Source organism: Rhizobacter sp. OV335, assembly GCF_900142965.1.
Taxonomy (GTDB): Bacteria; Pseudomonadota; Gammaproteobacteria; order Burkholderiales; family Burkholderiaceae_C; genus Rhizobacter.
In genome coordinates, this window is the sequence record NZ_FRCQ01000019.1 from 1 (window position 1) to 54,540 (window position 54,540).

The following is a 54,540-nucleotide window of genomic DNA, read 5'->3' on the forward strand; positions in this document are numbered from 1 at the left end:
CCGGTGCCGGGTGCGTTGCCCGAGAACTCGCGGATGCGCTGGATCAGCGCCGGGTTGCGCAGCGTCAGCGTGAACGACAGCCACTTGCTCAGGTCGACGTCGCCGCAGAAGGCCTGCGGGCGGCCGAAACCGGGCGCCTTGCGCGCGAGCCGCTTCCACAGCGTCCAGGCGCCGTCGAGCGGCTCGCGCACCAACTCGGCGGCGCGGTCGTGGCCGCCGCGGCGCGAGTCGGCCGTCATCGACCCGAGCGTCAGGAACACCTTGTCGTCGCGGCCGACGGAGAGGCTGAAGGGCCGGCCCTTGCGCTCGCCGTGCAGGGCCTCGATGCGCCGGCCTGCGCCCTCGTCGACGAAGTCGGCGTCGAGCACCCGGCTGCCGTGCTCGAAGACGACGCCGTGCAGGGCCAGCCAGTCGTGCATCGGCCGCACCACCGAGTCGTACTGGTTCAGCGCCGTGCGCCGCACCCCGCCCAGCGTGTGGATGCGCGGGAACTCCTGCAGGAAGCGCAGCATGTAGCGTCGCAGCTCGACCGCGCTGTGCCAGTTCTGGAACGCGAAGGTGGTGCGCCACATCGTCCAGAAGTTCGTCTCGAGGAAGTGCGGCGCAAACCAGTCGTCGATGCGGCGCGTGCCGAGCAGCCGCTCCGGCGTGACCAGCAGGCGCACCAGGTCGAGCCGGTCGTGCAGGTCGAAGCCGAGCTCGCTCGCGTCGAGGATGTGGTGCCCGCGGTCGACCAGTCGCGCGTGCGCGTGCGTCAGCACCTCGGCGTTGAACTGCCGCACCTCGTCCTTCACGCTGCGCTTCGCGTCGCCGAGCGAGGGCACGCTCGACAGCACGTCCCACAGGCACACATAGGCCTCCTCGGTCCACATGCGCCCGCCGCGCGTCAGGAAGCCGCCGATGGCGTCGCCGCTGCCGTCGAGCGCGCCGCCGGCAACCGGCAATTCCTCGAGGATGCGGATGTCGCGGCCGCGCCAGCCGGCGTCGCGGATCAGCAGCACGGCGGCGGACAGCGCGGCAATGCCGCTGCCGACGATGAAGGCGCGCGGTGAAGAGGGAAGGCTCATGGTCGTTGTCTGCAGAGTTCAGGGTCTGCCGACATTGAATCCGCGGCGCCTCGCCATCGGCTTGACGGGCGTCAAGCAGTGCCGATCAGGTCACGCAGAACAGCGGTGAATCGGGCCACAGCCCGTGGCCGAGCGACCAGCCCGATCCGATCACCAGGCACAGGCCGGCGAGCCGGATGCTCCATGCGAGCGCGCGCCGGTCGAGCCGCGCCCACAGCACCGGCGCGCCCCACAGCGCGAGCGACGACGCGATGCCGAACGCGACCATCACGCCGGCTCCGGCCAGCGGGCCGTCGGCCAACGCCGCGAGCACCAGCGCCGACTGCAGCAGCCCGCACGGCCACGCGACCCACAGGCTGCCGGCCGCGCCCGCCTTCAGCGGCCCGGCCATCGCCTGCCAACCGTCGGCGCGGGGCGCGGTCACGGCCGCCGGAGCCTGCCCGAGCCGCGCCAGCCAGCGTGGTTGCCGGCCGCTGAACAGCAGCCACAGCCCGAGCGCGACGCCCGCCACGTGCAGCAAGGCCCACAGCGGCCGCAAGGCCGGCGTGGCCTGGCCGAGCCAGGCGAGCGCCGACACGCTGGAGGCGACCAGCGCGCCGCCCAGTGCGTAGCCGAACAGCCGCCCGCCCTGGAACGCGAGCGCGGCCGGCAGCGTGCGCCCGCCGGCCGCGCGGCCGCAGCCGCGCACGATGGCGGCGCTGCTGGCACCGCACATCGCGGCGCAGTGCGCCGAGCCGGCTAGGCCGAGCAGGGCGGCGCCGGTGACCAGCGCGAGGCTCATCGCCGCGTCACAGCACGCGCGAAAAGCGCGCGCCGCCGGCCTCCCCGGTGCGGCCTTCGCGCACCCGGGCCCGTGCGGCCTGCAAGTGACGGTCGAACACCATCGCGATGGCGCGCACCAGCAGCCAGCCGCGCGGCGTGACCTGCACGGTCGCGCCGCCGTCGATCTCGACCAGGCCGTCGGCCACGAACACCTGCAGCGACGCCAGCTCGGGCGCGAAGTACGCCGCGCCGTCGACACCGTGCGCATGGCCGAGCGTCGCCAGGTCGGCACGGCCCTGGCACATCAGCGCCATGATCACGTCGCGGCGCAGCAGGTCGTCGCTGTCGAGTGCCAAGCCGCGCGCCACCGGAAAGCGGCGCTGCGCGAGCGCCTCGTAGTAGTCGGGCAGCGTCTTCGCGTTCTGGCTGTAGCTCGTGCCCATGCGGCCGATCGCCGAGACGCCCAGGCCGATCAGGTCGCAGTCAGGCTGCGTGCTGTAGCCCTGGAAGTTGCGGTGCAGCCGGCCGGCGCGGCGCGCGCGCGCGAGCGCGTCGCCGGGCAGCGCGAAGTGGTCCATGCCGATGTCCTCGTAGCCGGCGGCGAGGAACCCGCGGATCGCGCCGCGTAGCATCGCGACGCGATCGGCACCGCTCGGCAGCTCGGCGGTGACGATGCGCCGCTGCGGCTTGAAGCGCTCCGGCAGGTGCGCGTAGCCGTACAGCGCGATGCGGTCGGGGCGCAGCTCGGCCACGCGCGCCACCGTCTCGGCCAGCGTCTGCGGCGTCTGCTTCGGCAGGCCGTAGATCAGGTCGACGTTGATCGATTCGTAGCCCTGCACGCGCGCGGCGGCCACCAGCACGCGCACGTCCTCGAAGGGCTGCACGCGGTGCACCGCCTGCTGCACCTCGGGCTGGATGTCCTGCACGCCGAAGCTGATGCGGTTGAAGCCGAGCGCGCGGAAGTGCGCCAGGCGCTGCGGCGTGACGGTGCGCGGGTCGACCTCGATCGAGACCTCGGCCTCGGGCAGCAGCCGGAACGCGCCGCGCAGCATCGACATCAGCCGCGTGAGTTCGGCATCGCTCAGGAAGGTCGGCGAGCCGCCGCCCAGGTGCAGCTGCGACACCGGCACGCCGGTGCCGAGCGCGGTCACGTGCAGGTCAATCTCGGTGGCCAGCGCGTCGAGGTACTCGGCGGCGCGTTCGTGGTGGCGCGTGATCACCTTGTTGCAGGCGCAGTAGTAGCAGACCGATTCGCAGAACGGGATGTGCACGTAGACCGACAGCGGCGCGGCGTTCCTGCCGTTGTCGCCGCTGCGCATGACCAAGGTGCGCTGGTACTGCTGCGTGTCGAAGGCCTCGCCGAAGCGGTCGGCCGTCGGGTACGAGGTGTAGCGCGGGCCGGGCACGTCGAAGCGGCGCAGCAGGTCGTCGTCGAGGGCGGGGGAGGGGTGGGCGGCGTTCATGGCGCCACTGTCGCGCGGCGCGCGCTGCGGCGGCTTGCGCTGGATCAATCGGCGCCTGCGGACGGACTTTCACAATGCCTTCGATGAACCACCTTCCTGCACTGCCCGACGAGCCCGACTGCCTGCTGTGCGAGCGGCGCCACCTGTGCCTGCCGGTGGTGCGCGACGACATCTCGGCCATCGTGGCGGGCAGCGTGCGCGCGGTGGCCGCGGGCGACAGCCTGTTCCTGGAGGACGAGACCTTCGCATCGCTGTACGCGGTGCGCAGCGGCGCCTTCAAGACCTGTGTCGGCACGCTGCCGCAGCGCGGGCGCGTGACCGGCTTCGCGTTGCCGGGCGACCTGCTCGGGCTGGATGCGATCGATGCCGGGCTGCACCGTTGCCAGGCGATCGCGCTGCAGGATTCCGAGGTGTGCGAGCTGCCGTATGACCAGGTCGAGCAGGCACTGGCGGCGTCGGGCATGCTGCAGCGGCGCTTTCACCAGCTGATGAGCCGCGAGATCGTGCGCGACCATGCGCTGATGCGCTTGCTCGGCCAGCGCCAGGCGGGGGCGCGCATCGCAGCCTTCCTGCTGGGGCTGTCGGAGCGTGCGCAGGAGCGCGGGCAGTCGGGCGTCGAGTTGCGCCTGCCGATGAGCCGCGAGGACATCGGCAGCCGCCTGGGGTTGCGCATCGAGACGGTGAGTCATGTGCTGACGCGGCTGCGTTCGTCGGGTTGTTTGCGTGTTCGTCTGCGTGAGATCGACATCATCGACAAGCCGGCTCTGCGGGGCGTGGCTGACGGGTTGGCTGCTTGAGCGGGTTGAGCGGCTTGGCGCGGCGGGTGGGGGGCTGGGCTGGGGGCTCATGCCGAGGCGGTCGGCCCTGGCGGGCCGACTCCACGAAGAAGATCGGCTCCGTGGGTGCATCGCCAAACTCCCTCCGCTCACTTCGTTCGCTGTGGTCAAACAGTGGCGATGAGTCAGTCTACGAAGCGCGCTGGCGCGCGCCACCCCCGAAGCCGATCTTCTTCGTCGCCCCAGAAATCGCCCCCAGCCCAGCCCCCCACCCGCCGCGCCGCGCAGACCCACCCGCTCTTGTTGGGGGAAAAGATTGAAGTGACCGTTGAGCATGCAAGCGCCCGCTCAGGAAGCGTCCTCTCCAATCGTCGACCACAACAACGCCGTCAACGCCGAAGAAGTCGCAATGACACTCCAGAAGATCAGGAAGGTCACGCTGTAGATCGCGCGCGGCGACCAGCCGATCAACGGCCCGCCGAACCACTGGAACTCATTCGGGTCGACGACCACGAAGACCAGCATCTCCAGCACGCCCGCCATCAGGAAGGCCGGCCACAGGATCGTGATGAAACGGGTGCTCCGGGTCATGGCGGCGGGCCTTTCATCCGTGACGGCTCAGGGCGCCGGCGTCGCGGCATGGTTGCGCGCCTGCTGCGCCGGTGCCGCCGCGGTCTTGGCCGCCGCAACACGCGCCGCGGCACTGGCCGGCTCGTCCAGCACCGGATCGATGTGCGTCCAGGCCAGCACCATCGTCACGATGCCGGCCACCACCACGGTCGCCGGGCCGCTGATCACCAGCCACACCATCTTGTAGCGCCACCATGGCAGTGCGAGGGTTCCGGTCGGGGTCATGCCTGTCTCCTTGTCGTTGAATGGCTGCGATCAGCGCGGCACCATGAAGGTCGATTTCTCATGCACCTCGGCCCTGCCTTCGTCGCCCAGCCGCTCGATCTCGAAGGCCAGCGGGTGGGCACCGGGGCCGAGCGCGCCCGCGCGCCCGGGCGGCAACTGCACCCGCACCGCGAACCAGCGCGCCTCGGTCGGGCCGACGTCCACCTCGGCGGTGCTCGCGATCGTCGCCTGCTCGAGGCCGGTCACGCGCACGCGGTAGCGCTGCGCCGATTCGGTCGCGTTCATCACCTGCAGCCGGTAGACGTTCTCGACGCGGCCGTCCTCGACCTGGCGCGCCAGTGCGCCGCGGTCGCGCACCACGTCGACCTTGAACGGCTTGCGCAGCGCCAGGCTCGTGACGAAGCCGACCGTGATCGCGAGCATCACCGCGGAATAGATCAGCACGCGCGGGCGCAGCACGTTGCGCAGCATCTGCGATCGCGTCCAGCCGCGTGCCATGCCGTTCTGCGTCGCGTAGCGGATCAGCCCGCGCGGGTAGTTCATCTTGTCCATCACGCCGTCGCACACGTCGATGCACGCCGCGCAGCCGATGCACTCGTATTGCAAGCCCTTGCGGATGTCGATGCCGGTCGGGCAGACCTGAACGCAGAGCGTGCAGTCGATGCAGTCGCCCTTGCCGAGCGCCTTCGGGTCGGCGCTGCGCGGGCGCGAGCCGCGCGGCTCGCCACGCGCCTCGTCGTAGCCGATCACCAGCGTGTCGGGGTCGAACATCGCACTCTGGAAGCGCGCATACGGGCACATGTACTTGCACACCTGCTCGCGCATGTAGCCGGCGTTGCCGTACGTCGCGAAGCCGTAGAACAGCACCCAGAACCATTCCCACGGGCCGAAGCCCAACTGCACCGCCTCGGCGGCCAGCACGCGGATCGGCGTGAAGTAGCCGACGAAAGTGAAGCCGGTCCACAGCCCGATCGCGATCCACGCCACCTGCTTGCCGCCCTTGCGCAGCAGCTTGTGGACCGACCACGGCGCGGCATCGAGCTTCATGCGCGCGATGCGGTCGCCCTCGAGGTGGCGCTCCACCCACAGAAAGATCTCGGTGTAGACCGTCTGCGGGCACGCATAGCCGCACCACAGCCGCCCGGCCACCGCGGTGAACAGGAACAGCGCATACGCGCTCAGCACCAGCAGCCCGGTCAGGTAGATGAAATCCTGCGGGTACAGCACCAGGCCGAAGATGTAGAAGCGCCGCGCCTCCAGGTCGAACAGCAGCGCCTGCCGGCCATTCCACGCGAGCCACGGCAGGCCGTAGAACACCAGCTGCGTGGCCCACACCAGCGCCCAGCGCCAGGCCGCGAACAGGCCGTGCACCGCGCGCGGGTAGATCTTCGCTTCGCTCGCGTACAGCGAGACGGTCGCCACCGACGGATCGGCGACCGGCGTGATCGGGATCACCCGCTTCGTGTTGCGTCCGTTCATCTCGGCCATGGGATCACTGCGCCGCGACCGGGCCGCGGTTCGACAAACTCCAGACGTACGACGCCAGCACGTGGATCTGCGCCTTGCCGAGCCGATCCTTCTGCGCCGGCATCACGTTGAGCTTGCCGTTGTTGACCATCGCGACGATGGCCTCTTCGCCCCAGCCGTGCAGCCAGACCTTGTCGGTCAGGTTGGGCGCGCCGAGCGCGGGGTTGCCCTTGCCGTCGATGCCGTGGCAGGCGGCACACGCCATGAAGCGCGGCTTGCCGAATTGCGCGGTCGAATCGTGAGCGCTGCCCGACAGGCTCAGCACGTACTGCGCGACCTCGTGGATCTCCTGCGGGCCACCGATCGCGGCCGCCATCGGCGGCATCGTCCCCTGGCGCCCCTCGGTGATCGTCTCCTCGATCTTCTCGGGCGTGCCGCCGTGCAGCCAGTCGTCGTCGGTCAGGTTCGGGAAGCCCTTGCTGCCGCGCGCGTCCGAGCCGTGGCAGGTCGCGCAGTTGTTGATGAAGAGCCGCTCGCCGATCGCCATCGCCTGCGGCTCGGCCGCGAGCTTGTCGGCCGGCAGCGCGGCAAAGCGCGCGTACAGCGGCGCCATCTCGGCCTGCGCGGCACGTTGCTCTGCTTCGTACTCGCCGCGGCTGGTCCAGCCCAGGCTGCCGGCGGCGCTGCCGAGGCCGGGGTACAGGACCAGGTAGGCGAGCGAGAACACCACCGTCAGCACGAACATCACCACCCACCACATCGGCAGCGGGTTGTTCATCTCGCGCAGGTCTTCGTCCCACACGTGGCCGGTGCTGTTGTCGGCGGCCATCACCTGGCGGCGGCTCGCGATGAACAGCAGCACCAGGCAGGCCAGCAAGCCGAGCAGCGTCACCGCGCCGATGTAGATCGACCAGCCCTGGCTGAAGAAGTCGCTCATCGCGCCTCTCCTTCGCCGCTGCCGGTGCTGCGGTCGCTGCCGTCGCTCCCGTCGTGTTGGAAGGGCAGTTGCGCCGCTTCGTCGAATCGCGACCGGTTGCGCTGCGACCAGGCCCAGGCGGCAATGCCCAGGAACACCAGCATCGACAGCACCGTCACGCCACTTCTGAGGTCGTTGACATCCATGGGTCTTGCTCCTTACTTCACCGAGGTGCCGAGCACCTGCAGGTAGGCGATCAGCGCATCGATCTCGGTCTTGCCCTTCACCGCCTCGCCGGCGGTGGCGATCTCGGCATCGGTGTAGGGCACGCCGACGCGGCGCAGCGCGGTCAGCTTCGGGGCCATGTCGGCCGGGTCCAGCGTGGCCTGGGTGAGCCACGGGTAGGCCGGCATGTTCGATTCGGGCACCAGGTCGCGCGGGTTGAACAGGTGCACGCGGTGCCATTCATCGCTGTACTTGCCGCCCACGCGCTGCAGGTCGGGGCCGGTGCGCTTGCTGCCCCACTGGAACGGGTGGTCGTAGACGAACTCGCCGGCCGTCGAGTAGTGGCCGTAGCGCAGCGTCTCGGCGCGGAACGGCCGGATCATCTGCGAATGGCAGTTGTAGCAACCCTCGCGGATGTAGACGTCGCGTCCGGCCAGTTGCAGCGCGGTGTAGGGCACGAGGCCCGGCGCCGCCTGCGTGGTGGAGCGCTGGAAGAACAGCGGCACGATCTCCACCAGGCCGCCGACGGCGATCACCAGCAGGATCAGCACGATCATCAGGAAGTTGTTGGTCTCGATCTTCTCGTGCGAGAAGCCGGGGGTGTTGTTGGCCATGGGTTGTTTCTCCTGCGACTCAGGCGTGGGCCGGGTTCAGCGCGGGTGCCGACACCGGCACCTGCAGCGGTGCGTAGCGGCCCGCGGTGGCGGTCTTCACGACGTTCCAGGCCATGATCAGCATCCCGCCCAGGTACAGCAGCCCGCCCGCCAGGCGCACGACGTAGAAGGGGAAGGTCGCCTTCACGCTCTCGACGAAGCTGTAGACCAGCGTGCCGTCGGGGTTGACCGCGCGCCACATCAGGCCCTGCATCACGCCGGCGATCCACATCGCGGCGATGTACAGCACGATGCCGACGGTCGCGATCCAGAAGTGCAGCTCGATCGCCCGGGTGCTGTACATCGCGGTGCGGCCGAACATGCGCGGCACCAGGTAGTACAGCGTGCCCATCGAGATCAGCCCGACCCAGCCGAGCGCGCCGGAGTGCACGTGGCCGATGGTCCAGTCGGTGTAGTGGCTGAGCGCGTTGACGGTCTTGATCGACATCATCGGCCCCTCGAAGGTGCTCATGCCGTAGAACGACAGCGAGACGATGAGGAACTTCAGGATCGGGTCGTCGCGCAGTTTGTGCCAGGCCCCCGACAGCGTCATGATCCCGTTGATCATCCCGCCCCAGCTCGGCGCGAGCAGCACCAGCGAGAACACCATGCCCACGCTCTGCGCCCAGTCGGGCAGCGCGGTGTAGTGCAGGTGGTGCGGGCCCGCCCACATGTAGGTGAAGATCAGCGCCCAGAAGTGCACGATCGACAGCCGGTACGAGTACACCGGCCGCCCGGCCTGCTTCGGGATGAAGTAATACATCATCCCGAGGAAGCCGGCCGTCAGGAAGAAGCCGACTGCGTTGTGGCCGTACCACCACTGCACCATCGCGTCCTGCACGCCGGCGTAGGCGGAGTAGCTCTTGGTCAGGCTCACCGGAATGGCCGCGCTGTTGACGATGTGCAGCAGCGCCACCGCCAGGATGAACGCGCCGAAGAACCAGTTCGCGACGTAGATGTGGCGCACCTTGCGCACCGCGATCGTGCCGAAGAACACCACCGCGTACGACACCCACACGATGGCGATCAGGATGTCGATCGGCCATTCGAGCTCGGCGTACTCCTTGCCCTGCGTGATGCCCAGCGGCAGCGTGATGGCGGCGGCGACGATCACCGCCTGCCAGCCCCAGAAGGTGAAGGCGGCCAGCTTCGGCATGAAGAGCCGCGCCTGCGAGGTGCGCTGCACCACGTAGTAGCTGCTGGCGAACAGCGCGCAGCCGCCGAACGCGAAGATCACCGCGTTGGTGTGCAGCGGCCGCAGGCGGCCGTAGCTGAGCCAGGAGATGCCGAGGTTCAGTTCGGGCCAGGTCAGCTCGGCCGCGATGAACACGCCGACCAGCATTCCCACCACACCCCACAGCACCGCCGCGAGCGAGAACCAGCGCACGCTCCAGTCACTGAAGACGGGCTGCGCAGCCGCAGAATCTTGAGCCATCGATCGCCTCTTCTTTCACCATGATTGCTTCACGGCGATTCTTGGGGCGGCGCTTCGGTGGAGGCTTGACCTTGATCAAGTGCGGTGTCGTCGGCGTCGAGGATGCGCAGGCCTTCGCCGTCGAGATCGTCGAATTGGCCACGGTCCAGCGCCCAGCCGAACACGCCGAGCAGCGCGAGCACGAGCAGGGCCGACATCGGGATCAAGAGGTAGAGGATGTCCATGGCCGTGTTTATCTTGCGAGGCGCAGCGAGTTGGCGATGACCAGCAGCGAGCTGAGCGCCATGCCCAGCCCCGCGGCCCACGGCGGCAGGAAGCCGGCCAGCGCGAGCGGGATGCAGGCCGCGTTGTAGAGCGCCGACCACGCGAGGTTCTGCCGCACCACGCGCACCGTGCGGCGGGCCATGCGGCGGGCGGCGTCGAGGCCGTCGAGCCGGTTCGACACGACCACCAGGTCGGCATTCGAGCGTGCGACCAGTGCGCCGTGGCCCATCGCGAACGACACGTCGGCCTGCGCCAGCACCGGCGCGTCGTTGATGCCGTCGCCGACCATCGCGACGCAGCGGCCGGCCGCTTGCTCGCGCTGCACCGCGGCCTGCTTGGCGGCGGGGTCGGCCGCGCCGATCGCCGAATCGGCACCGACGCGCAGCGCGATGGCCGCGACCCGCTGCGGCGTGTCGCCGGACAGCAGCACGCGCCGCCAGCCGGCCGCGCCGAGCGCTTGCAGCGCATCGACGGCGTCGTCGCGCAGCTGCTCGTCGAATTCCAGGCACAGCAGCGCCTGGCCGGCACGGCCGAACCACAGGCGCAGCGTGTCGTCGGCCGAGGGCTGGGCACCGACCCAGTCGGCGGCGCCGAGCCGCCATTCCACGCCGTCGCCGTCGCGCGCCGACAGGCCGCGGCCGGCCTGCTCGCCGACCTCCGACCAGGCGATGCCGTCGTGCGGCGCGAGCGCTGCCACCGCCTGCGACAGCGGATGGCGCGACCAGCGCGCGAGCGACGCGGCGCGGTGCAGCAGCTCGGCCTCGGATTCGTCGGCGCCGGCCAGCAGCCGCATTGCGCTGCAGTGCGGCTGCTCCTGCGTCAGCGTGCCGGTCTTGTCGAGGAACACCGTGTCGACGCGCGCCAGCACCGGCAGCGCGTCGAGCCGCTGCAGCAGCACGCCGCGCCGCGCCAGGCCGCGTGCGGCCGCGACGAAGGCCGCCGGTGCGGCCAGCGACAGCGCGCACGGGCAGGTGACGATCAGCACCGAGACGACGACCCACAGCGCGCGCGACGGATCGATCACGCTCCACACCGCGCCGGCGCCCGCCGCGAGCAGCAGCACGCACCACAGGAAGGGCGCGGCCCAGCGCTGCGCTGCGTCGGCCGCCGACGGCCGGCCCGCCAGCGCCGCATGCATCTGCGCGACGATGCGCTCGTGTCGCGTGTTGCCACCGGTGTGCTCGACGCGCATCACGACCGGCGCGCCGATGTTGATGCTGCCGGCCACGAGCGTCGCGCCGGCCGGCTTGTCGACCGGCCGCGATTCGCCGCTGAGCAGCGATTCGTCGGCCTGCGTGCGGCCTTGCAGCAGCACGCCGTCCGCGGCGAAGGCCTCGCCGAGCGCGACCTGCACGCGGTCGCCGGCGCGCAGGTCCGCGCGCGCGACGCGCTCGGCCGAGCCGTCGGCATTCAGCCGCAGCGCGGTGTCGGGCAGCGCCGACAGCGCGCCATCGAGCGCCTCGGCCGCGCGGTGGCGTGCCTTCATCTGCAGCCAGCGCCCGCCGAGCAGGAAGGTCACGAACATCGTCAGCGAATCGAAGTACACCTCGTGGCCGAACGGGCCGGCGGGGTCGAACGCGGCGCCCGTGCTCGCGACGAAGGTCACCGCGATGCCGAGCGCGACCGGGATGTCGGCGCCGATGCGGCCGCTGCGCAGGCTGCGCCACGCGCCCTGGAAGAACGGCGCGGCCGACCACCACAGCACCGGCAGCGTCAGCACCCAGGCGCCCCAGTCGAGCAACTGCTTCATGTCGGGCGCCAGCTCGCCGGCGCGCGCCACGTAGTGCGGCGTCGCGAGCATCATCACCTGCATCATGCAGAAGCCGGCGACGAACAGGCGCCACAGCGCGGCGCGCGATTCGCGCTGCCGCAGCGCGCGAGCCGAGGCCGGCGTGTCGGGCGCGGCGTCGTAGCCGGCGCGGCGGATCGCACCGATCAGCGCGTCGAGCGTGGTGCGCGCCGGGTCCCACGCGACGCTCGCGGCTTGCGTCGCGGCATTGACGCAACACGCGCCGGCGCCGTCGACCGCACGCACCGCCTGCTCGATCAGCCCCGCGCAGGCGCCGCATTGCAGGCCGGCGAGCTGCAGGCCGGCACGCTGGGTCGTCGTCAATGCAATGTCCACAGGGTTCCCGGATCGACCGGGCGGCGCTGGATCCCAGCACCTGGAGCGCCCGTGGCGGCAGTCTCCCGCCTTCAGGCCGCCGCGGACTTGATCGGGATCAAGTCAGACGCCCCAGGCGAGCCACATCGCGAGCGTGCGCACCTCGCGGTACGGGAACGGCGTGTTGGGCGGCCTGAAGTTCGGCAGGCTATCGTGGTTGAGTTGCTGGATCGCCGATCCGAACTCGACGTGGCCCGGCAACTGCTGACGGTACGCCAGGTCGAGCACGCCGCGCCCCGGCGAGAAGCCGACGTTCAGGTTCGAGCGGGCGCGCAGGCCCAGTTCCACCGACTGCCGGTCGTCGAGCCGGTACAGCGCCCGCGCCTTGAACGTCCGGTCCGGCGTCGCACCGAAGTAGCCCTCTTCGGTGGCCAGCGGCGAACTGCGGGTGTCGGCGATGTCGAAATGCGCCCGCAGCACCGTGAGCGAGGCCTGGACATCCCAGCGCTGCGTCGCCTGCCAACGGACATCGGCCTCCGCGCCGCGCACGCGCAGCTTGGTGTCCAGCGGCGGCAGTGGGGTCGCGCCGAGCGCCGCCGGCACCAGCAGCGAGGTGAAGCGCTGCTCGAAAACCGCCGCGTTGACCTGCAGGCTGCTGCTGGCCTTCCAGCGCAGCCCGGTCTCGATCGACGGGATGGTCAGCTCCTGCCCGCCGTCCGGCGAGGTGCCGGAGCGTGACAGGCCGGCCCACAGCGACAGCGCGGGCGTGGCCGACCAGCGCAGCCGCAAGGTGGCCGCGTAGATGTTGTCGGCATCGGTCGCGCGGAACAGCCGCTGGGCCTGCGCGCCGACGATCACCGCGCCCTGGTTGTCGGCGAAATGCCATTCGTCCTGCCCGAACACCTGCATCAACTGCGAGGCCGTTTCGCCGGGCTGGGCACCACCGCCGCCGCCCCCGCCACCCCCGCCGCCGGCCGCGCCGGAGCGGGTCGTCCAGGTGCTGCGCATGCTGCCGCCGGCGATCACGTCGTGCGGGCCGAAGCGCCAGAAGCGCTGGCCGGAGAGGTCGACGTTGCGGCGGTCGGTTTCGGCGCCGCCGATGGCCGAGGTCTTCATCTCCTGCGCGTAGCCCGCGAGCTCGAGCCGGCCGTCCTGCGGCTGCGGCACCGACATCCGTGCGCTCCACTCGCGCTGCGTGCTGTGCCCCTCGCGGCGCACCACCGCACGGCCGACGTTCGCGTTGGCGCCGCCGATGCCGTTGTAGGCGTTGACGTCGAACACCACCTCGGCGCCGCCCTCGGCCGTCAGGCGCGCGGTGGCGTCGAGGGCGCGGTCTTCCTGGTTGTCCCAGTCGCGCCGGCCGGCGAAGAGGTCCGACCCCGGCTGGTGCTGGCCCGAGACCCAGAACGCCGTGCTCCAGCCGGAATCGCTTCGCGTGCCCCATTGCGCCCCCACGGCCAGGCGCCCGCTGCTGTCGGCGTCGACGGCGCCGCTGCTGCCGCTGTCGACCGTGCGCGTCACGACGTTGATCACGCAGTTGGCCGCGTTCGCGCCCCACAGCGTGTTGCCGGCACCGCGCTGCACCTCGATGCGCTGCACGCGTTCGATCGGCATGTTCAGGAAGCCCCAGGCGGGACCGCCCCCCGAGCCCTCCTGCTCGCGGCCGTCGCGCATCACCAGCGTGTTGTGCGCGATCAGCGAAGCGCCGTCGCCGCGCGTGGCGACACTCCAGGTGTGGGCATTGAATCGCTCGACCGTCACGCCCGGCATCCAGGCGAGGGCGTCGAGCAGCGTGCGCGCGCCGCCGCGGCGCAGGTCCTCGCCCGCGTACACGCTGGTCGCGATCGCCATGTCCTGCTCGGGCTGCACCCGCCGCCCGAGCGTCGTGAGGTTCACCTCCATCAGGGCTTCGAGCGGTTGGTCGAGCAGGGTTTGCGGTCGCACCTCGCCACAGAAGAACATGGCGGCCAGCAGCAGCAGGCAGGGGTGGTGGGCTCGCATACAACCTCGCTCACTTCGTTGTTGTGAAACAAAGTGTAGGAAGCTGCCATGGCGAATAACTAGGGCCAAACCCAAAGGAGACGTTTGTACCGGCCCAGGATCTAGGGGGAGAGGTGGCGCAGGCCCAGCGCGGCGGCAGCTGTCGGACGCGAATCGTCACCCGCGGCCGGGCACGATGCCTGCATGCGCAAAGCATTGCGTGCAACAAAACCTTCCGGATGCCTCCGCATGTGCCAGCTTCTCGGCATGAACTGCAACAGCCAGGCCTCGATCACGTTCTCGTTCACCGGGTTCCGGCAGCGGGGCGGGCGCACCTCGCACCATGTGGACGGCTGGGGCGTCGGCTTCTATGAACCGGGCGGTTGTCGCGTCTTCCACGACGACCAGCCGGCCAGCGAATCGCCGCTGGCTGCGTTCCTCGGCGACTACCCGATTCCGTCGGCCATCGTCATTTCGCACCTGCGCCGCGCGACGCAGGGCGTGCGTTCGCTGGCCAATTGCCATCCGTTCCAGCGCGAGTGGATGGGCCAGCCGTGGTTGTTCTCACACAACGGCGACCTGCGCGGCTTCGAACCTGCGCTGACCGGCCCGTACCGCCCGATCGGCGGCACCGACAGCGAGCGCGCGTTCTGCTGGCTGATGCAGGAGCTGCGCGCGCAGTTCGCCGACCGCGTGCGGCCGGTCGGCTGGGCCGAGCTCGCGCCGCAGATCGCGCTGCTGACCGAACGCATCGCGCGCCACGGCAACTTCAACTTCCTGCTGTCCAACGGCGAAGCATTGTTTGCTCACTGTTCCAGCAAGCTCTACCTGCTGCAGCGCCAGCATCCGTTCCCGACCGCGCGGCTGCTCGATTGCGACATCAGCCTCGACCTCGGCCGCCTGAACGGTGTCGACGACCGCATGGCGCTGGTGGCCACCGAGCCGCTGACCGACGCCGAGCCGTGGGTGCGGCTGGCGACCGGCGAGATGCGCGTGTTCGTCGGCGGCGAGACCGTGTGGCGCCAGGTCGATCCGCGCACCCAGGCCTTTGCGCCGGCCGACGAGCGCGAGGCGCTTGCTGCGAACTGAACCCTGGGCTTGCCGGGGTGTTGTGTTTCATACAGCGTTTGTATGATGCGCAACATGGCCACCGGGATCAAACCGAAGGACGTCTGGGCCGCGTGCGACGCGCTGCTGCTGGCCGGCGAGCGCCCGACCATCGAGCGCGTGCGGCGCCAGCTGGGCCGCGGCTCGCCGAACACCGTGAGCCCGCTGCTCGACGATTGGTACCACCACCTCGGCGGGCGCCTGAAGGACCCCGGCGCCTTCGGCGTCCCGCCCGACGTGCCCGAGCCGGTGCGGCAGGCGGCGCGCCATTTCTGGGAGGTGGCGCAGGCCGAAGCGCGGCGCGACGTCGATCAGCGCGTCTTCGACGAGCGCCTGCGCGAGGCGATGGCGGCGGCGGTTGCCAACGTGGAGGCCGAGAAGGAGCGGGCCGCGATCGCCGATGCCGCCGCGTTCGAGGCCGCCGGCAAGGCGGTGCGCCTGCAGGCCGAGCTGGCCCGGCGCGACGCGGCACTGGCCGAAGCGCGCCAGCGCATCGACGAACTGAGCCGCGAGCTCAGCGACCGAACAGGCCTTTGACCATCCCGCCCAGGCCCTTGACCATGCCGGACAGGCTGACGCCGAGGCTTTCGGCCATGCCGGAAGCGATGCGGGTCGCGAGGCTCTCGTTCAGCGAGAAGGCCGGGTCGTCGAGCCGACCCTCCAGCGTGAACTTCACGTCGATCTTGCCGTTCTTCGACATTGCCGCCAGCACCGCCTGGCGCGGCACGCCGGCGAAGGTGGAGAGGGCGCCATCGCTCGCGAACTCGAGGCCGGTCAGCGTCAGCTGGCCGGGCGCCTTCAACTGGTTGCGCACGACGTTGGCGCGCAGGTCGAGGTCGAGCGTACCGCGCTTGATGCCCTTGTCGGCCACCTTCAGCAGGTAGGGCTGCAGCGTGACGAGGTCGACATCGTTGAAGCGGGCGCGGATGTCGGCGTCGCGCGACGCGACCGTGTAGTCGCCGTCGATGCGGATGCGGCCGTCGCGCTGCACGCCCTTGAACACGCCGTCGAGCGTCACCTGCAGCGGCTTGTCGAGCTGCGGCAGCACCAGCGGGCCGACGTCGGCATCCACCTGGTCGATCGTCAGGCGCAGCGCCGGCTGGCGCACCGAGCTGTCGAAGAACTCCACCTGCGCGGCGTCGAGCGCGACCCGGCCGATGACCAGCAGCGGCTTGGCCTGGGTATCCGGCTTCGCCGCGGGCGTCGTGGGCTTCGTCTTGTCCTGCGGCTTTTCCAGCAGCGAGGGCAGCACACGGGTCTTGCCGTCGCGGGTGCGCAGCACGGCCAGGTAGGCGCCTTCGACGCGCACCTGCGCGATGCGCCACGGCCCGCCGAACAGGCTGCGCGGATCGGGCGTGATGCGCACGCGGCTGGCCCGCAGTTCGTCGGCCACCGGCCAGCCGGCTGGCCCCTGGATGCGCAGGTCGAGCACGTCGATGCCGGTCCAGCCGGGGCGGATCGCGCCGATGCTGGCCCGCGGGCCGAGGGCCAGCGCCACCTGGGCCTGCAACTGGCGCGTCGCGATGTTCAGCGCGATGACGGCGAGCAGCACCAAGCCGAGGAAGATCGCGCCGGCCACGGCGAGGCGGCGCTGGGTGCGGGTGAGATTGCGGAGCCGGGCGGGAATCGAGGGGGTCATGGGGCGGTCATGGGGCGGGCGCCATGCTACCCAATGATGGCGGTCAGCGCGGCGCGGGGTCGCCTTCGGGGCTGTCGTCGACGGGATCGCGGTCGAAACGCCAGGCGCCGTAGAGTGCCGCGCCGGCGGTCAACACATTGGCGGCCATCTGCTCCCAGGCCTCGTAGCTCCACGCGTGGTACATCCATAGCGCCGAGATCGCGAGCATCGAATACCGCAGCGTGCGCCCGGTCATGTAGAACATCGCGTAGGTGGACCACAGCGAGGCGGCGATCAGGAACAGCGTGCCCCAGCCGTTCCAGGTCAGCAGGCCGGTGGCCACCGTCAGGACACCGAAGGCGGCCAGGCCGAGGCTGCGTGCGCCGGCGCCATGATGCAGCGTGGCGGCCGAGGTCGCAGTGCGGCCGGCGCTGACCAGGTTCAGCGCCGCCGCGGTGTGGGCCCCGATCAGCACGTTGTTGAGCGCCCACAGCAGGCCGGCGAAACCGGACTGCAGGCGCAGCGATTTCTCGCAGCGGCGCAGCATCGCGAAGGCGTTCATGGCCAGCGCGGCGAGGCCGGTGGCGTGGATGAGCAGGTCGTCGAGCGGCATGGTGGGATGCCGACAGTCTCCGGCCGCGGCTCGCCCGGCGGTCGGTGGAATCGAACCCGGATGACGGCGCATCTCGCTGGTGGAATGGGCTGGGTAGGTAGGATGTCGCATGACCCGACCGACACCTCCCGCGCAGACCGTCCTCGTCACCGGCTTCGAGCCGTTCGGCGGCGAAACCCTCAACCCGTCATGGGAGGCGGCCCGCGCGCTCGACGGCGAACGCCTCGGCCATGCGGTGTTCGCGGCGCGACGGCTGCCGTGCGTGGTCGATGATGCCGGGCCGGCGCTGATCGACGCGATCGAGGAACTGAACCCGGCGCTGGTGCTGTGCCTGGGCCTGGCCGGCGGGCGCACCGATGTCTCGATCGAGCGCGTGGCGATCAACATCGTCGATGCGCGCATCCCCGACAACGCCGGCCGGCAGCCGGTCGACGAGCCGGTGGTGGAGGGCGGTCCGGCCGCGTACTTCTCGACGCTGCCGATCAAGGCGATGCTGCGTGCGCTGCACGACGACGGCATCCCGGCGTCGATCTCGTCGACGGCCGGCACCTATGTGTGCAACGCGGTGTTCTACGCGCTGGCGCACTACCTCGCGAGCGAGCGCCCCGCGCTGCGCGGCGGCTTCATCCACGTGCCCTGGCTGCCGGCGATGGCGACGCGCCATGCGGGCGCGCCGAGCCTCGCGCTCGATGCGGTGGTGCAGGCGGTGCGGGTGATGGCGTTGACGGCGCTGGGCGTCGAGCGCGACATCCGGTTGGCTGCCGGCACCACACACTGAAAAACACGCCCTGATCAGGGCGGCAACAAGCCCTTGCTGCGCAGCGCCTGCCGGCCTTCGTCGCTCGAGAGGGTCTTCAGGAATTCGGCGGCGGCCGTCCGGTGCGTGCTGGCCGTGCCGAGCGCGCCGGCATAGGTCGTGTAGTTCTGGATCTCCGGCGGCAGCATCCCGACCAGGTCGACGCCGGCCACCGGCAGGATCTCGCTGACCTGCTGGATCGCCAGGTCGGCCTCGCCGCTGACCAGCTTCTCGGCCGACAGCCCGCCGGCCACCAGCACCGCCTTCGGCCGCACCACCTGCGCGACGCCGAGCTTCTCGAAGAGGCCATCGAGGTAGATGCCGCTGGTGCCGCCGGACGCGGGGTCGATGTAGGCGATCTTGCGCACGTCGATCAGCGCGTGCCTGAACTCCTCGACGGTGCCGATCGCCGGCTTCGGCGCACCGGCCTTCACCGCGACGCCGATCCCCACCTTGGCGAGCGGCACGATGCTGTCGGGCAGCACCTTGCCGTCCTTCGCGAGCGGCTGCAGCGCCGCCGGCGTCAGCACCAGCACGTCGAAGGCCTCGCCACCGGCCACGCGCTTGGCCAGCGCGCCGGCGGTGTCGTTCGCCACTTCCACCTTGTGGCCGGTGCGCGCCTCGAAGGCCGGCACCACCGCGATGACGACCTGCTTGAAGGCGCCGCTGGTCAGCACCTTCAGCGTGTCGGCCGCGGCCGGGCCGGTGGCCAGCGCCAGCAGGGCCAGCGCAATTGACGTGAGGGATCGGTGCATCGCAAGACCTCCTGGAAGCGGCAAGGTCCGCAGTGTGCCCCGATCTCCGTGCCGGCTTGTGTCAGCGCGTTGGCCGCTTGACCACCGCACCCGCCTTGCAAGCCGCCGCATCGAATTGCGTGATGCCCGGTGCACCCGGGCCGCCGCCGAAGCCCGCGGCCGGCGTCCATTCGTTGACCAGCGGGTAGCCGGTGGTGCCCAGGTCGGTGCTGCGGATCGCGGTCAAGCGGGCCTGCCACTTCGAGCCGAACGGCGTGTTGAACAGCTGCAGCTTCGCCAGCCCGCCGTGCCCGGTCGGCAGGTTGACGGCGTAGCTCGAGAAGTTGTCGCCGTTCAGCACGTCCTTCGTGCTCGGGCGCACGTCGCCGTCGGTCAGGTGGTAGCCCATCGACAGCAGGTTGCGCAACACCGTGCCGTCGGCGTACGTCGCCACCAGCGTGTAGTCGCAGCCGTTGTAGACGCAGTAGTAGCCGCCCCAGGCGCCGGGCGCGTTGCCGAGCGTCAGGTCCATGTCGGCCTGCACGGTCGGGTCGAGCTGCTTCGGCAGGTTGCCGGTCCAGGCCGGCGTCACGACCATGCCGCTGGCGGTCGGCGACAGGTTGAAGTGCGACACCGTGCCGATCACCGTCTGCACCGATTGCCCGGTCTTCACGACGTCGGTGCCGATGCGGGCGCGGTCGCTGTCGGAGAGTTTCTCGAACGCGCCGGTGCCGCGGTTCCAGCGCTTGTAGCCGCCGTCGTAGCTGTCGTCGCGGAACACCTTGTCGAGGAAGCCCTCCTGCATCTGCGCCGCCTGGTAGTCGGAGAACGCATTCCAGCGGTAGGTCTTGCCGTCGCGGTCGTCGTCGCCGCCGGACATCGGCGTGCGCTGGAAGCAGGTGCCGTCGACGGTGCGGCCGTCGCACGACTGGCCGCTGTACTCGAGCGTCGTCAGCAGCTGGTTCTTCAGCGCGTCGTAGCCCCAGGTCGAGCCGCTCTTGGTGCCCATCGGGTACGGGTAGTCGCCGGCGTCGGCCGCGGCGTCGGCATGCGGCAGGCCGTAGGCGTGGCCCATCTCGTGGTTGAAGATGGCCGAGTAGACCTGGTCGGGCCGGTAGTCGCCGCCCGAGGTGCCGACACCGCCGCCGCCCAGCCCGCCGCCGGTCGACGCGGCCACCTGCCGGCCGCCGTCGACCGTCTGCACGAAACCGTAGAAGCCGGCCGCGAACGAGCCGTCGCGGTTCGCGCTGGTGCCGCGCATGTCGGCGAGCAGGCGGTAGATGCGGGCGTTGGTGTCGCCGCCGGCCGCCTTGAAATCGGCCCACGAGCCGAAGCTCATCGCCGGGTAGCAGAACTGGTCGTCGTTGCGCGGCCCGACGGCGAGCTGGTCGATCGTGACGGCGCCGGTCGTCAGCTGCGCGAGCTTCGCGATCGGCAGCTTCTGCTGGTACTCCTGGTCGAGCGTGTAGCCGTTGGTCGATGCCGACGACAGGGCCCAGTCGGGCACCACCGATTGCGCGGCGCGCGCGCCGAACAGGTAGACGGGAATCGTGACGTGCGTCAGCGTGGTGGCCGGCGTGACGCTCAGCGCGATGCTGCGCGGCGACGAGAAATCGCCTTGGCCGACCTCGAGCGTGCTGCCGATCTGGATCCACTCGCGCGGCAGCAGTGCGCTGTACTTGACGCTGGAGTAGGCGGGGCGGCCGCCATCGGTCGCGGGCAGCTTGGCGGGCCCGTTCATCGTCAGCGGGCCGAGCGTGCGGCCGTCGGCGAGCTTCGCGCGCACCACCAGCGAACTCACCGTGGCAGACGGCTGCACCATCAGCAATGCGGCGCGGTCGGCCACCAGCAGCAGGCGCTTGGTGACCTTGTTCTTCACGTCGTTGGGCGACTGCATGCTGCGGCCGGTGGCCGGGATGACGTGGGTCTGCGCGAGCTCGACGCTGGCGAGCGTGGGGGTCGGCTCGGGCGCAGGGGCCGGGGCTGGAGCGGGCGAGGGTGCCGGCGCTGGTGCAGGGGCCGGAGAGGGAGCAGGTGCAGGCGCCGGTGCGGGCGATGGTGCCGGTGCGGGAGCAGGCGCTGGCGCGGGAGCCGGTGCCGGTGCCGGTGAAGGCGTCGATGCCGGCGGCGAACCGGCCGGCGTGTCCCCGTCGTCCTTGCCACCGCAGGCGGCCAGCGCGACGGCGGTGAACAGCAAGGCCAGGTGGGTCGTCGTGGACAGGGGCAGGCGCTTCATGCTTCGGTGGGTTCGGGTTGCGGCGCCGCGATGATCCGCGAAGTTCCGTGAAAGCGCATTCACGGCGTTTCATCTTTTCTGCTCTTACACCCGCTTGCAAAGGCGGCGTGTCATCAAGCCGTGTTCTCATCGCAGGTTGCCCGTCACAGGAGGAGCGCCATGCCGATCACTTACGGAGCCCAGCAGAACGGCCTGCTCTGCGGCTACCGCTTCTCGCCGACCGAATGCGGCGAGCCGATCGACCTCGCCCAGGCCGTCGAATGGCTGAAGCAGCCGGCCGGCGATGCTTTCATCTGGCTGCATTTCGACCTCACGGCGGCCACCTCGCAGGCCTGGATGCAGGCCAACCTGCCGCTCGTGCCGGAATTCTTCGAGGCGCTGCAGCAGGGCTCGCGCTCGACGCGCATCGAGGACGCGCAGGACAACCTGATCGCCGTCGTCAACGACGTGGCCTACGAGTTCGCGTTCGACCCGTCCGAGATCGCGACGCTGTGGATGAGCGTCGACGCGCGGCTCGCCGTCAGCGCGCGGGCGCATCCGTTGCGTTCGATCGACCGGCTGCGCGAGGCGGTGAAGCAGGGCGGGCGCTTCAGCTCGTCGGTCGACTTGCTGAACCACCTGCTCAAGGACCAGGGCGACGTGCTGGTGCGCATCGTGCGCGAGGCGACGCTGAAGGTCGACAGCATCGAGGACAGCCTGTTGCGCGGCCGGCTCGACCGTCGCCGCGCCGAGCTCGGCCAGCTGCGCCGCGTGCTGGTGCGGCTGCAGCGCCTGCTGGCGCCGGAACCCGGGGCGCTGTTCCGGCTGCTGCGCCAGCCGCCGCCATGGGTCGTGGCCAACGACCTGGAGGAATTGCGCCAGGCCACCGAGGAGTTCTCGCTGGTGATCCGCGACCTCGCGGCGCTGCAGGAGCGCATCAAGCTGCTGCAGGAAGAGATCGCCGCGGAGTCGGCGAGCAGACCAACCGCAGCCTGTTCACGTTGACGATGGTCACGGTGCTCGCGCTGCCGATCAACATCACGACCGGCTTCTTCGGCATGAACGTCGGCGGCATCCCGTTCGGCGAGCACAAGCACGGGTTCCTGGTGGTGGTGCTGATGGTCGTGGTGTTCACCGCGGTGGCGGGCTGGCTGGCGTTCCGCAACCGGGATCGGTAAGAGGGTTCAGCGCCAGACACGAACGAGGAGGGCGAGCGCTGCGGCACCCGCCGACAGCGCCGTCACCGCCATCCAGCCCCAGTGCGCGAGCGCCACGCTGCCGAGCGCCGAGCCGGTCGCCATGCCGATGAACACCGTCGTGAACAGCACCGCGTTCAGGCGGCTGCGCGCGCCGGGGTCGATGCCGTAGACGATGGTCTGGTGCGCGATCAGCGCGACCTGGATGCCGAGGTCGAAGCCGACCGCGCTCGCGACCAGCAGCCCGAGCTGGGCCTGCGGCGGCACGAACGGCATCAGCCCCATCACCGCGAACGACACCAGCACCAGGCCCGCGCCGACGCGGGTCACGAGCTCCGGCCCGCGCCGGTCGGCCATGCGGCCGGCCAGCGGCGCGGCCAGCGCACCGGCCGCGCCGGCCAGGCCGAACGCACCGGCCGCCGAGCTGCCGAGGTGGAAGGGCTCGCCGTGCAGCATCACCGCGAGCGTCGACCAGAACGCGCTGAAGCCGACCGACAGCAGCCCTTGCGCCAACGCCGCGCGGCGCAGCGCGCCGTGCTTCAGCCACAGCTTGCCGAGCGAACCGAGCAGCGCGCGGTAGGCGAGGTGGGTGGTCGGCTTCAGCCGCGGCAGGCCGCGCCACAGCGCGATGCCGAGCAGCGCGATCGCCGCGGCAGCCGCGATGAACATCGTGCGCCAGCCGAAGTGCTCGGCGACGAAGCCGCTGACCACGCGCGACAACAGGATGCCGAGCAGCAGCCCGGTCATCACGCTGCCGACCACCTTGCCGCGGTGCGCATCGGGCGCGAGCGTCGCGGCGGCCGGCACGATGTCCTGCGCCATCGTCGCGGCCAGCCCGATCGCGAGGCTCGCGACCAGCAGCATGCCGACCGACGGCGATGCGCCGGCCAGCAGGAGCGCGATGCACAGCGCGGCCGCCTTCGCGAGGATGATGCGGCGCCGGTCGTAGCGGTCGCCGAGCGGTGCGAGGAACAGGATGCCGAGCGCGTAGCCGAGCTGCGTCATCGTCGGCACGAAGCCGATCGCCTGGCCACTTCCGCCGATCTCGGCGCCCAGCACGCCCAGCATCGGTTGGCTGTAGTAGAGCGAGGCCACGCCGAGCCCGGTGCCGGTGGCCAGCAGCAGCACCATTGGCAGCGGGACGTTGCCGGACGGCGTCAAGGCGATCGGCGTGGCATGCGTTGAATGAATGGTGGACATCTCGCGTAAACCCTGAGTTCTGGAACGAAGGGCTGGAGTGTCTCCAGGACAGCGGCGCCTGGGTAGCCCGGCGGCTCGCAGAATTGCTATACGCTGGGCGCATGAGCACGTCCACCTCCCACGCCACCGCGCCGGCCGATCGCATCGAGCTGATGGAAACCTTCGTGCGCATCGTCGAGGCCGGCAGCCTGTCGGCCGCGGCGCTGCAGATGGGCGCGACCCAGCCGACGGTGAGCCGGCGGCTGCAGGCGCTCGAGCGCTCGCTCGGACTGCGGCTGCTGCAGCGTTCGACCCATGCGATGACGCTGACCGCCGACGGCGAGCGCTGCTACGAAGGCGCGAAGGAGCTGATCGCGAGCTGGAAGGCCTTCGAGTCCGAGTTGCGCGGCGCCGACGACGAGCCTGAGGGCCTGCTGCGGGTCATCGCACCGCATGCCTTCGGCCAGCAGCTGCTGGTCGGGCCGCTGTCCGACTACATGCGCGCTCATCCGCGCGTCACCGTCGAGTGGCTGCTGCACGACAGCACGCAGGACCGGACGCAGGACAGCACGCCGGATTTCGTCGGTGAGGGCATCGACTGCGCGATCCAGGTCGGCGAGGTGACCGACCCGTCGGTGGTCGCGATCAAGCTGTCGGAGGTGCCGCGCATCGTGGTGGCCGCGCCCTCGCTGATGGCCGGCCGCGCCATGCCGGTGCATGCGCGCGATCTCGCCGCGCTGCCCTGGTTGAGTGCACGCAACTTCTACCGCACCGAGGTGCTGCTGAGCCATGTCGACAGCGGCGAGGCGCACCGCGTCGGCTTCCGCCCGCGCCTCACCACCGACAGCTTCTATGCATTGCGCAGTGCCGCGGTGCGCGGCATCGGCATCGGGCTGATGTCGACCTGGATGCTCGCCGACGAGATCGCGGCCGGGCGGCTGGTGCATCTTGCACCGCAGTGGCGCGCGGCGGCGCTGCCGGTGCACCTGATCTACCCGCCGTCGCGCTTCCATCCGGCGCGGCTGCGGCGTTTCGTCGAGGCGATGAAGGCCGCGCTGCCGGCGGCGCTGGCCGAGGTCACGCGTCCGATCTGATCAACCCTGTCGAGATCATGGGATGGACAGCCGTCAGCAAGGGCCGCGACAGTTGATACCGCGGCATCGCGTGGATGCCGTTCCAAGGAGGCTCATGAACAACACCAAGCAATTCGATCGATTCCGATGCAAGGCTGCGGCGGCTGTCGCGGCCGGCCTGCTGGCCGCCGCCGGCGCGGCGCAGGCCACCACCGTGCAGCCCGGCCTCGGCCAGTGGGTGGCCTTCGATGTCGACGAGCAGAGCGCTGCATCGTCCGGCCTCGAATGGATCGATATCAGCGACGGTTCGCTGCTGTCGTTCAGTTTCGCGATCACGGCGCCGACCTGGCTGCGCGTGGTCGATGCGGGCTACGCCGGCGACAGCTTCAACGTGCGGGTGAACGGCCAGGACTGGTCGACCAGCGACGTGCCGGCCGGCAGCGTCGGTGCTTCGCCGAACGTCGGCCTGAACTTCGATGCGGCCTGGGCCAACCCGGCCTACAGCCATGGTGCGTGGCTGCTGAGCACGCCCGGCGACTACACCGTCACCGGTTCGCTGCTGCACAGCGTGGGGCTGGACGGCACGCCGCTGAACGCGACCGTCGGCGCGGTGATGCTGTCACCGGTGCCCGAGCCGGCCGCGTGGGCGCTGATGCTCGCCGGACTGGCCGCGGTCGGCATCGCCGCGCGCCGCCGCTCGAACCCGGCCGCCTGAAGCGGCTCTTTCTGCACACCGCATCGATCGCATCGAAAGGATCCCCATGTTCACCGTTCGTCAGCTGGCCGCGACGGCCGCCGTGGCGCTGTGCGCCTGCGCGCCCGTCACCGCGACCCAGGGCACGGCGCCCGTCCACGTCAAGATCATCGGTTTCAACGATTTCCACGGCAACCTGCAGTCGCCGGGCAACTTCAGCCCGGCCACGCAAAGTTCGTCCAGCGGCGCCGGCCTGGTGCCCGCGGGCGGCGCCGACATGCTGGCCGGCTTCGTCACGCGGCTGAAGGCGCAGAACCCGCTGAACGCGGTGGTCGGTGCCGGTGACATCGTCGGCGCCTCGCCGCTGGTGTCGGCGCTGTTCCACGACGAGCCCACGGTCGAGGCGATGAACCGCATCGGCCTGGAGTTCAACGCGGTCGGCAACCACGAGTTCGACCACGGCTCGCCCGACCTGCTGCGCCTGCAGCGCGGCGGCTGCGCGACGCTGCCAGGCGGCGCGGCCGACCCCAACAGCTGCCGCGGCGCGCAGGTCGGCACGCCGGTGCCGTTCGAGGGCGCGAAGTTCAAGTGGCTGTCCGCCAACGTCTACGTCAGCGCGACCGGCAAGACGCTGCTGCCGGCCTACGGCATCAAGAGCTTCGACGGCGTGCGCGTCGCCTTCATCGGCATGACGCTGCGCGACACGCCGACCATCGTGACGCCCAGCGGCGTCGCGGGCCTGGAGTTCCGCAACGAGGCCGACACCGTCAACGCACTGGTGCCGCGGCTGCGCGCGCTCGGCGTCGAGGCGATCGTCGTGCTGGTGCACCAGGGCGGCTCGCAGGTCGGCAGCAACGAGATCAACGGCTGCGCCGGCGGCCTGGCCGGTTCGGCCATCGCCGACGTGGTGCGCCACCTCGACAACGCGGTCGACCTGGTGGTCAGCGGCCACACCCACACCGCCTACAACTGCCAGCTGCCGAACGCGACCGGGCGCCTGGTGCCGGTGACGCAGGCGGGCGCGTTCGGGCGGGTCGTCAGCGACATCGACCTGACGATCAATCCGAGCAATGGCGACGTGATGTCGGTCAGCGCGACCAACCGCGTCGTCGACCGCAGCGATCCGGCGACCACGCCGAATGCGGCGGTGGCGGCGCTGGTGTCGGCCTACGACGCGCTGGTCGCGCCGATCGCCAACCAGGTGATCGGCAGCATCACGCAGGCGCTGCCGGTGACGGCCGACGCGGCCTGCAACACGCCGGCCGGCGAGCTGATCGCCGATGCGCAGCTCGCGGCCACCGCGGCACCGGCCTTCGGCGGCGCCCAGTTCGCGCTGATGAACCGCGGCGGCGTGCGCAGCCCGGGCTTCAACTTCACGTCGAGCGCGGTCGGCGAGGGCGACGGCAACATCACCTACGGCGAAGCCTTCACGGTGCAGCCGTTCGGCAACAGCCTGGTGACGCTGACGCTGAGCACGCAGAACGTGAAGGACGTGCTCGAGCAGCAGTTCGCCGGCTGCCGCGGCCAGCTCACGACCGCGACGCGGCTGATGGTGCCGAGCGCCGGGCTGCGCTACACCTGGGACGGCAGCGCCGCCTGCAACGCGCGCGTGCGCAGCCTGACGCTGACGACCGCGGCCGGCACCGAGACGCTGGTGGATGCGGCCGGCATGGTGCTGACCCCGCAGAAGACCTGGCGCGTGACGATCAACAACTTCATGGCGACCGGCGGCGACGGCTTTTCGACCTTCCAGCAGGGCACGTCACTGCTGGGCGGCGCGCAGGACATCGATGCGCTGACGGCCTACCTCGCGGCCTTCAAGGCACCGAACGCGGCCTATGACCCTGCGGCACCAGCGCTGGGCAAGCCGCGGGTGGTTCGGGTCAACGCGCCGGCGAGCGGCGGCAGCTGCCCGCTCGGCGCGGATGTGAACCCCTGAAGTCGGTCTGACGCAAGCCAATCCCGACCCGCTGGGGTGGATTGGCTGATTGGCGCGGCCGGCCGGCTTCCTATAATTTTTGTTGCTGCATCGCACCAAGGAGCCGAGATGGAAGTCGACAAGCTGGTCACCGTCTATGGGTTTTCGCTGTTCGACCTCGAGTCGGGCCAGCAACTCCCGTCCACGTTCAAGGCGCCGCGCTCGGTGATCGAGCATGACTTCCAGGGCGTCGTGATGGAAGGCACGGCCGAGCTGGTCGATGCCGATGCACTCGACGACCAGGGCCGGTTCCGTCGTGTCGCGACGGCCTGGGGCGAGCTGGCGATCTGACGCTCGTCAGTCGTTCGCTGCGCCGTCGTCCGCCTTCGGGCGGCCGGTCTTCAGGCTGGGCACGCTGTTCAGCGCGGCCAGCAGCGCCTTGTCGGCCATCGCGTTCAGCGCCGCGATGCCGGCGCGCAGGATCTCGCTCTTCTTGGTCGGGCGCTTCAGCGCGGCCGCGCGCAGCTTCAGCGCGTCGAGCAGTTGGTATTCCGACTTCGGGATCGTGAAGCTGTCGCGCACCAGCTTGTGCTTGGGCTTCTCGGCGACCGGCGTCGCGGTGGGGGCCGTGGCCTTCGTCGGAGCGGCTTTCTTGGCAGCAACCTTCTTGGCTGCGACCGGGGTCTTCCTTGCCGGAGCGGCAGCGGTCTTCGTGGTGGTCTTGGCGGCGGTCTTGCGTGGGGTCGGTGATGTGGTCATCGGCTTGACTTCAATGGTTTATACGATATATACCGTTTATACCAGACCTTGACGCGGCGCCATACCGGAGCGGCCCGAGGTCCGGTGAATGGAGCGCATCATGGAGACAAGACGTCTTCGCGAACGACTCGGCCTGATGTCGATCGGCGCATTGATGATGGACCCGCAGTTCGTGCGGCGCGCGGCGCAAGACCGGGGCGACGAGGTCGCCTCGTCCGACACCGATCCGCCGGGCGATGATCTGCCGACGCTTCGCGCGCGCTGGCACACCGGTTGGGACCGCTGGCGCGCGCGCCTGACCCGAGCAAAACCCTGATTCCCCATGCATGAGATCGAGCTGAAGTTCCAGATTCCAGAGTCCCGATTCACGCACTTGCGACAGCGCTTCCTGCAGGGCCGCACCGAGGCCGTGCGGATGCAGGCGCATTATTTCGACACCGCCGACGGGCTGCTGGCCGGCCATGAGATCGCGTTGCGCCTGCGGCTCGAGGGCACGCAATGGGTGCAGACGCTGAAGGCCAGCGGCGCGCACGGCGTGTCGCGGCTTGAGCACAACGCGGAGCTGCTGGCCGACGCCGCGCGCAACGGTGCACCGGCGCTCGACATCGACCGCCACCGCGGCTCGCCGGCCCACCAGCGGCTGGTCGACGTGCTCGGCGACGCGGTCTTGCACGAGGTGTTCCGCACCGAGGTCGACCGCATCGTGCGCGTCTTCACGCTGCCGGGCGGTGCCGAGATCGAGGCGGCGCTCGACACCGGGCAGGTCGTCGCCGGCACCGCGAGGCTCCCGCTGCGCGAGATCGAGTTCGAATGGAAGGCCGGCCCGCTGCACAGCCTGTTCGCGCTGGCCTCTGATTGGGTGACCGAACACGGCCTGTGGCTCGACATCGTCTCGAAGGCCGAGCGCGGCACCTTGCTGTCGCGCGGGCAAAGCCACCCGGCGGCGGCACGCGCCAAGCCGCCGCAGCTGGCTGCGGATGCCGACGGGCCGGCGCTCGCACGCGCGGCGATCGGTTCCTGCCTGGCGCAGGTGCTGCGCAATGCCAGCGCGGTCGCCGCCGGCAGCCGCCAGCCGGAGCATGTGCATCAGCTGCGCATCGGCCTGCGGCGCCTGCGCGTCGTGCTGCGCGAGATGGCGCCGCTCGACTGCGGGCTCGACCCCGGCTGGGAGTCGCCGATCGCCGAGCTGTTCCGTGTGCTCGGTGCCGACCGCGACCAGCAGATCCTGGAGGACGAGACGGCCGACGCGCTGGTGGCGGCAGGCGCGCCGCCGCTGACGCGGCCCCGCTTGCCGGCAGGCGCCGAGCCGCTCGATGCGCGCGTGCAGCACGCGGAGGTGCAGCAGGTGCTGCTGGCCGTACAGGCCTATGCGATGGAAGCGTCGGCGGTCAGCGGTGGCGCGCACGAAGGCCCGGCCGTGGCCGCCCTCGGCGACCGACTCGATGCGCTGTTGCACCGCCTGATCGACCATTCACGCGGGTTCGTCGATGCCTCTGTGGACGACCAGCACGCGGTGCGCAAGGAACTGAAGCGGCTGCGCTACCTGGCCGAGTTCATCGCGCCGCTGTACCGCGACAAGCCGGTCGCGCGCTTCTTCGACGCGCTGGCGCCAGCGCAGGACGCACTGGGCAAGCACAACGACCTCGCGGTGGCGCTGGCGGCGTACCGCGAGCGCGCCGCGACCGAGTCTGAAGCCTGGTTCGCGGTCGGCTGGCTGGCCGCGCAGCAGGCGCGTTCGGCCCGCGCGGCGCGCAAGGCGCTGAAGCGCGCCGGCCAGGCCGAGCCGTTCTGGCACGGCAAGCCGCGCGGCTGAGCCGCGCCGGCCGCGTCGCGCATCAGCCCGCGAGCGCGGCGTCCACCACCCGCTGCGCTTCGTCGAGCAGGCGCTGCAGGTGCGCCGCGTCGCGGAAGCTCTCGGCGTAGATCTTGTAGATGTCCTCGGTGCCCGATGGCCGCGCCGCGAACCAGCCGTTGGCGGTGACCACCTTGATGCCGCCGATCGCCGCGCCGTTGCCCGGCGCGTGGCTCAGCACCTGCACGACCGGGTCACCGGCCAGCTCGGTCGAGCGGATCTGCTGCGGCGACAGCGCCGCGAGCTGCTTCTTCTGCGCCGCCGTCGCGGCCGCCGACACCCGGCCCGCGACCGGCCGGCCGAGTGCGCCGGCCAGTTCGTCGTAGACGGCACCCAGGTCGCGCCGCTGCGTCGCGGTGATCTCGGCCGACAGCAGCGCGGCGGCGATGCCGTCCTTGTCGGTGCTCCACGCGCTGCCGTCGCGGCGCAGGAAGCTCGCGCCGGCGCTCTCTTCACCGGCGAAGCCGAGGCTGCCTTTCAGCAGCCCGTCGGCGAACCACTTGAAGCCGACCGGTGCATCGAACAGCGGGCGGCCGAGGCGCGCGGCGATGCGCTCGATCAGTTGCGTCGTGACGACGGTCTTCGCGATGCCGGTCTCGCTCGCCCACCCCGGCCGGTGCCGGAACAGGTGATCGATCATCAGCGACAGGTAGTCGTTCGGCGGCAGCAGGCCGGCGTGCGGCGTCACGATGCCGTGGCGGTCGTGGTCGGTGTCGCACGAGAACGCGACGTCGAAGCGGCTCTTCAGCGCGACCAGCCGGTGCATCGCGTACGGCGACGACGGGTCCATGCGGATCTGGCCGTCCCAATCGAGCGACATGAAGCGGAAGGTCGGGTCGACCTCTTCGCTGACGACGGTCAGGTCGAGGCGATGCTGCTCGGCGATGGCACGCCAGTAGTGCACGCCGGCCCCACCCAGCGGGTCGACGCCCATGCGCACGCCGGCGGCGCGGATCGCGTCGAGGTCGACCACCTGGCCGAGTTCGCCGACATAGCTGTGGAGGAAGTCGTGGCGGCGCGTGGTGTCGGCCTGCAGCGCGCGCGGTGCCGGCATGCGCTTCACGTCTTTCAGCGCGGTCTCGAGGTGGCGGTTCGCCGCGGCCTGGATCCAGCCGGTGACGGTTTCATCGGCCGGGCCGCCGTTCGACGGGTTGTACTTGAAGCCGCCGTCGCGCGGCGGGTTGTGCGAGGGTGTCATCACGATGCCGTCGGCCAGCCCCTGGCGGGACGCGGCGCGCCCGCGGTTGTGCACCAGGATCGCGTGCGACACCGCCGGCGTCGGCGTGAATTCGTCGCCCTCGGCCAGCATCACCGTGACGCCGTTGGCCGCCAGCACTTCGAGCGCGGTGGCCGCAGCCGGCGTCGACAACGCGTGCGTGTCGACGCCGAGGAACAGCGGCCCGGCGATGCCGGCCTGGCGCCGGTGATCGCAGATGCCTTGCGCGATCGCGAGCACATGCCATTCGTTGAACGAGCGGTCGAGCGACGAGCCGCGGTGGCCGGAGGTGCCGAACGCGACGCGCTGCGCCGGCACCGAGGGATCGGGCCGATCGTCGACATACGCGGCGAGCAGCCGGCCGACGTCGATCAGCACCGAGACGGGTGCCGGTTGCCCGGCGAGTTCATGCGTTGTGCTCATGCGGTCGATGATAGGCAGCGGGCCTCGCGGTGCAGGTGTCGTCGTGTGGCGGGCAGGGCTTTTCGCGATCCCGGTTGCGGCTTCGCATCGCCTGCTGCAGGGCTCGCAACGCTGCCCCTAAGGTACGGACCGTTCACCGGGTTTCCATCGCTGCGTCGCAGCGTGCCTGCGGTGATGCGTCGAAAGCGTCTCGATCATGAAGATTCCATTCACCCAACTTCTTCAGGCCGGGGCGCACTTCGCACCGGCCAACGGTGGCCTGCAGAGCCAGGGCCTGCCGGGCGTGGCGGGGCAGCAGGGCCTGGCCCTGCATGGCGGCCAGCAGCAGGGTGCCTTTATCGACCAGGTGATGGGCGGCCTGCAGCTCCCCAAGCTTTCGATCGGCAACGATGACGAGGCGGGCGACCCCGGCATGTCGTCCTCATCGCTGTCGGCGATGATGACGCTGCCGCAGATGCCGCAATCGCAGCCGCAGCAGGCACTGGCGGCACCGCAGGGCGGCCAGTGCGCCGCCGCGCAGCAAGGTGCGCCGGCTGCCCAGAGCGGCCCGGTGATGCCGTCGGCCAACGACAAGGCGGCCCCGGGGGCTTCGGCGCAAAGCATCGTCGACGGCAACCCGACGCTGAAGAACCTGGGCAACCAGAGCGGCGTGAAGGACAACCTGAAGAAGCAGTGCGGCGACTGGGACGATCCGTCGAAGAGCCCGCAGGAGCGTGCCGACTCGGCGCAGCGCGCGTCCAACGTCGTCGACTGGGTCAAGGGCGCGAAGGACCGCGATGGCGACGTGCGCGACAAGGAGGTGAGGACGAACGGCAAGATCGAAGGCTTCACGAAGGACGGCGACGCGCGCCACGGCACCGAGGCCGGCCTGCTGCAGGACTTCGGCAAGTACGGCTACGGGCACCTGAAGGCCGACCAGCGGCTCGACCAGACCAACGACGGCCACGTGAAGAAGAACGGCACGAACATGGACAACGCCGAGTACATCGGCCACAAGATCCTCGACGGCCTGTCGAAGGCCTTCAACTTCATCGGCGACCTGATCAAGAACACGATCGGCAAGATTCCGGGCCTGGGCAAGGTGTTCTCGGCGCTGGCCGAACTCGGCACCAAGGCGATCGGCGGTGCGCTGCACGTGGCCGACACCGCGGTGATCGGCGGCGACGTGAAGAAGGCCGGCGTCGAGATGGGCGCGAGCCTGACGGAAACCGCGGTCGGCTTCGCGGACCCGACCGGGCTCGGCGCCAAGGCGGCCGGCGATGCGGTGCGCGGCAGCTACAAAGGCTGACGCAGCAGAGGCTGTGCTTGCACACAGTACTGTATGAAGATACAGTTCGCGCCTCGGAGGTCACCCATGTACGCACAACTTCGCCAGAACTATCGTCCCCGCGGCCAGCGCGTGCCAGCCTGGCTCGTCCGCGTCTGGCGCTGGCTTTGAACCAGAGGCAGGGGGCGGTGCGCTATCGATTCAGCGCATCGACCTGCCGCTTCGCCTCATCCACATCCTTGTTGAGTTCCGCGAGGTAGCGGCTTCGTTCCTCGCTGCTCCATTCGGCATCGGAAAAACTGTCGAGCGCATACGCCTTGCTGGTGTGCACGGTGCCGGCCTGCCGCGGCAGCATCGCGCGGTCCGGAAAGCGGTCGGGCACCAGCAGGAAGCCCTGCACGTCGCGCAACGTCAGCGGGAATGCCGGCTGGCCGTCGCGCACCAGCTTGCCGAACAGGCGCAGCCTGAACTCCTGCTCGCCGACCGCCACCTCGTCGTTGAAGCTCAGCAGCGCGAACGGCTTGCCGGCCGCATCGTCGACGCGCGCGCTGACGACATAGCGGCCCGGTTGAGCGACCTTCGCCTTCAAGAAGAAATCGAGCGACCCCGCCTGCAGCGCCTCGCGCACGCCGGCCCATTCGGCCGGCACCAGCGGGTTGTAGACCAGGTCGAAGTTGACGTTGCCCAACTGGCCCGCCTGGTTCAGGTAGGCCTGGATGCGGATCGTGCCGGCGAACTCCGCGAAGCCCTGTGTCGATGGCTGCAGCACTGCGGCGAGGCTGCCGTCCGCCGCTTCGGTGAACGTCACCGGCACCTGCGGCAGGCCTGACGGCCGGCGTGCATCGGGCAGGTCGAAGGCCACCGCACGTGTCACCAGCAGCGGCAGCGGGCGATCGTCGTCGTCAACGGCACGCACCGTCAGGCGCACCGATTCGGCGCCGCTCGCGAACACCCGGTCCTGCGTGCTGCGCACATGCACGCCCTTGGCCGGCTGGCCGCCGGGCGTGCGCAGCGGCATCTCCTCGGCGACCGGATCGAACGGGCGCAGCTGGTCGGGGTGCTCGGCCAGCGGGCGCGCCTCGTGCGGGTAGCGCGTCGACGTCTTGTACTTGGCGAGCGTGTCTTCGGAGCGCGCGAGGCGCTGCTGCCACAGGTCGAGCTGCGCGCGACGCGCCTGCACCGCGCTCGCGCTGAATGACGCCGGCTGAGGCGCGACCGGTGCTGCGACCGAGGCCGCGGCCACCGGTGCGGGCGAGGGCGCCGGCACCCCCGCCGGCGCATCGCGCCCGAAGCTCAATGCCACCATCAGCGCGACCCCCATCGCGCACGCGGCGGCGACCAGCGCCGGCTTGCCCATGCGTCTTGCCTCTCGAAGCCGTCAGCGAGCGTTCGTCACCATGTCGGCGCGCACCTTGGAGACGACGCCTTCCCAGTTCTTGTTCGTGTAGTGGTTGAAGGCCTCGGCATCGTCGCGGAACACAACCGAATGGTTGCTCCACTTCGCGCGCCCGCCTTCGTTGTTCGCGGTGCCCAGCGTCAGGTCGTTGCAGAACCAGTCGCTCGGGTTGCAGAAGCTCGCGCCCGAGCTGCCCGACACGCCGCCGCTCGAGTGGTACGCGACGACCTCGTCGTCCTGCCCCGGCAGCACGAAGGAGTACAGCGTGCCCTTGGAGCCGGCGTACATGTAGAACCAGCTCGCGCGGGTGTTGTTGTGGTCGTACATCGCACGCGCGGTGGCGGTCTTCAGGTCGGACACCAGCGGTTCCGAGACGGCCCAGTCGCCCGCATCGGCGAGTTCGCTGCCGCCACCGGCGCCGGCCGCGATGTCGACCCACTTGATGTTCCAGCCGGTCTGGGTCGTGCCGTCGCTGTTGCCGCATTCGCCGGTGGAGCTCGCGATCGGGTTCTTCTTGTAGCGCGCGGTGCCGCCGTACAGCGAGAGCGCGTAGCCGATCATCAGGTCGCCGGCGCTGTGGGCCGCCACGTAGCACCAGTTCGGCCCGGTGCAATAGCAGTCGAGCGCATTGCGCACGAGGTAGTTCTGGTCGGAGACGTGGTTGAAGCCGTCCCAGTTGACCGACTTCTTGTTGACGCCGGCCTCGACGGTCGACGGTCCCCAGTAGCTGAAGTCGGCGTAGTTGCCGAGGATGCCGCCACCGGTGCGGCCGTTGATCCACAGCGAGTAGTTGGTGGCCAGTGCCGCCGTCGTCAAGCCGACGAGCACGGCGCCGATCCCGGCCAGGCACAGCCGCGTGAGGTGTCGCATCGAGTCCCCCTGTCTGTTATGGAAATCGGTTGTTGTGAAACCGATCTCGCGAGGCCCGAAAAGTACGCTCGTGCGGAAAAGTGCAGAAGCCCGAAGTTCCCCTCTTGACGCGGGGCAGGCGGCGGGTGATAGACGCCTGCGCGTCAGCCCGGCGGCGGTGTCGTTGCCGCTTCGGGATAGAGATTCGGAAAGAGGATGCTGAGGGTGTCCAGCGGAAAGCCGATCCCGACCTCGCCCTTCGGGCTGTCAGAGACCAGCAACCCATCGGCCAGCAGCCGGGCGATCATCTTGCGTGCCGTGCGTTCTCCGAGGCCCGTCATCTGCGAGAAGTCGGCGCGCGAGACGGGCCCGGCGGCCAGCACGTGGTGCAGCGGCAGGAGGGCTTCGCGCCGATAGTCCGAGTGGGTCGCGCTCTGGCTGCGTATCAACACGAGCGCGGCGATGCGCTCGCGCAGCAGGCCCAGATCGAGCATGTCTTCCATGAACCGCGCCTGGTCGCCGCACAACTCGATGAAGAAGCGGCACCACTCGCGCAGCATTCGCTCGCTGAGGTTGCCTCGGCCGTCGAGGTCGCCGTGGCGGGGCATGTCGGCGTTCGACAGCAACTCGTAGTACCTCGCCCGCTGGCGTGCAAGACCTCGGCTGATGGACCACAGTCCAGCGCTCAGCGGCAGCAGCGCGCAATGCGTCTGCAATCGGCAGGCCCGGCCGTTGCCATCGGCGAACGGGTGAACCCAGGTCATGCGGTGATGCGCAGCCGCCACGGTGTAGATGCGCGCGTCGAGTGCGACGCGGCGCGCATACACCGAATCGGCACGGTGCAGGAACTTCGGAATCGAGCGCCAGGCCGGCGGCTGATGCCTGCCGACCGCGACATCTTCCTGGCGAAGCAGGCCGGGCTCGACGACACGCCCATCGTCCGTTCTGCGGTCGTCGGGCGCAAGGCGGCCATAGAGGCTTGCATGGGCGCGCTGCAGGAAGGCTGCACTCAAGGTCATCGTTTCATCGGTCGCCAGCGCTTCGAGTTCTCGTTCCGCATCGATGTGGGCCAGGGCAATGCGCTGCCGCAGCGCGATGTCGGGCGTTGCCGAGAAGTCTTGCCGAAGCGCGCGATCGATGTGAGCCGGATGGGTGCTCTGGCCCTCGATCAGGTTCGAGTAGTACGAGTTCATCGACCTGAGCAACTCGTGCAGGCGGGCTCGGCTGGCCGGATGAATGGCGGCTTTCAACGCGAGGGCCCGTTCGGTGACGGCGCGCGTCTCATGCGCAAGGTCATCGAGTTCCTTCTGCGGAAGCAGGGGTTCGAACTGATGCGGCTGGTCGTAGACCGAGATGTCAGACGGCATAAGTTGCCGATCTTAGTTCCGAAGCTGTTTTGCTGGAAACTTTTATAAAACAATAGCTTGAAGAGCTTAAATGACTTCCTGGTGGACTTTTTCTGCCGATCTTTCTGCCGATCTTCTCAAAGACCGCACAGCTTGCGGAACGGCCCCAGCACCGCCTCGCCGCGGAACGGCTTGACGATCCAGCCGGTCACGCCGATCGCCTTGGCGCGCTCGCGCATCTCGGCGTTGTCCTCGGTGGTCAGCATCACGATGTGCACCGCCGAGTTCCCGAGCTCGGTGCGGATCTTCTCGGCCATCGTCAGGCCGTCCATGTTCGGCATGTTGATGTCGCTCACCACCAGCTTGATCGACGGGTCGAGCGCCAGCTGCCGCAGGCCGTCGCGGCCGTCGTTGGCCTGGTCCACGTCGAAGCCGTTCTGCCGCAGGAAGCTGCAGACGATTTCGCGCATCGTGTTGGAGTCGTCGACGACCAGGATCTGGGCCATTCAGCGGTTTCTCTTCAGAAGAATTCCAGCTCGCCCGTGCTGTCGGCGATGGAGGCGGGATTCGAGAACTCGACGAAAGCCTCGGGGCGGAACAGCAGGTTGAAGATGAAGCGCTGCACGATGGTCAGCGAGCGCTGGCGCGGGTGGCGCGGGTCTGACAGCTGGTAGCGGATGCACAGCTGCGGATCCTGCGAGCCGAACGAGATGTACTTCTGCTCGTGGTTGATCACGATCGGCACCTGCGTCTGCTGCGTCGGGAACGCCTCGGGCGGGATGTAGTGGTTCTTGAACGCGCCCCAGATCAGGTTCGTGGTCTCGGCGATCAGGTTGTTCAGCTCGCGGAAGCCGAGGTCGCCGCCGACGCCCTCGAATCCCATGCCCTGGGCCATGCCCTGGCGCAGCGCGCCTTCCTCGGCCTGCAGCATCATGTAGCCGCGGCACCAGGTGCTCTCCAGCGCGATCAGCGTCGACACCTGGCCGTAGATGATGCGGTCGTGCACCACGTAGGGCGGCTCGGCCTCCACCGTCGCGTTCGGGAACATCGAGCGGATGGCCTTGCAGGTCAGCTCGACGATGCCATGCACCAGGGCCATCGGGTAGCGCAGGCCGAACAGGCTTCGGTCGATGTGGGCGCGCAGCTCGTCGAGCCGGCCGCTGGCCCACGGGTGCGTGATGCAGCGCGCCTCGTCGTCGGTCAGCGCCCGCGTGCTGGTGCGGCGCAGGAAGATCGGCAGCTCCGGGCGTTGGCGGTGCAGGGCTTGCGCGAGCTTCAGGCTGTCGGGTTCGTCGCAGGGCAGGTCTTCGGCCAGCAGCACGCCGGCCAGGTCCTTGTGCTGGGCCAGCGCCTCCATCGCATCGGCTGCGGCGCGCGGCACGGTGATGATGCCGAGCGTCTCGCAGAACGCGAGCAGTTCGGGATAGTGCTTCGGATCGTGCTCGAGCAGCAGGATCTTGGCGGCGAGGAAAGCGGTATCGGCCATGGGAGGGGTTATCGGCAGCATGGCAGGGGGCTGAAAGCATCCTCAATCTTTTTGTCGCTTGCCGTGCCGATGTGCCGGGGGGCCTCGCGACGGCCCGTCAGATAATTCACGGGCTCTTGTTCCCATCTCTTCCAGAGGATTCCCATGCTCCAACGTCCGACAGCCGTTCTCGCGGCTGCATGCGCCTTGCTGATCGCCGGTTGCGCCACCGAAAGCTCCCGCACGCTGGAGGTCGCGAAGACGCAGGCCGCCGCGGCACCGTTCAACGGCACGCGCCTGCCGGTCTCGGTCGGCAAGTTCGACAACCGCTCCAGCTTCATGCGCGGCGTGTTCTCCGATGGCGTCGACCGCCTCGGCAGCCAGGCCAAGACGACGCTGGTCGCGCACCTGCAGCAGTCGCAGCGCTTCTCGGTGCTCGACCGCGACAACCTGTCCGAGACGGGCCAGGAAGCCAAGCTGCAGGGCACGGCCCAGACGCTGCGCGGCGCGTCGTACGTGGTGACCGGCGACATCTCCGAGTTCGGCCGCAAGGAGGTCGGCGACCACCAGCTGTTCGGCCTGTTCGGCCGCGGCAAGACGCAGATCGCCTACGCGAAGATCACGCTCAACATCGTCAACAGCCTCACCGCCGAGGTCGTCTACTCGGCCCGCGGCGCCGGCGAGTACGAGTTGTCGAACCGCGAGGTGCTCGGCTTCGGCGGCACCGCCAGCTACGACGCGACGCTGAACGGCAAGGTGCTCGACCTTGCGATGCGCCAGGCGGTCGACGACCTCGTCACCGCGAAGGACAGCGGCCAGTGGGGCAAGGACGCTGCCAAGTGAGGGGCCGTCTCCTGGTTGCTGCTTGTGCGGTGGCGCTGCTGGCCGGCTGCGCCAAGCCGCGCCCGCCGCTGTACCTGTGGGAGTCGTTCCCGCGCCAGCAGTACGACGCGCTGCAGCGCGGCGGCGCCGGCGCGCAGGAGCAGATCGCCGCGCTGGAAGAGCACGTCGTGAAGGCGCGGGCGCAGAACGCCGCGCTGCCGCCCGGGCTGCGTGCCCACCTCGGCATGCTGAAGCTGTCGATCGGCGACCCCGGCGAAGCGCGCCAGCTCTGGCTGGCCGAGAAGCTGGCGTTTCCGGAGTCGGCACCCTACATGGACCAGTTGCTGAAGCGCCTGGACGGCCCCGCGGCCAAGACGGAGAAGCCGGCATGACGCTCACTCGTTCATTGTTTCGATCGATCGCGCTGACGGCCACCGTCGCCACGGCCGCGTTGCTCGGCGGTTGCGCCACCTCGCCGGCCTACGACTACACCGCCTTCAACCGCGCGAAGCCGGCCTCGCTGCTGGTGCTGCCGCCGCTGAACGAATCGCCCGAGATCAGCGCGACCGCGTCCGTCTGGAGCCACGCGACCCGGCCGCTGGCCGAGGCGGGCTACTACGTGTTGCCGGTCACGCTGGTCGACGAGACCTTCCGCCAGAACGGCGTGGACACTGCGCACGACGCCCAGGAGGTCTCCGCGCGCAAGCTGCGCGAGTTCTTCGGTGCCGACGCGGCCGTCTACATCAAGGTGCGCAAGTACGGCGCCAGCTACGCGGTGCTGTCGAGCGAGACGCGCGTCGAGGTCGAGGCCCGCATCATCGACCTGCGCAGCGGCGAGCTGCTGTGGAACGGCTCGGCCGTGGCCAGCTCGTCCGAGGAGCAGCAGCAGTCGCAGGGCGGCCTGATCGGCGCGCTGGTGGGCGCGCTGGTGCGGCACGTCATGAGCAACGCGACCGACGATTCGTACCGCTGGGCCGGGGTGGCCGACGACCGCATGCTGGGGGCGCCTCGCCGCAACGGCGTGCCGCCGGGGCCGCGCTCGCCGCTGCACGGGCAGCCGATGCCGGTGCAGTAGGCGAAGCCGTCATTGCATCCGGCTGCGCCCGCGTGCCCCACGCATGCGCGGCCAGCCGGAACGCGAGCAGCGCTGCTGCAACGCCGGCGAAGACCCAGGCCGACACATGGCCCAGCTTCGCCTGCAGCACGCCGTGCAGCGCCGCGAGCACGGTGGCGGCATACACCAACTGGTGCAGCCGCAGCCAGTGCCGCTTCAGCCGGCGGATCGCCCGCTGGGTCGAGGTCAGTGCGAGCGGCAACAGCAGCAACAGCGCCGCCGAGCCGAGCGCGATGAACGGCCGCTCGGCCAGGTCCTGCGCGTACGCATGCAGCGTGCCGGCATCGAAGCCCAGGTAGAGCCCGAGGTGCACCACGGCGTAGCCGAAGCTCCACAGCCCGAGTTGGCGGCGCTGGCGGATCAGCGCGTTCCAGTCGCCGATGCGACGGCCGAAACGCAAGGCCACCGACCGCGACAGCCAGACCGACATGCGGCGCAGCGGCGTGACCGCGAGCGTTGCCAGCAGCAGGCTCATCGCCCACCAGCCGCTCGCGTGCGTCAACGCGGCGATGGGGTCGGGACCGAGCGTGCCGGCCGCGAAGCCGATCGACCAGCGCAGCGCCGGCGCTGCGCACAGCATGAAGGTCAGCGGCGTCAGCACGCCGGCCTGCACCAGATGGCGCAGCACGGCGGCGCGCCTAGAAGTTCCGGGCGAGGTCCATGCCGGCATACAGCGACGCGACCTCGGCCGCGTACCCGTTGAAGGGCAGGGTGGGGCGCTTGGCAAGCTCGCCCAGCCGCAGCTCGCGGCGTTGCGACCAGCGCGGGTGCGGCACCTCGGGGTGCACGTTGCCGAAGAAGCCGTACTCCGACGGCGCGGCCTGCATCCAGGTGGTGACCGGCGCCTGCTCCACCAGCCGGATGTGCGTGATGGCCTTCGGGCTCTTGAAGCCGTACTTCCATGGCACGGCCAGCCGCAGCGGCGCGCCGTTCTGCGGTGGCAGCGCGCTGCCGTACAGGCCGGTGGCCACCAGCGTCAGCGGGTGCATGGCCTCGTCGATGCGCAGCGCTTCGGTGTAGGGCCAGTCGAGCATCGGCCGGCGCTGGCCGTACATCTCGGACGGGCGCAGCACCGAGATGAACTGCACGTGGCGTGCGCGCGAGGTCGGCGCGACGAGCTTCAGCAGTGCGGCCAGCGGAAAGCCGCGCCACGGCACCACCATCGACCAGCCTTCAACGCAGCGCAGCCGGTAGAGGCGGTCTTCCTGCGGGAAGCGGCGCAGCAGCTCATCGAGGTCGAAGCGGCGCGGGCGTTCGACCTCGCCGTCGACGGTGACGATCCACGGCGTCGTGCGGAAGTCCTCGGCCAGCTTCCAGACGGCCGCCTTGTCGGGCGAGAACTCGTAGTAGTTGTTGTGCCGGGTCGCGGCCTCGCGCGGGGTGACGTCGTCGGCGGTGAGGGCAGGGGCCGAGGTGGCGGCGGCCGGGCCGGCCAGCGCGGCGGCGGTCAGCGTGAGCAGCTGGCGTCGATCGAGCCACAGGCGCTGCGGCGTGATCTCACTCGGGGACGGGGTCATGCGGGGTGTTCAGCGAGGGTGGCGGGCCTCCAGGTCTTCGACCTGTGGCAGGCCGACGCGCAGGGGACATTTGTCCTGAATCGTGTTGGCCCGCGCCTTCGGCGCGGGGAACCTGGCTACAGTGTGGATTGCTTTTGTCTTTCTATCCGAAGAGACACTAAACAATTCACTAAATGCAAAATTATTCAATAATGGACCTTTTGATGTCCATTATTGAATTTCCATGATTGACATGAAATTCGCCACCCCCGACGAGCTGGTCCGCGAGCTCGGCAGCCGCCTTCGCACCCAGCGCCTCGCATCGCGCGTCACCCAGCGGGAGCTGGCACAGCGGGCCGGCGTCGCGCTCGGTGCGGTGAAGAAGCTGGAGTCCGACGGCAACACCACGCTGCAGACCTTCGTGCGGGTGGTGCAGGCGCTGTCGCTGACCGGTGACATCGAAGACATCCTCGTGCTCAAGCCGCACGCCAGCATCGCCGAGATGGAGCGCGCCGCGGCGGCACCGCGCCAGCGCGCCCGCCGGCCCGCATTGCCGCGATGAAGAAGCTCGACGTCCTGTTCTGCGGCTGGGGCCACGATTGGCTGCTCGGCCGGCTGGCCGACAACGGCGCCCAGCTGCTGTTCGAGTACTCGCCCGAGGCGCTGCGACGTGGCGTCGAGTTCTCGGCGATGCAGTTGCCGCTGCGCCCCGAGGCGTACGGCGGCTTCCCGAACTTCCAGTCGCAGCTGCCCGGCCTGCTGGCCGATGCGCTGCCCGACGGCTGGGGCCTGTTGCTGATGGACAAGCTGTTCCTGAAGAGCGGCCGCGATCCGGCGCGCCTGTCGCCGCTCGACCGGCTGGCGTTCATCGGCGAGCGCGCGATGGGGGCCCTGGCGTTCCGCCCGGCCGATGAGCTGCCGCCGGCGGAACAGGACCTCTCGCTGCTGCAACTGGCCACCGCGGCACAGACCGTGGTCGAGGGCGAGGATGTGGCCGCCTTGAATGCGCTGGTGACGATGGGCGGCTCGCCGCAAGGTGCGCGTCCGAAGGTGCTGGTGCGCTTCGATCCCGACACCCGCCAGGTCACCACGCGCGAGGACGGCCTCGGCACGCCCTGGATGGTCAAGTTTCCCGCGCGCGGCGAGCACCCCGAGGTCTGCGCCGTCGAATACGCCTACTCGATCGCGGCGCGCGCCTGCGGCATCGCGATGCCGCGCACCGAGCATTTCAGCCTGGGCCGCGCGATGTCGGCCTTCGGCGTCGAGCGCTTCGACCGTGTGGATGCGGGCGCGGGCGCGATGCGCGTGCCGGTGCATTCGTTCGCCGGCGCGCTGCATGCCGATTTCCGCCTGCCGTCGCTGGACTACCAGACCGTGCTGCGCGCCACCCGCTTCTTCACGCGCGACGAAGTGGAGGTGAGCCGGGCCTTCCTGCGCTGCGTCTTCAACGTCGTGTTCCACAACCGCGACGATCACGCGAAGAACTTCGCGTTGCGCATGAACGAACGCTTGATGTGGCAGCTGTCGCCGGCCTACGACCTCGTCTACAGCCACGGCCCGCGCGGCCATCACCAGACCTCGGTGATGGGCGAGGGCCTCGCGCCGGGGCGCGCGCACCTGCTGGCGCTGGCGCGCGCGGCGCAGGTGCCGAAGCACCTCGCGCTCGATGCGCTGGAGCGCGTCTGCACCGAGGCGGCCCGCCTGCCGCAGCATCTCGACGAGGCCGGCGTGCGCCGCGCCACGCGCGCCACCGTCGCCGCTGCCGTGCGCGACAACCTGCGCCGCTGCGCGCGCTGAAGCCGCGCGTTCTGAAGCGTGCTGAAACTTGCTGAAGCGCAGCGCTGCAGCGCTGTCACAAGCGGTTTCAGGTGCCCATAATCATCTGGTCGTCCGACAACAGGACGGCCGCCTGCGGGTGCCAACAAATCGCCAGGGAGCGAGAAATGCGTACACGAGTTGAGCCGACGGTCCGGTTGCTGCCGGGGTCCGGGTGTCGAGGCCGCCTGCCGGCGCGAGGCCATGTCTGGCCCCGGCTGCTGCCGCGGCAACTTGCCCGGCCCGCGCGCAGCCACCTGCGCACACTGGCCTACGAGATCACCGTCGCCGAGGCCCGCGAGCGCGAGCGCATCGCGCTCGGCCTGCACGACGAGATCGGCCAGTTCCTGACGCTCGCGCGGCTCAAGCTCGGCGCGCTGCGCGACAGCCCGCCGGGTCCTGCGGCGAGCGACCTGCTCGACGAGGTCGCTTCGCTGCTCGCGCAGGCCTCGCGTGCCACCCGTTCGGCCACCTTCGACCTCAGCAGCCCGGTGCTGCGCCTCGGCCTGGAGCAGGCCTTGCGCAGCCTGGCCGACCGGCTCGCGGCCGACAGCCGCCTTCAGGTCACTTTCGATGGCGCGATGCCGCCGCTCGGCCTGCCCGAGGCGGTGCTGGCGGTCGTGTTCCGCGGCGTGCGCGAGCTGTGCCTGAACGTGCAGAAGCATGCGCATGCGGCGCGCGTCAGCATCAGCGCGTGGGGCGACGGGCGCACGCTGAAGCTGTGCGTCGCCGATGACGGCGTCGGCTTCCGCACCGATGCATCGCGCGGCGTGTTCAGCCGCACTGGCGGCTTCGGGCTGGCCAGCACGCAGGCGCAGATCCAGGCGATCGGCGGGCGGCTCGAGATCTCGTCCAGCGCCAGCCTGGGCACGCGCGTCACCATCCTGCTGCCGCTGCAGTGAGCGCGGCTGGCTGAATGCATCCGGTCGCGGCATCACGCGACCCCCGACGACCTCGAGAGGACCGACCATGGGCATTCGCATCGTGCTTGCCGACGACCACCGCATCGTGCGCGACGGGCTGTGCGCCTTGCTGGCGCGCGAGAAAGACATCGAACTGATCGGCCAGGCCGACGACGGCCTCGGCGCCGTGCGGCTGGCGCGCGAGTTGCGGCCCGACATCGTCGTCACCGACGTGTCGATGCCGGGCCTGAACGGCGTCGAGGCCACGCGCCGCATCCGGGCCGACGAGCCGTCGGTGCGCGTGCTGTGCCTGTCGGTGCATGCCGAGAGCCGCATGGTGCTGGCGGTGCTCGAGGCCGGTGCATCGGGTTACGTGCTGAAGGACTGTTCGTACGACGAGCTGGCGCTCGCGATCCGCAAGGCGATGGCCGACCAGATCCACCTGAGCGCCGAACTGGTGGGCCTGGTCGTCAAGGAGGTGCGCAGCCGCGGCCAGCCGCAGGCGGCCGGCGGCAGCGCGGCGCTGACGCCCCGCGAGCGCGAAATGGTGCAGCTGCTGTCCGAAGGCTTGTCGACGCAGCAGATCGCCGACCGGCTGCACGTCAGCATCAAGACCGTCGCGACGCACCGCGAGCACGTGATGCAGAAGCTCGACATCAGCAGCCTGGCCGAGCTGACGCGCTACGCGCTGTGCGAGGGCCTGAGTTCGCTCGACCAGCCGTGGCGCAGCGGGCCGCGCACGCCGGCCTGAAGGCTGCGGTTCAGATTTCGGGCGGCTGCGTATCAGCCGTTTCCTGATGGCGCGGCGCGCCGCGGCGGTTCACGCTGCGCTTCACGATGGCCGTTGCTGCGCCCCCCCTGACCCTCTTCCTGGCCGACGACCACGCGGCCTACCGGACCTGCGTGGCCGATCTGCTGCGCCCGCACGGTTTCGCGGTCCTCGGCGAAGCGCCTGACGTGCCCGCGCTGCAGGCCTGGCTCGCGCAGGCGCCGCTGCCGCCCGACGTGCTGCTGATGGACGTGCAGATGCCCGGCGGCGGCCCATCGGCGCTGGCCGCGCTGCTGGCGCACCACCCAAGCCTGCCCGTGCTGGTGCTGTCGATGCACGACGAGCCGGCGATCGTCGACGCGATGCGCGCCGCCGGCGCCTGCGGCTACGTGCTGAAGGACGACCCGATCGCCGACCTGGTACAGGCGATCCGCGCGGTGGCCGCCGGCGCGCGCGATGTCGGTCGCAGCGGCGGCATCAGCCGCCCACCGTCACCGTCTCAGCAATGAAGAAGCCCAAGTTCAGAGATTGACCGATGGGCGCGGGCGGCGCACGTCCCTATCGTCGGTGCATTCGTTCACCACACGCCACCACCAAGGTCCCCATGATCGACGCGGCCATCGCGCAAGTTGCCAACCAGTTGAACAACGCCCTGCGGCGCTCGTTCCAGCTGGGCGAGGAACTGGTCGTCGTCTCGAGCCCGTACGAGCCGGACGGCAGCATCGCCGCGAACATCAACAACAAGCTCGCGGTGTTCCTGGTCAACCTCGAGCGCGACACGGTACCGGGCTACCGCACGAAGACCGGGGCCGGCGAGGGCCGCCAGGCGCGAGTGCCGCAGCCGGTGTCGCTGAACCTGATGGTGATGTTCGCCGCCAACTTCAGCGCGTCGAACTACCCCGAGGCGCTGAAGTTCATCTCCAGCACGATCGCGCATTTCCAGTCGTGGCCGGTGCTGGACCACCAGAACACGCCCGACCTCGACCCGCGCATCGAGAAGCTGACCCTCGACATCGAGAACCTCAGCGTCAGCGACCTCAGCAACCTGTGGGGCATGTTCAGCGGCCGCTACCTGCCGTCGGTGCTGTACCGCATCCGCATGGTGACCTTCGATGCCGGCCAGCTCGATGCGCAACTGCCGGTGGTGCGCCGAACGCAGGCCGGGGTGGGGGCCTGAGCATGATCGACGTCGGCCCGTACCTACCGCTGCTGCGCGTCGACTTCGCGCACGGCTTCTTCGCCGACGGGCGCTGCCCCGGGCTGCGCTTCGTGCCGGCCGGCGACACCGCATGGTGGCTGCGCGCGACCGATGCGATCGAGCGCCACACCGGCGGCGCGCTGGTGCTGTACGGCCCGGCGCAGGCGCTGACGGTGTTGCCGAATGCGGTGCTCGCGTGGCATGTGCATGCCACCGACGAGGCCTTCCCGACCTGCACGGACAGCCCGGCGCAATGGCCCGCCGAACTGTTGTGGCTCGACGCCGGCGAGGCGGTGCGGAACGAAGGCAGCACAGACGGCGACGCGTCATTCCGCCTGCATGCCGGTGAGACCGTCTCGCAGGCCGACGTGCGCCCGCTGACCTGGCCGCTGGTGTCGCAGTCGCTCGGCACGACCTCGCCGAACGGCGCCCGGCTGATGCCGCCGCTCGCGCTGCTGCGCGTGCCGCTGGCGCTGGTGCCGCCGGCGCCGCTGATTTACTCGGTGCGGTTCGCGCCACGTGCGACGGTGTGGAAATACTGCCTGCACGGCGACTGGCCCGAGCCGCAATTGCAGGTCGTCGACCTGGCGAGCGGTGTCGAGTTCGGCGAGCCCGAACCCGACCGGCTCGACAACGGCGCGCCGCTGCTGGCCATCCGGTCGCGGGCGCCGATCGCGCTCGCGCAGCGCAGCGAGCGTCGATTCCAGTTGCGCAGCCGCCAACGCGGCGGCGACAAGGTGCTGGTCAAGCGCCTGCCGGTGGCGGCAGCGCAGTTCCTGGCGCGAGAGCAGATCGGCGGCGAGAGCCGCCTGGTCTCCGAGATCCATGTGCATCGCTAGGCCCCGTCAACACTAACCGCAGAGGAGGCCGCAATGGCCATGAAGACCCCCGGCGTCTATATCGTCGAGAAGAATGCCTTTCCGAACTCGGTGGTCGAGGTGGCCACCGCGGTCCCCGCCTTCATCGGCTACACGCAGCGCGCCGCGAACGCGGGCAAGTCGCTGAACATGAAGCCGTGGCGTATCGGTTCGATGGCGGAGTACCACCAGTACTTCGGCTTCGGCCCGGACCCGAAGTTCGGCATCGCCGAGAAGACCGACCCGAACCAGGTCGCCGCCTTCAAGGCCGGCGACAAGGAGTTCCTGCTGACGCAGGCCGACGGCAAGGAGGGCGGCCGCTTCCTGTTGTATTACGGGATGCTGCACTTCTTCCAGAACGGCGGCGGCCCGTGCTACGTGGTGTCGGTCGGCGAGTACGACAAGACGACGCTGGTCGAGCCCGACAAGCTGATGGACGGCATCGAGCCGCTGGTCAAGGAGCAGGAGCCGACGATGGTCGTCGTGCCCGATGCGGTGCTGCTGTCGGCCAAGGACTGCATCTCGGTGCAGCAGGCGATGCTGCAGCACTGCGGCGGGCGCATGCGCAGCCGCATCGCGATCCTCGACGTGTGGGGCGGCGACCTCGATCGCAAGAACCCGACCGGCGTCGATCCGATCGAAGGCTTCCGCGGTGCGCTGGGCGTCAATTTCCTGGATTTCGCGACGGCGTATTACCCGTGGGTCAACACCACGGTGGTGCAGGACAAGGACCTGGACTACACCCGCGTCGCCAACCCCGACGTGCTGATCCAGCTGCTGATGGCCGAGCTCGCGCTGCCGGCCCAGCTGGACCCGAAGACGCCGGCGCGCACCGCGCAGCAGTGGAAGGCGGTGCAGGACGTCAGCAAGACCGACGACCAGTGGACGGCCGAGATCACCGCCGACGTCAACGCCTCGGACAAGAGCGACGACGAGAAGAAGAAGTTGCTCGACCCGGCCGCGCTGAAGCTGGCGGTGGAGACGCACAAGGCCTTGCTGAACAAGAGCCTGGGCGCGTCGAGCACCTTGTTCAACACCATCATGGCCGAGGCGCGCAACCGGCTGAACCTGATGCCGCCGTCGCCGGCGATGGCGGGCATCTACACGATGGTCGACAACACCCGTGGCGTCTGGAAGGCGCCGGCCAACGTGAGCATGAACGGCGTGGTGTCGCCGGCGGTGACGATCTCGCACGAGGACCAGGAAGACCTGAACGTCACGACGCAGGGCAAGTCGATCAACGCGATCCGCTCGTTCATCGGCGAGGGCGTGCTGGTGTGGGGCGCGCGCACGCTGGACGGCAACAGCCTGGACTGGCGCTACATCAACGTGCGGCGCACGATGATCATGCTCGAGGAGTCGTGCCGCCTGGCGGCCAAGGCGATGGTGTTCGAGCCGAACGTGTCGAGCACCTGGGTGACGATCAAGAGCATGGTCACCAACTTCCTGACCGGCATCTGGAAGCGCGGCGGCCTGGCCGGCGCGGTGCCGGACGACGCGTTCAGCGTGCACGTGGGGCTGGGCGAGACGATGACGCCCGAGGACATCCTCGAGGGGATCCTGCGCGTGTCGGTGCTGGTGGCGATCAGCCGCCCGGCCGAGTTCATCGAGATCACCTTCCAGCAGCAGATGCAGAAGTCGTGATTGATCTCCAGCAACACTCACGAAACATCATTTGACCCTTCAGGAGGCAGACCATGGCAGACGACGGATCAGCGCAATCGACCACGGTGTGGCCGCTTCCCAAGTTCCGCTTCTCGGTGAAGTGGGACGCGGCGGAAATGCACTTCCAGGAGGTCTCCGGCCTCGACGTGGAGGCGCAACCGATCGAGTACCGGCACGGTGACAGTCCGGCCTTCTCGGTGATCAAGATGCCCGGCTTGAAGAAGTACAGCGACGTGACGATGAAGAAGGGTGTCTTCAAGTCCGACAACAAGCTGTGGGACTGGTTCAACGAGATCAAGATGAACGTCATCAAGCGCAAGCCGGTGACGATCAGCCTGCTGGATGAAGCAGGTGGCGTGACGATGGTGTGGACGCTGACGAACGCCTGGCCGACCAAGATCACCGGCACCGACCTGAAGGCGCAAGGCAACGAGGTGGCGGTGGAGACCATCGTGATCGCACACGAGGGGCTCACGATCGCCAATGCCTGATGGCGACGACGATCCCGCCCGCGCCACCGCTGCCACCGCCGAAGGCGCCGCCGAAGCCTGCGCCGCCACCGCCCGCGCCGGCACCGGTGGCGCGCGGGGTGAATCCGCAGGCCTTGCAGGCGGCGAAGGCGAAGCTGCGGACCACGAAGCCACTGGAGTTCTACCCGCCGCCGGCGTTTCATTTCGCGGTGACCTTCGGCACGCAGCCGAAGGATGCCGACGGCGCCTTCCGCGAGGTGAGCGGGATCGCGCCCGAGGTCGAGACCGAGACGGTGAACGAGGGCGGGCTGAACGGTTTCGCGCACGTGTTGCCGAAGTCGATCAAGCACCCGCGGCTGGTGTTGAGGCGTGGCATCGCGGTCAGCGATTCGCGCTTGGTGCAGTGGTGCCAGGCGGTGCTGGACGGCGGCTTCGTGAAGCCGATCAACCCGAAGCTGGTGCACGTGTTCCTGCTCGACCATGCCGGCGATCCGCTGCGTTGCTGGTCGATCGAGAACGCCTGGCCGGTGAAGTGGGAGATCGATGGTTTCCAGTCCACCCGCAACGAGGTGGCGATGGAGAAGATCGAGCTGGCGTATGCGCGGTCGAACCGTGTCTATTGAGGACTCTGATGAGCATCGAGGTGCGTCAGCTGCTGATCCGCTCGCAGGTCAATGCGGCGCCTGTCGTTCCGCAGCGGCAGGGCGTGTCGTCGGCCGAGCTGCAGCGGCTGCGCGAGCAGGTGCTGTCGGAATGCAAGGCCTGGCTGGCGCAGCAACTGCGTGCTCAACGGGAGCGGTGATGTTCTGTCGGTCACTTCATTCCTCTTTCGACGGTCTGCGCAGCAAAGGCGCGCGGGGGGAGGCCGTGGCGCGCCGGGCGGGTCGGTCCTCGCCCCACACCCACCCGTTCGCCCTGAGCCTGTCGAAGGGCCTGCGCGCATCGAGCCGAGGCTTCGACAAGCTCAGCCCGAACGGGGTCGGGGTCTCGTCGACCGAGCGTGAGGCTATCGAACACAAGCAGTCCGGGGGCGATGCGGCCGGGGGTGGGCTGTGGGGGCGACTTCTGGGGCGCTCCAGCTGAGCCCCCACAGCCCACTCCCGGCCGCACCGCCCCCGCGCAAAGAACTGAAGCAACACAAAAATGTCAACAGACCGCCTAGGCCAACTCACGCATCTTGTGATGACGCGCTTCACGCTGAAGGGCGGCACCATCAAGCTCGATGATTCGGCGACCTTCACCGTGCAGATCAACCCGGCCGATTTCAAGCACACCGCCGGCATCACCTACGAGAAGCAGAAGACCCAGGGCGAGGCCAAAGGCAGCCCCAAGTTCAGCTCGGTCGGCGATGAACACGTCAGCTTCGCCCTGGTACTCGACGGCACCGGCATCGTCCCGCCCGGCGCGAGCGGCAAGCGCGAAGACGTGCGCACGCAGATGAAGAAGCTCAATGCGGTCGCCTACCAGTACCAGGCCGACACCCAGGAGCCCCCCTACGTTCGCCTGCTGTGGGGCAGCCTGATCTTCTTCGGCCGGCTCGAATCGCTGAACGTGCAGTACACGCTCTTCAAGCCGAGCGGCGAACCACTGCGCGCCCGCGTCGACCTCAACTTCCTCGGCGCGATGAGCAAGGAAGAAGCCAAGCTCGTCTCCAACCGCGAGCCCGAGGCCGCCGCCAGCAGCGTCACCGTGATCGACGGCGACACGCTGCCCCAGCTGTGCGCCGACCACTGCGGCGATGCCGCCGCCGCCCCGGCGGTCGCGCGCGCGAACAACCTGCCCAGCCTCATGGCCGTCACGCCCGGCACGACGCTGGCGATGGCCGCAGCGGCCGCCTGATCCCTCAGCGCCATGCCCGCCGTCTCGCCCCTCGACGACTCCGATGGCGTCGTGCGCCTGTCGCTCAGCGCCGACGGCACCGAGCTCGATGCCAGCATCGAGGTCATCTCGATCTCGGTGCGCCGCGGCGTCAACAGCGTGCCCTCGGCCCGCATCGAACTCGCCGACGGCGACATGCCCCACGGCACCTTCCCGCTCAGCGACGCCGCCCACTTCAAGCCCGGCGTGCTGCTGTCGATCAAGGCCGGCTACCAGGCCGCCCCCACCGCGGTGATCTTCGAAGGCCCGATCGTGCGCCACGGCCTGCAGGTGCGCGGCGACAACGATGCTCGCCTGGTCGTCGAATGCCGCGACAAGGCCGTGCTGATGACCGTCGGCCGCCGCAACGCGAACTTCATCGACCAGACCGACAGCGCCGTCATCGAGGCGCTGGCCGGCGACCACGGCCTGTCCATCGAGGCCGATGCCACCGAGCTCAGCCACACCGAGCTGGTCCAGCACTACTGCAGCGACTGGGACTTCATGCTGTCGCGCGCCGAGGTCAACGGCCTGCTTGTGGTCGCCACCGACGGCAAGCTCGCCGTCAAGGCGCCCGCGGTCGACGCCGAGCCGTCGCTGAAGGTCACCTACGGCATCGACCTGTTCGATTTCCAGGCCGACCTCGACGCGCGCAGCCAGCTCGCCAGCGCCCAGGCCTTCTCGTGGGACATCAAGGGCCAGGCCGCGCTCGAAGGCACCGCCAGCGCGCCGGTCACGCTGCCGAAGCAGGGCGACATCGATTCGGCCACGCTCGCCCAGGTGATCGGCCTGCCGACCTGGCGGCTGCAGTCCGGCGCGCCGCAGCCGCTGGCCGCGCTGACCAGCTGGGCCAAGGCGCAGCAGCTGAAAGCCGGCCTCGCGCGGCTGCGCGGGCGCATGAGCTTCCAGGGCTCGGCGCTCGCCACCGTCGGCGGGCTGATCGAACTCGCCGGCGTCGGCAAGCGCTTCAGCGGCAAGGTGCTCGTCACCGGGCTGCGCCACGAGATCGCCGACGGCAACTGGGTCACCGAGGCAGAGTTCGGCCTCGCGCCCGATTGGTTCGTCGAGCGCAGCGACGTGGTCGCGCCGCCCGGCGCCGGCCTGCTGCCCGGCGTGCACGGCCTGCAGGTCGGCATCGTGATGAAGCTCGACGCCGACCCCGCCGGCGAGCAGCGCGTGCAGGTCAAGCTGCCGATGCTGCAGGCCGCCACCGAAGGCATCTGGGCGCGGCTGCTGCAGTTCCACGCCAGCAACGCGTTCGGCGCGTTCTTCCTGCCGGAGGTCGGCGACGAGGTCGTGCTCGGCTACTTCGCCGACGACCCGTCGCACCCGGTCGTGCTCGGCAGCCTCTACAGCAGCAAGCAGGCCACGCCGTACCCGATGGAGGCCGCCAACGACATCAAGGCCATCGTCACGCGCTGCCGCTCGAAGCTCGAGTTCAACGAGAAGGACAAGGTCATCACGGTGATCACGCCGGGCAACAACAAGATCGTGCTGAGCGACAAGGACAAATCGATCCTGCTGCAGGACCAGAACGGCAACAAGGTCGAACTCGCGCCCGGCGGCATCACGCTCGACAGCCCGGGCGACATCAAGATCACGGCCAAGGGCACGATCACGCTCGATGCGGTCGGCGCGATCACGGTCACGTCGAAGGCCGACGTCAAGGCGAGCGGCCTGAACATCGCCGCCGAGGCCCAGGTCGGCTTCACCGCGAAGGGCAATGCGAGCGCCGAGCTCTCGGCCGCCGGGCAGACGGTGGTCAAGGGCGCGATGGTGATGATCAATTGACGCGATGAAGGACCGCACCATGCCGCCCGCCGCCCGCCTCACCGACATGCACGTGTGCCCGATGGTCACGCCCGGCCTGCCGCCGATCCCGCACGTCGGCGGCCCGGTGGTCGGTCCCGGCGTGCCGACGGTGCTGATCGGCAAGCTGCCGGCCGCGGTGCTCGGCGACAGCGCGGTCTGCGTCGGCCCGCCCGACACCATCATCCAGGGCTCGACCACGGTGCTGATCGGCAGCCGGCCGGCGGCTCGCATCGGCGACCCGACCGCGCACGGCGGCAGCATCGCGATGGGCTGGCCCACGGTCCTGATCGGTGGCTGACACCATGACCCTCGACAAGCGCTTCCTCGGCACCGGCTGGGCCTTCCCGCCGGCCTTTGACGGCCGCACGCTGCATGCGCTGACGGTGTCGCAGGACCAGGACGTGCGCGAGAGCCTGCGCATCCTGCTGTCCACCGTGCCCGGCGAGCGGGTGATGCACCCGACCTACGGCTGCGGCCTGCAGCGCATGGTGTTCGAGAACATCACCGAAAGCACGCTGACCGAGATCCGCAGCCTGGTCGAGAAGGCGGTGCTGTTCTTCGAGGTGCGCATCACGCTGGACCAGGTCGAGATCGACACCTCGGACCTGTACGAAGGCCTGCTGCGGCTGCAGCTCGATTACACGATCCGCAGCACCAACACGCGCGACAACATGGTGTACCCGCTGTACCTGAACGACGGCGCGGCGCGCGAGGTGGGCGCATGACCACCGGCATGGCCGTCGGAACGTCGCAGAACGAGCGCTTCCCGCCGGCGCTGGCCGACGGCTACTTCCGCGTCGACGAGCTGCCGTTCGAGGACCGCGTCGCGATGACCGCGACGCTCGCGCGCCAGCTGCGCTTCGTCGACCTGGACAACCGCGAGGGCGGCGACTGGCGTGCGATGTTCGCGAGCGACGTGACGATGGTGCTGGCGCGCATCGCGAGCATCGACGTGCAGGCGCTGCAGGAGGACTTCCTGCACGACGTCGATTCGGCACCGCTGCCGCGGCTGGCCCACCAGGTGGTCGAGCTCGCACAGTGGATCGACCTGTGGTTCAAGTCGCTCGACGGGCGCGACGATGCCGCGTCGCAGGCCTTCCGCGAGCGCATCCAGCAGCTCGTCGCCCAGCAGCTCGGCGCCGAGCTGCAATGGGTGCACGGCCGATTCGGCCACCGCAGCTGGCAGGGCCGCGAGGTCGGCCGCTCGCACGAGCGCCTGGCCGGCATCTGGAGCAGCAGTGCGCCGCTGCTGGCCACCGCGGCGGCCGGGCGCGACGAGCGCGAGCTGCTGCGCGAGCGCTATTTCGTGTTCCTCAGCGCGATCGACGCGCTGCGCGCGCTGGCGCGCGAGCTGCTGCCGAGCACGCTGCACACCGGCACGCACGAGGCGGCGGTCGGCCTGCTGATCGCGTTCCTGAAGGTCTACGAATCGGCGCAGCGCGAGGTGAACCGCTTCACTGCGCGGCATGTCGATTTCTACTACCGGGATTGCCTCGGCTTCGGCCCGGCCGGGCCGGTGGCCGACGAGGTGCACCTGGCCTGCGCCCGCGATGCGCGCGGCGAGCGGCTGCTGAACGTGCCGCAGGGCACGGTGTTCGACGCCGGCAAGGACGCGGCCGGCCAGCCGCTGCGCTTCCACAGCGCGGCACCGCTGGTGGTGACCGATGCGCGCGTCGCGGCGCTGTGCACGCTGCGGATGGAGCGCGACGCACGGATCTCGCCGGAGTGCGAGTTCGGCTTCGTGACGCGCGCGAAGGCGGCGCGGCCGGTGCCGGACGGAACCAGCGCGTGGCCGCTGTTCGGCGGCGGCGCCGGCGCGGTGGATGCGCGGCTGGGCCTCGCGATCGCGTCGCCGCTGCTGTTGCTGCGCGAGGGCGAGCGGACGATCCGGGTCGAGCTGCCGCTCGGCGAGGGCGCGGGCGACGACACCGCCGTGCTCGACGCCCTGGTCGATGCAGTCACCTTCGCGACCGACCCCGTCACGCTGCGCGATGCCTTCGGCCGCCTGCTGGGTCACTGGCTGCTGTCGGGCCGGGCCGATTTCACCGAGGCCCAGCTGCGCCGCATGCGGCTGGCCGCG

At 69.8% G+C, this 54,540-nt stretch carries 56 protein-coding genes and 2 pseudogenes (1 of these 58 only partly in view); 31 read left to right on the forward strand and 27 right to left on the reverse strand.

The annotated features are described in order from the left end of the window. The 3 genes from BUE42_RS19130 to hemN all read right to left on the reverse strand — a co-directional run. Positions 1-1,067 (reverse strand): oleate hydratase (locus BUE42_RS19130; RefSeq protein ID WP_073466884.1); only part of this gene is annotated, 1,067 nt, incomplete at its 3' end. Positions 1,068-1,152: 85 nt separating this feature from the next. Further along, positions 1,153-1,848: a sulfite exporter TauE/SafE family protein gene (locus tag BUE42_RS19135; protein ID WP_073466886.1), complete on the reverse strand. Its 696-nt coding sequence runs from the start codon at positions 1,846-1,848 to the stop codon at positions 1,153-1,155. A gap of 7 nt (positions 1,849-1,855) precedes the next feature. Continuing rightward, positions 1,856-3,292, reverse strand: a complete 1,437-nt coding sequence (gene hemN, locus BUE42_RS19140) for an oxygen-independent coproporphyrinogen III oxidase (RefSeq protein WP_073466996.1) — start codon at positions 3,290-3,292, stop codon at positions 1,856-1,858. Between the two features lie 83 nt (positions 3,293-3,375). Between hemN and BUE42_RS19145 the strand changes: the two genes are divergently transcribed. Further along, positions 3,376-4,089 (forward strand): helix-turn-helix domain-containing protein, encoded by a 714-nt coding sequence (locus BUE42_RS19145; protein ID WP_073466888.1) that lies wholly within the window; start codon positions 3,376-3,378, stop codon positions 4,087-4,089. Between the two features lie 327 nt (positions 4,090-4,416). Here BUE42_RS19145 and BUE42_RS19150 read toward each other — a convergent pair whose 3' ends face one another. The 10 genes from BUE42_RS19150 to BUE42_RS19195 all read right to left on the reverse strand — a co-directional run bounded on the left by BUE42_RS19150 (position 4,417) and on the right by BUE42_RS19195 (position 13,988). Next, a complete protein-coding gene (locus BUE42_RS19150) occupies positions 4,417-4,659 on the reverse strand; it encodes a hypothetical protein (protein WP_073466891.1) in 243 nt (80 codons plus the stop codon). 27 nt (positions 4,660-4,686) lie between these two features. Continuing rightward, entirely contained in the window at positions 4,687-4,923 is a 237-nt protein-coding gene (locus BUE42_RS19155; protein ID WP_073466892.1) for a hypothetical protein, read from the reverse strand. 30 nt (positions 4,924-4,953) lie between these two features. Continuing rightward, on the reverse strand, positions 4,954-6,402 hold the full coding sequence (gene ccoG, locus BUE42_RS19160) for a cytochrome c oxidase accessory protein CcoG (RefSeq protein ID WP_073466997.1): 1,449 nt from the start codon (positions 6,400-6,402) through the stop codon (positions 4,954-4,956). 13 nt (positions 6,403-6,415) lie between these two features. After that, on the reverse strand, positions 6,416-7,327 hold the full coding sequence (gene ccoP, locus BUE42_RS19165) for a cytochrome-c oxidase, cbb3-type subunit III (protein ID WP_073466894.1): 912 nt from the start codon (positions 7,325-7,327) through the stop codon (positions 6,416-6,418). Further along, positions 7,324-7,512, reverse strand: a complete 189-nt coding sequence (locus tag BUE42_RS19170) for a cbb3-type cytochrome oxidase subunit 3 (protein WP_073466897.1) — start codon at positions 7,510-7,512, stop codon at positions 7,324-7,326. The genes ccoP and BUE42_RS19170 overlap by 4 nt, the downstream gene beginning before the upstream one ends. Positions 7,513-7,524: 12 nt before the next feature. Beyond that, positions 7,525-8,145, reverse strand: a complete 621-nt coding sequence (gene ccoO, locus BUE42_RS19175; protein ID WP_073466899.1) for a cytochrome-c oxidase, cbb3-type subunit II — start codon at positions 8,143-8,145, stop codon at positions 7,525-7,527. 19 nt (positions 8,146-8,164) lie between these two features. Then, positions 8,165-9,619: a cytochrome-c oxidase, cbb3-type subunit I gene (ccoN, locus tag BUE42_RS19180; protein WP_073466902.1), complete on the reverse strand. Its 1,455-nt coding sequence runs from the start codon at positions 9,617-9,619 to the stop codon at positions 8,165-8,167. Positions 9,620-9,648: 29 nt separating this feature from the next. Next, complete coding sequence (gene ccoS, locus BUE42_RS19185; RefSeq protein ID WP_073466904.1) at positions 9,649-9,843, reverse strand: cbb3-type cytochrome oxidase assembly protein CcoS; 195 nt, start codon at positions 9,841-9,843, stop codon at positions 9,649-9,651. A gap of 8 nt (positions 9,844-9,851) precedes the next feature. After that, positions 9,852-12,008 carry a heavy metal translocating P-type ATPase gene (locus BUE42_RS19190; RefSeq protein WP_073466906.1) on the reverse strand — a complete coding sequence of 719 codons (2,157 nt, stop codon included), beginning with the start codon at positions 12,006-12,008 and terminating at the stop codon, positions 9,852-9,854. A 102-nt stretch (positions 12,009-12,110) separates the two neighbouring features. Next, positions 12,111-13,988 (reverse strand): TonB-dependent receptor plug domain-containing protein, encoded by a 1,878-nt coding sequence (locus tag BUE42_RS19195; RefSeq protein ID WP_073466908.1) that lies wholly within the window; start codon positions 13,986-13,988, stop codon positions 12,111-12,113. A 228-nt stretch (positions 13,989-14,216) separates the two neighbouring features. On the opposite strand from BUE42_RS19195, the gene BUE42_RS19200 reads away from it, so the two are divergent. Together BUE42_RS19200 and BUE42_RS19205 are read left to right on the forward strand one after the other, a co-directional pair. After that, complete coding sequence (locus tag BUE42_RS19200) at positions 14,217-15,056, forward strand: class II glutamine amidotransferase (RefSeq protein WP_073466909.1); 840 nt, start codon at positions 14,217-14,219, stop codon at positions 15,054-15,056. Positions 15,057-15,110: 54 nt separating this feature from the next. Beyond that, on the forward strand, positions 15,111-15,611 hold the full coding sequence (locus BUE42_RS19205) for a DNA-binding protein (protein ID WP_143171605.1): 501 nt from the start codon (positions 15,111-15,113) through the stop codon (positions 15,609-15,611). On the opposite strand, the gene BUE42_RS19210 is transcribed toward BUE42_RS19205, so the two are convergent. Both BUE42_RS19210 and BUE42_RS19215 read right to left on the reverse strand, forming a co-directional pair. Then, positions 15,589-16,713, reverse strand: coding sequence for a DUF748 domain-containing protein (locus BUE42_RS19210; protein WP_073466911.1), 1,125 nt, complete (start codon positions 16,711-16,713; stop codon positions 15,589-15,591). The genes BUE42_RS19205 and BUE42_RS19210 overlap by 23 nt on opposite strands. 43 nt (positions 16,714-16,756) lie before the next feature. Beyond that, positions 16,757-17,305 carry a YgjV family protein gene (locus BUE42_RS19215; protein ID WP_073466912.1) on the reverse strand — a complete coding sequence of 183 codons (549 nt, stop codon included), beginning with the start codon at positions 17,303-17,305 and terminating at the stop codon, positions 16,757-16,759. A gap of 109 nt (positions 17,306-17,414) precedes the next feature. Between BUE42_RS19215 and pcp the strand changes: the two genes are divergently transcribed. Beyond that, positions 17,415-18,083, forward strand: a complete 669-nt coding sequence (pcp, locus tag BUE42_RS19220) for a pyroglutamyl-peptidase I (RefSeq protein WP_073466913.1) — start codon at positions 17,415-17,417, stop codon at positions 18,081-18,083. A gap of 14 nt (positions 18,084-18,097) precedes the next feature. Here pcp and BUE42_RS19225 read toward each other — a convergent pair whose 3' ends face one another. Together BUE42_RS19225 and BUE42_RS19230 are read right to left on the reverse strand one after the other, a co-directional pair. Further along, positions 18,098-18,856 carry a substrate-binding domain-containing protein gene (locus BUE42_RS19225; protein WP_073466914.1) on the reverse strand — a complete coding sequence of 253 codons (759 nt, stop codon included), beginning with the start codon at positions 18,854-18,856 and terminating at the stop codon, positions 18,098-18,100. 61 nt (positions 18,857-18,917) lie between these two features. Beyond that, entirely contained in the window at positions 18,918-21,071 is a 2,154-nt protein-coding gene (locus BUE42_RS19230; protein WP_143171606.1) for a M66 family metalloprotease, read from the reverse strand. Between the two features lie 159 nt (positions 21,072-21,230). Here BUE42_RS19230 and BUE42_RS19240 point away from each other — a divergent pair. Beyond that, positions 21,231-22,228, forward strand: a pseudogene (locus BUE42_RS19240) (transporter). Between the two features lie 6 nt (positions 22,229-22,234). Here the strand turns inward: BUE42_RS19240 and BUE42_RS19245 are convergent. Continuing rightward, positions 22,235-23,446 carry an MFS transporter gene (locus tag BUE42_RS19245; RefSeq protein WP_073466916.1) on the reverse strand — a complete coding sequence of 404 codons (1,212 nt, stop codon included), beginning with the start codon at positions 23,444-23,446 and terminating at the stop codon, positions 22,235-22,237. 101 nt (positions 23,447-23,547) lie between these two features. Here BUE42_RS19245 and BUE42_RS19250 point away from each other — a divergent pair, with 101 nt between their 5' ends. The 4 genes from BUE42_RS19250 (at position 23,548) to BUE42_RS19265 (ending at position 27,461) form a co-directional block, all read left to right on the forward strand. After that, positions 23,548-24,519 (forward strand): LysR family transcriptional regulator, encoded by a 972-nt coding sequence (locus BUE42_RS19250; RefSeq protein ID WP_073466917.1) that lies wholly within the window; start codon positions 23,548-23,550, stop codon positions 24,517-24,519. 94 nt (positions 24,520-24,613) lie between these two features. Then, the gene (locus tag BUE42_RS19255; protein ID WP_073466918.1) at positions 24,614-25,213 is read left to right on the forward strand and encodes a PEPxxWA-CTERM sorting domain-containing protein; all 600 of its coding nucleotides are present in this window, start codon (positions 24,614-24,616) and stop codon (positions 25,211-25,213) included. A 46-nt stretch (positions 25,214-25,259) separates the two neighbouring features. Next, positions 25,260-27,131: a bifunctional metallophosphatase/5'-nucleotidase gene (locus BUE42_RS19260; protein WP_073466919.1), complete on the forward strand. Its 1,872-nt coding sequence runs from the start codon at positions 25,260-25,262 to the stop codon at positions 27,129-27,131. A gap of 108 nt (positions 27,132-27,239) precedes the next feature. Then, positions 27,240-27,461: a hypothetical protein gene (locus BUE42_RS19265; RefSeq protein WP_073466920.1), complete on the forward strand. Its 222-nt coding sequence runs from the start codon at positions 27,240-27,242 to the stop codon at positions 27,459-27,461. 6 nt (positions 27,462-27,467) lie between these two features. Here BUE42_RS19265 and BUE42_RS19270 read toward each other — a convergent pair whose 3' ends face one another. Further along, a complete protein-coding gene (locus tag BUE42_RS19270; RefSeq protein ID WP_073466921.1) occupies positions 27,468-27,869 on the reverse strand; it encodes a hypothetical protein in 402 nt (133 codons plus the stop codon). A gap of 88 nt (positions 27,870-27,957) precedes the next feature. On the opposite strand from BUE42_RS19270, the gene BUE42_RS19275 reads away from it, so the two are divergent. Both BUE42_RS19275 and BUE42_RS19280 read left to right on the forward strand, forming a co-directional pair. Beyond that, complete coding sequence (locus tag BUE42_RS19275; RefSeq protein WP_143171607.1) at positions 27,958-28,185, forward strand: hypothetical protein; 228 nt, start codon at positions 27,958-27,960, stop codon at positions 28,183-28,185. A gap of 6 nt (positions 28,186-28,191) precedes the next feature. Beyond that, positions 28,192-29,682 (forward strand): CYTH and CHAD domain-containing protein, encoded by a 1,491-nt coding sequence (locus BUE42_RS19280; protein ID WP_073466923.1) that lies wholly within the window; start codon positions 28,192-28,194, stop codon positions 29,680-29,682. A gap of 22 nt (positions 29,683-29,704) precedes the next feature. On the opposite strand, the gene pgm is transcribed toward BUE42_RS19280, so the two are convergent. Further along, entirely contained in the window at positions 29,705-31,360 is a 1,656-nt protein-coding gene (pgm, locus tag BUE42_RS19285) for a phosphoglucomutase (alpha-D-glucose-1,6-bisphosphate-dependent) (protein WP_073466924.1), read from the reverse strand. 196 nt (positions 31,361-31,556) lie between these two features. Here pgm and BUE42_RS19290 point away from each other — a divergent pair, with 196 nt between their 5' ends. Then, positions 31,557-32,648, forward strand: a complete 1,092-nt coding sequence (locus BUE42_RS19290; RefSeq protein ID WP_073466925.1) for an HrpF/NolX family T3SS translocon protein — start codon at positions 31,557-31,559, stop codon at positions 32,646-32,648. Positions 32,649-32,820: 172 nt separating this feature from the next. Here BUE42_RS19290 and BUE42_RS19295 read toward each other — a convergent pair whose 3' ends face one another. The 5 genes from BUE42_RS19295 to BUE42_RS19315 all read right to left on the reverse strand — a co-directional run bounded on the left by BUE42_RS19295 (position 32,821) and on the right by BUE42_RS19315 (position 37,704). Next, positions 32,821-33,984, reverse strand: coding sequence for a hypothetical protein (locus BUE42_RS19295; protein ID WP_073466926.1), 1,164 nt, complete (start codon positions 33,982-33,984; stop codon positions 32,821-32,823). Positions 33,985-34,005: 21 nt separating this feature from the next. Continuing rightward, the gene (locus BUE42_RS19300) at positions 34,006-34,893 is read right to left on the reverse strand and encodes a hypothetical protein (protein WP_073466927.1); all 888 of its coding nucleotides are present in this window, start codon (positions 34,891-34,893) and stop codon (positions 34,006-34,008) included. Positions 34,894-35,036: 143 nt separating this feature from the next. Then, positions 35,037-36,239, reverse strand: a complete 1,203-nt coding sequence (locus tag BUE42_RS19305; protein WP_073466928.1) for a Fic family protein — start codon at positions 36,237-36,239, stop codon at positions 35,037-35,039. 116 nt (positions 36,240-36,355) lie between these two features. Beyond that, on the reverse strand, positions 36,356-36,724 hold the full coding sequence (locus BUE42_RS19310) for a response regulator (protein WP_073466929.1): 369 nt from the start codon (positions 36,722-36,724) through the stop codon (positions 36,356-36,358). 14 nt (positions 36,725-36,738) lie between these two features. Next, a complete protein-coding gene (locus BUE42_RS19315) occupies positions 36,739-37,704 on the reverse strand; it encodes a chemotaxis protein CheX (RefSeq protein WP_073466930.1) in 966 nt (321 codons plus the stop codon). A 144-nt stretch (positions 37,705-37,848) separates the two neighbouring features. On the opposite strand from BUE42_RS19315, the gene BUE42_RS19320 reads away from it, so the two are divergent. From BUE42_RS19320 to BUE42_RS19330, 3 genes are read left to right on the forward strand one after another with little or no spacing between them, the layout of a single operon-like run. Further along, entirely contained in the window at positions 37,849-38,526 is a 678-nt protein-coding gene (locus tag BUE42_RS19320) for a CsgG/HfaB family protein (RefSeq protein WP_073466931.1), read from the forward strand. Beyond that, positions 38,523-38,897 carry a DUF4810 domain-containing protein gene (locus BUE42_RS19325; RefSeq protein ID WP_073466932.1) on the forward strand — a complete coding sequence of 125 codons (375 nt, stop codon included), beginning with the start codon at positions 38,523-38,525 and terminating at the stop codon, positions 38,895-38,897. The genes BUE42_RS19320 and BUE42_RS19325 overlap by 4 nt, the downstream gene beginning before the upstream one ends. Beyond that, positions 38,894-39,580, forward strand: coding sequence for a DUF799 domain-containing protein (locus BUE42_RS19330; RefSeq protein WP_073466933.1), 687 nt, complete (start codon positions 38,894-38,896; stop codon positions 39,578-39,580). Before BUE42_RS19325 ends, BUE42_RS19330 begins: the two co-directional genes overlap by 4 nt. A gap of 154 nt (positions 39,581-39,734) precedes the next feature. Here BUE42_RS19330 and BUE42_RS34110 read toward each other — a convergent pair. Together BUE42_RS34110 and msrP are read right to left on the reverse strand one after the other, a co-directional pair. Continuing rightward, a pseudogene (locus tag BUE42_RS34110) lies at positions 39,735-40,289 on the reverse strand (sulfite oxidase heme-binding subunit YedZ); the annotation flags it as partial. Then, positions 40,258-41,136 (reverse strand): protein-methionine-sulfoxide reductase catalytic subunit MsrP, encoded by an 879-nt coding sequence (msrP, locus tag BUE42_RS19340; protein ID WP_073466935.1) that lies wholly within the window; start codon positions 41,134-41,136, stop codon positions 40,258-40,260. The pseudogene BUE42_RS34110 and the gene msrP, both read right to left, overlap by 32 nt. A gap of 232 nt (positions 41,137-41,368) precedes the next feature. Between msrP and BUE42_RS19345 the strand changes: the two genes are divergently transcribed. The 16 genes from BUE42_RS19345 to BUE42_RS19415 form a co-directional block, all read left to right on the forward strand. After that, entirely contained in the window at positions 41,369-41,677 is a 309-nt protein-coding gene (locus tag BUE42_RS19345) for a helix-turn-helix domain-containing protein (RefSeq protein WP_073466998.1), read from the forward strand. Further along, the gene (locus BUE42_RS19350) at positions 41,674-42,912 is read left to right on the forward strand and encodes a type II toxin-antitoxin system HipA family toxin (protein ID WP_073466936.1); all 1,239 of its coding nucleotides are present in this window, start codon (positions 41,674-41,676) and stop codon (positions 42,910-42,912) included. The genes BUE42_RS19345 and BUE42_RS19350 overlap by 4 nt, the downstream gene beginning before the upstream one ends. Before the next feature lie 146 nt (positions 42,913-43,058). Continuing rightward, entirely contained in the window at positions 43,059-43,832 is a 774-nt protein-coding gene (locus BUE42_RS19355) for a sensor histidine kinase (RefSeq protein WP_083614282.1), read from the forward strand. A 67-nt stretch (positions 43,833-43,899) separates the two neighbouring features. Next, a complete protein-coding gene (locus BUE42_RS19360) occupies positions 43,900-44,583 on the forward strand; it encodes a response regulator (RefSeq protein ID WP_073466938.1) in 684 nt (227 codons plus the stop codon). A gap of 86 nt (positions 44,584-44,669) precedes the next feature. Then, entirely contained in the window at positions 44,670-45,110 is a 441-nt protein-coding gene (locus tag BUE42_RS19365) for a response regulator (protein ID WP_073466939.1), read from the forward strand. Positions 45,111-45,205: 95 nt separating this feature from the next. Beyond that, on the forward strand, positions 45,206-45,778 hold the full coding sequence (locus BUE42_RS19370; RefSeq protein ID WP_073466940.1) for a Pvc16 family protein: 573 nt from the start codon (positions 45,206-45,208) through the stop codon (positions 45,776-45,778). A 2-nt stretch (positions 45,779-45,780) separates the two neighbouring features. After that, positions 45,781-46,638, forward strand: coding sequence for a hypothetical protein (locus BUE42_RS19375; protein WP_073466941.1), 858 nt, complete (start codon positions 45,781-45,783; stop codon positions 46,636-46,638). 33 nt (positions 46,639-46,671) lie between these two features. Then, positions 46,672-48,300 (forward strand): phage tail sheath family protein, encoded by a 1,629-nt coding sequence (locus BUE42_RS19380; protein WP_073466942.1) that lies wholly within the window; start codon positions 46,672-46,674, stop codon positions 48,298-48,300. A gap of 53 nt (positions 48,301-48,353) precedes the next feature. Beyond that, positions 48,354-48,812, forward strand: a complete 459-nt coding sequence (locus tag BUE42_RS19385) for a phage tail protein (RefSeq protein WP_073466943.1) — start codon at positions 48,354-48,356, stop codon at positions 48,810-48,812. Further along, positions 48,812-49,414, forward strand: coding sequence for a phage tail protein (locus BUE42_RS19390; RefSeq protein WP_083614283.1), 603 nt, complete (start codon positions 48,812-48,814; stop codon positions 49,412-49,414). The genes BUE42_RS19385 and BUE42_RS19390 overlap by 1 nt, the downstream gene beginning before the upstream one ends. 8 nt (positions 49,415-49,422) lie before the next feature. Next, positions 49,423-49,593: a DUF5908 family protein gene (locus BUE42_RS33085; protein ID WP_159445454.1), complete on the forward strand. Its 171-nt coding sequence runs from the start codon at positions 49,423-49,425 to the stop codon at positions 49,591-49,593. A 341-nt stretch (positions 49,594-49,934) separates the two neighbouring features. Next, positions 49,935-50,630: a CIS tube protein gene (locus BUE42_RS19395; RefSeq protein WP_369822979.1), complete on the forward strand. Its 696-nt coding sequence runs from the start codon at positions 49,935-49,937 to the stop codon at positions 50,628-50,630. 12 nt (positions 50,631-50,642) lie between these two features. Then, positions 50,643-52,439 (forward strand): type VI secretion system tip protein VgrG, encoded by a 1,797-nt coding sequence (vgrG, locus tag BUE42_RS19400; RefSeq protein ID WP_073466945.1) that lies wholly within the window; start codon positions 50,643-50,645, stop codon positions 52,437-52,439. A 4-nt stretch (positions 52,440-52,443) separates the two neighbouring features. Then, the gene (locus BUE42_RS19405) at positions 52,444-52,758 is read left to right on the forward strand and encodes a PAAR domain-containing protein (protein WP_235002461.1); all 315 of its coding nucleotides are present in this window, start codon (positions 52,444-52,446) and stop codon (positions 52,756-52,758) included. Positions 52,759-52,762: 4 nt separating this feature from the next. Further along, positions 52,763-53,185, forward strand: a complete 423-nt coding sequence (locus tag BUE42_RS19410) for a GPW/gp25 family protein (protein ID WP_073467001.1) — start codon at positions 52,763-52,765, stop codon at positions 53,183-53,185. Then, a protein-coding gene (locus tag BUE42_RS19415) for a baseplate J/gp47 family protein (protein ID WP_073466946.1) crosses the window boundary here: on the forward strand, positions 53,182-54,540 show its beginning. It continues 2,451 nt past the right edge of the window; the window shows 1,359 of its 3,810 coding nt (coding positions 1-1,359); it begins with the start codon at positions 53,182-53,184; its stop codon lies beyond the right edge, outside the window. The genes BUE42_RS19410 and BUE42_RS19415 overlap by 4 nt, the downstream gene beginning before the upstream one ends.

Bases quoted from the DNA above. Each gene is read 5' to 3' on its own strand.
- BUE42_RS33085 (WP_159445454.1), top strand. From the start codon at position 49,423: ATGAGCATCGAGGTGCGTCAGCTGCTGATCCGCTCGCAGGTCAATGCG.
- BUE42_RS19280 (WP_073466923.1), top strand. From the start codon at position 28,192: ATGCATGAGATCGAGCTGAAGTTCCAGATTCCAGAGTCCCGATTCACG.
- BUE42_RS19375 (WP_073466941.1), top strand. From the start codon at position 45,781: ATGATCGACGTCGGCCCGTACCTACCGCTGCTGCGCGTCGACTTCGCG.
- BUE42_RS19320 (WP_073466931.1), top strand. From the start codon at position 37,849: ATGCTCCAACGTCCGACAGCCGTTCTCGCGGCTGCATGCGCCTTGCTG.
- BUE42_RS19300 (WP_073466927.1), bottom strand. From the start codon at position 34,893: ATGCGACACCTCACGCGGCTGTGCCTGGCCGGGATCGGCGCCGTGCTC.
- BUE42_RS19405 (WP_235002461.1), top strand. From the start codon at position 52,444: ATGAAGGACCGCACCATGCCGCCCGCCGCCCGCCTCACCGACATGCAC.
- BUE42_RS19330 (WP_073466933.1), top strand. From the start codon at position 38,894: ATGACGCTCACTCGTTCATTGTTTCGATCGATCGCGCTGACGGCCACC.
- BUE42_RS19315 (WP_073466930.1), bottom strand. From the start codon at position 37,704: ATGGCCGATACCGCTTTCCTCGCCGCCAAGATCCTGCTGCTCGAGCAC.
- BUE42_RS19200 (WP_073466909.1), top strand. From the start codon at position 14,217: ATGTGCCAGCTTCTCGGCATGAACTGCAACAGCCAGGCCTCGATCACG.
- BUE42_RS19380 (WP_073466942.1), top strand. From the start codon at position 46,672: ATGGCCATGAAGACCCCCGGCGTCTATATCGTCGAGAAGAATGCCTTT.
- BUE42_RS19385 (WP_073466943.1), top strand. From the start codon at position 48,354: ATGGCAGACGACGGATCAGCGCAATCGACCACGGTGTGGCCGCTTCCC.
- BUE42_RS19250 (WP_073466917.1), top strand. From the start codon at position 23,548: ATGAGCACGTCCACCTCCCACGCCACCGCGCCGGCCGATCGCATCGAG.
- msrP (WP_073466935.1), bottom strand. From the start codon at position 41,136: ATGACCCCGTCCCCGAGTGAGATCACGCCGCAGCGCCTGTGGCTCGAT.
- BUE42_RS19305 (WP_073466928.1), bottom strand. From the start codon at position 36,239: ATGCCGTCTGACATCTCGGTCTACGACCAGCCGCATCAGTTCGAACCC.
- BUE42_RS19355 (WP_083614282.1), top strand. From the start codon at position 43,059: ATGCGTACACGAGTTGAGCCGACGGTCCGGTTGCTGCCGGGGTCCGGG.
- vgrG (WP_073466945.1), top strand. From the start codon at position 50,643: ATGCCCGCCGTCTCGCCCCTCGACGACTCCGATGGCGTCGTGCGCCTG.
- BUE42_RS19260 (WP_073466919.1), top strand. From the start codon at position 25,260: ATGTTCACCGTTCGTCAGCTGGCCGCGACGGCCGCCGTGGCGCTGTGC.
- BUE42_RS19245 (WP_073466916.1), bottom strand. From the start codon at position 23,446: ATGTCCACCATTCATTCAACGCATGCCACGCCGATCGCCTTGACGCCG.
- BUE42_RS19275 (WP_143171607.1), top strand. From the start codon at position 27,958: ATGGAGCGCATCATGGAGACAAGACGTCTTCGCGAACGACTCGGCCTG.
- BUE42_RS19410 (WP_073467001.1), top strand. From the start codon at position 52,763: ATGACCCTCGACAAGCGCTTCCTCGGCACCGGCTGGGCCTTCCCGCCG.
- BUE42_RS19170 (WP_073466897.1), bottom strand. From the start codon at position 7,512: ATGGATGTCAACGACCTCAGAAGTGGCGTGACGGTGCTGTCGATGCTG.
- BUE42_RS19265 (WP_073466920.1), top strand. From the start codon at position 27,240: ATGGAAGTCGACAAGCTGGTCACCGTCTATGGGTTTTCGCTGTTCGAC.
- pgm (WP_073466924.1), bottom strand. From the start codon at position 31,360: ATGAGCACAACGCATGAACTCGCCGGGCAACCGGCACCCGTCTCGGTG.
- BUE42_RS19230 (WP_143171606.1), bottom strand. From the start codon at position 21,071: ATGAAGCGCCTGCCCCTGTCCACGACGACCCACCTGGCCTTGCTGTTC.
- ccoS (WP_073466904.1), bottom strand. From the start codon at position 9,843: ATGGACATCCTCTACCTCTTGATCCCGATGTCGGCCCTGCTCGTGCTC.
- BUE42_RS19365 (WP_073466939.1), top strand. From the start codon at position 44,670: ATGGCCGTTGCTGCGCCCCCCCTGACCCTCTTCCTGGCCGACGACCAC.
- BUE42_RS19145 (WP_073466888.1), top strand. From the start codon at position 3,376: ATGAACCACCTTCCTGCACTGCCCGACGAGCCCGACTGCCTGCTGTGC.
- BUE42_RS19290 (WP_073466925.1), top strand. From the start codon at position 31,557: ATGAAGATTCCATTCACCCAACTTCTTCAGGCCGGGGCGCACTTCGCA.
- BUE42_RS19295 (WP_073466926.1), bottom strand. From the start codon at position 33,984: ATGGGCAAGCCGGCGCTGGTCGCCGCCGCGTGCGCGATGGGGGTCGCG.
- BUE42_RS19270 (WP_073466921.1), bottom strand. From the start codon at position 27,869: ATGACCACATCACCGACCCCACGCAAGACCGCCGCCAAGACCACCACG.
- ccoP (WP_073466894.1), bottom strand. From the start codon at position 7,327: ATGAGCGACTTCTTCAGCCAGGGCTGGTCGATCTACATCGGCGCGGTG.
- BUE42_RS19390 (WP_083614283.1), top strand. From the start codon at position 48,812: ATGGCGACGACGATCCCGCCCGCGCCACCGCTGCCACCGCCGAAGGCG.
- BUE42_RS19205 (WP_143171605.1), top strand. From the start codon at position 15,111: ATGGCCACCGGGATCAAACCGAAGGACGTCTGGGCCGCGTGCGACGCG.
- BUE42_RS19395 (WP_369822979.1), top strand. From the start codon at position 49,935: ATGTCAACAGACCGCCTAGGCCAACTCACGCATCTTGTGATGACGCGC.
- pcp (WP_073466913.1), top strand. From the start codon at position 17,415: ATGACCCGACCGACACCTCCCGCGCAGACCGTCCTCGTCACCGGCTTC.
- hemN (WP_073466996.1), bottom strand. From the start codon at position 3,292: ATGAACGCCGCCCACCCCTCCCCCGCCCTCGACGACGACCTGCTGCGC.
- BUE42_RS19350 (WP_073466936.1), top strand. From the start codon at position 41,674: ATGAAGAAGCTCGACGTCCTGTTCTGCGGCTGGGGCCACGATTGGCTG.
- BUE42_RS19255 (WP_073466918.1), top strand. From the start codon at position 24,614: ATGAACAACACCAAGCAATTCGATCGATTCCGATGCAAGGCTGCGGCG.
- BUE42_RS19195 (WP_073466908.1), bottom strand. From the start codon at position 13,988: ATGCGAGCCCACCACCCCTGCCTGCTGCTGCTGGCCGCCATGTTCTTC.
- BUE42_RS19210 (WP_073466911.1), bottom strand. From the start codon at position 16,713: ATGACCCCCTCGATTCCCGCCCGGCTCCGCAATCTCACCCGCACCCAG.
- BUE42_RS19150 (WP_073466891.1), bottom strand. From the start codon at position 4,659: ATGACCCGGAGCACCCGTTTCATCACGATCCTGTGGCCGGCCTTCCTG.
- ccoG (WP_073466997.1), bottom strand. From the start codon at position 6,402: ATGAACGGACGCAACACGAAGCGGGTGATCCCGATCACGCCGGTCGCC.
- BUE42_RS19215 (WP_073466912.1), bottom strand. From the start codon at position 17,305: ATGCCGCTCGACGACCTGCTCATCCACGCCACCGGCCTCGCCGCGCTG.
- ccoN (WP_073466902.1), bottom strand. From the start codon at position 9,619: ATGGCTCAAGATTCTGCGGCTGCGCAGCCCGTCTTCAGTGACTGGAGC.
- BUE42_RS19135 (WP_073466886.1), bottom strand. From the start codon at position 1,848: ATGAGCCTCGCGCTGGTCACCGGCGCCGCCCTGCTCGGCCTAGCCGGC.
- BUE42_RS19155 (WP_073466892.1), bottom strand. From the start codon at position 4,923: ATGACCCCGACCGGAACCCTCGCACTGCCATGGTGGCGCTACAAGATG.
- BUE42_RS19225 (WP_073466914.1), bottom strand. From the start codon at position 18,856: ATGCACCGATCCCTCACGTCAATTGCGCTGGCCCTGCTGGCGCTGGCC.
- BUE42_RS19370 (WP_073466940.1), top strand. From the start codon at position 45,206: ATGATCGACGCGGCCATCGCGCAAGTTGCCAACCAGTTGAACAACGCC.
- BUE42_RS19360 (WP_073466938.1), top strand. From the start codon at position 43,900: ATGGGCATTCGCATCGTGCTTGCCGACGACCACCGCATCGTGCGCGAC.
- BUE42_RS19310 (WP_073466929.1), bottom strand. From the start codon at position 36,724: ATGGCCCAGATCCTGGTCGTCGACGACTCCAACACGATGCGCGAAATC.
- BUE42_RS19345 (WP_073466998.1), top strand. From the start codon at position 41,369: ATGAAATTCGCCACCCCCGACGAGCTGGTCCGCGAGCTCGGCAGCCGC.
- ccoO (WP_073466899.1), bottom strand. From the start codon at position 8,145: ATGGCCAACAACACCCCCGGCTTCTCGCACGAGAAGATCGAGACCAAC.